Source organism: Marinobacterium sp. MBR-109, from assembly GCF_040547565.1.
Taxonomy (GTDB): domain Bacteria; phylum Pseudomonadota; class Gammaproteobacteria; order Pseudomonadales; family Balneatricaceae; genus Marinobacterium.
In genome coordinates, this window is sequence record NZ_JBEPPZ010000003.1 from 1 (window position 1) to 54,668 (window position 54,668).

General features: G+C 59.0%; 60 protein-coding genes and 1 rRNA gene (1 of these 61 running past the window's edge). 37 read left to right on the forward strand and 24 right to left on the reverse strand.

All coding sequences use genetic code 11. The annotated features are described in order from the left end of the window. Positions 1 to 74 (forward strand): 5S ribosomal RNA (gene rrf, locus ABIE60_RS16550); the annotation flags it as partial. A gap of 136 nt (positions 75 to 210) precedes the next feature. On the opposite strand, the gene ABIE60_RS04890 is transcribed toward rrf, so the two are convergent. Further along, positions 211 to 1,035, reverse strand: coding sequence for an HDOD domain-containing protein (locus ABIE60_RS04890; RefSeq protein WP_354468212.1), 825 nt, complete (start codon positions 1,033 to 1,035; stop codon positions 211 to 213). Between the two features lie 98 nt (positions 1,036 to 1,133). On the opposite strand from ABIE60_RS04890, the gene ABIE60_RS04895 reads away from it, so the two are divergent. After that, the gene (locus ABIE60_RS04895) at positions 1,134 to 1,781 is read left to right on the forward strand and encodes a tRNA-uridine aminocarboxypropyltransferase (protein ID WP_354468213.1); all 648 of its coding nucleotides are present in this window, start codon (positions 1,134 to 1,136) and stop codon (positions 1,779 to 1,781) included. Between the two features lie 21 nt (positions 1,782 to 1,802). Here ABIE60_RS04895 and secB read toward each other — a convergent pair whose 3' ends face one another. From secB to ABIE60_RS04910, 3 genes are read right to left on the reverse strand one after another with little or no spacing between them, the layout of a single operon-like run. After that, a complete protein-coding gene (gene secB / locus ABIE60_RS04900) occupies positions 1,803 to 2,282 on the reverse strand; it encodes a protein-export chaperone SecB (RefSeq protein ID WP_354468214.1) in 480 nt (159 codons plus the stop codon). A 31-nt stretch (positions 2,283 to 2,313) separates the two neighbouring features. Next, complete coding sequence (gene grxC / locus ABIE60_RS04905) at positions 2,314 to 2,568, reverse strand: glutaredoxin 3 (protein WP_354468215.1); 255 nt, start codon at positions 2,566 to 2,568, stop codon at positions 2,314 to 2,316. A gap of 5 nt (positions 2,569 to 2,573) precedes the next feature. Then, on the reverse strand, positions 2,574 to 2,987 hold the full coding sequence (locus tag ABIE60_RS04910) for a rhodanese-like domain-containing protein (RefSeq protein WP_354468217.1): 414 nt from the start codon (positions 2,985 to 2,987) through the stop codon (positions 2,574 to 2,576). Between the two features lie 166 nt (positions 2,988 to 3,153). Here ABIE60_RS04910 and gpmI point away from each other — a divergent pair, with 166 nt between their 5' ends. The 3 genes from gpmI to ABIE60_RS04925 are packed head-to-tail and all read left to right on the forward strand — an operon-like array spanning position 3,154 to position 7,210. Further along, positions 3,154 to 4,707: a 2,3-bisphosphoglycerate-independent phosphoglycerate mutase gene (gpmI, locus tag ABIE60_RS04915; RefSeq protein WP_354468218.1), complete on the forward strand. Its 1,554-nt coding sequence runs from the start codon at positions 3,154 to 3,156 to the stop codon at positions 4,705 to 4,707. Positions 4,708 to 4,733: 26 nt separating this feature from the next. Beyond that, complete coding sequence (locus tag ABIE60_RS04920) at positions 4,734 to 5,849, forward strand: murein hydrolase activator EnvC family protein (RefSeq protein WP_354468220.1); 1,116 nt, start codon at positions 4,734 to 4,736, stop codon at positions 5,847 to 5,849. A 23-nt stretch (positions 5,850 to 5,872) separates the two neighbouring features. After that, positions 5,873 to 7,210, forward strand: a complete 1,338-nt coding sequence (locus tag ABIE60_RS04925; RefSeq protein ID WP_354468221.1) for a S41 family peptidase — start codon at positions 5,873 to 5,875, stop codon at positions 7,208 to 7,210. Positions 7,211 to 7,240: 30 nt separating this feature from the next. Here ABIE60_RS04925 and slmA read toward each other — a convergent pair whose 3' ends face one another. From slmA to coaBC, 5 genes are read right to left on the reverse strand one after another with little or no spacing between them, the layout of a single operon-like run. Next, positions 7,241 to 7,849, reverse strand: coding sequence for a nucleoid occlusion factor SlmA (gene slmA / locus ABIE60_RS04930; RefSeq protein ID WP_354468223.1), 609 nt, complete (start codon positions 7,847 to 7,849; stop codon positions 7,241 to 7,243). Positions 7,850 to 7,859: 10 nt separating this feature from the next. Then, positions 7,860 to 8,762, reverse strand: a complete 903-nt coding sequence (argB, locus tag ABIE60_RS04935) for an acetylglutamate kinase (RefSeq protein ID WP_354468225.1) — start codon at positions 8,760 to 8,762, stop codon at positions 7,860 to 7,862. A gap of 28 nt (positions 8,763 to 8,790) precedes the next feature. Beyond that, complete coding sequence (locus tag ABIE60_RS04940) at positions 8,791 to 10,179, reverse strand: phosphomannomutase/phosphoglucomutase (RefSeq protein ID WP_354468227.1); 1,389 nt, start codon at positions 10,177 to 10,179, stop codon at positions 8,791 to 8,793. A gap of 41 nt (positions 10,180 to 10,220) precedes the next feature. Further along, entirely contained in the window at positions 10,221 to 10,676 is a 456-nt protein-coding gene (gene dut / locus ABIE60_RS04945; protein ID WP_354468229.1) for a dUTP diphosphatase, read from the reverse strand. Further along, positions 10,673 to 11,893: a bifunctional phosphopantothenoylcysteine decarboxylase/phosphopantothenate--cysteine ligase CoaBC gene (coaBC, locus tag ABIE60_RS04950; RefSeq protein WP_354468231.1), complete on the reverse strand. Its 1,221-nt coding sequence runs from the start codon at positions 11,891 to 11,893 to the stop codon at positions 10,673 to 10,675. The genes dut and coaBC overlap by 4 nt, the downstream gene beginning before the upstream one ends. A 110-nt stretch (positions 11,894 to 12,003) precedes the next feature. On the opposite strand from coaBC, the gene radC reads away from it, so the two are divergent. From radC to ABIE60_RS04995, 9 genes are all read left to right on the forward strand, one after another. Continuing rightward, positions 12,004 to 12,678, forward strand: a complete 675-nt coding sequence (gene radC / locus ABIE60_RS04955; protein ID WP_354468233.1) for a RadC family protein — start codon at positions 12,004 to 12,006, stop codon at positions 12,676 to 12,678. Between the two features lie 198 nt (positions 12,679 to 12,876). Then, entirely contained in the window at positions 12,877 to 13,113 is a 237-nt protein-coding gene (gene rpmB, locus ABIE60_RS04960) for a 50S ribosomal protein L28 (RefSeq protein ID WP_091826187.1), read from the forward strand. A 13-nt stretch (positions 13,114 to 13,126) separates the two neighbouring features. Next, on the forward strand, positions 13,127 to 13,294 hold the full coding sequence (rpmG, locus tag ABIE60_RS04965) for a 50S ribosomal protein L33 (RefSeq protein WP_027854336.1): 168 nt from the start codon (positions 13,127 to 13,129) through the stop codon (positions 13,292 to 13,294). Positions 13,295 to 13,419: 125 nt separating this feature from the next. Next, positions 13,420 to 14,322: a DMT family transporter gene (locus tag ABIE60_RS04970; protein ID WP_354468235.1), complete on the forward strand. Its 903-nt coding sequence runs from the start codon at positions 13,420 to 13,422 to the stop codon at positions 14,320 to 14,322. After that, positions 14,315 to 15,127 (forward strand): bifunctional DNA-formamidopyrimidine glycosylase/DNA-(apurinic or apyrimidinic site) lyase, encoded by an 813-nt coding sequence (mutM, locus tag ABIE60_RS04975; protein ID WP_354468236.1) that lies wholly within the window; start codon positions 14,315 to 14,317, stop codon positions 15,125 to 15,127. The genes ABIE60_RS04970 and mutM overlap by 8 nt, the downstream gene beginning before the upstream one ends. Before the next feature lie 8 nt (positions 15,128 to 15,135). Beyond that, on the forward strand, positions 15,136 to 16,023 hold the full coding sequence (locus ABIE60_RS04980) for an alpha/beta hydrolase (protein WP_354468238.1): 888 nt from the start codon (positions 15,136 to 15,138) through the stop codon (positions 16,021 to 16,023). A gap of 94 nt (positions 16,024 to 16,117) precedes the next feature. Then, positions 16,118 to 16,648 carry a phosphatase PAP2 family protein gene (locus tag ABIE60_RS04985; RefSeq protein WP_354468239.1) on the forward strand — a complete coding sequence of 177 codons (531 nt, stop codon included), beginning with the start codon at positions 16,118 to 16,120 and terminating at the stop codon, positions 16,646 to 16,648. Beyond that, positions 16,648 to 17,718, forward strand: coding sequence for an MJ1255/VC2487 family glycosyltransferase (locus ABIE60_RS04990; RefSeq protein ID WP_354468240.1), 1,071 nt, complete (start codon positions 16,648 to 16,650; stop codon positions 17,716 to 17,718). The genes ABIE60_RS04985 and ABIE60_RS04990 overlap by 1 nt, the downstream gene beginning before the upstream one ends. A 54-nt stretch (positions 17,719 to 17,772) precedes the next feature. Next, a complete protein-coding gene (locus ABIE60_RS04995) occupies positions 17,773 to 18,519 on the forward strand; it encodes a 3-hydroxybutyrate dehydrogenase (RefSeq protein WP_354468241.1) in 747 nt (248 codons plus the stop codon). Between the two features lie 247 nt (positions 18,520 to 18,766). Here ABIE60_RS04995 and elbB read toward each other — a convergent pair whose 3' ends face one another. Beyond that, on the reverse strand, positions 18,767 to 19,420 hold the full coding sequence (elbB, locus tag ABIE60_RS05000; RefSeq protein ID WP_354468243.1) for an isoprenoid biosynthesis glyoxalase ElbB: 654 nt from the start codon (positions 19,418 to 19,420) through the stop codon (positions 18,767 to 18,769). Positions 19,421 to 19,618: 198 nt separating this feature from the next. On the opposite strand from elbB, the gene hemB reads away from it, so the two are divergent. Further along, on the forward strand, positions 19,619 to 20,629 hold the full coding sequence (hemB, locus tag ABIE60_RS05005; RefSeq protein WP_354468245.1) for a porphobilinogen synthase: 1,011 nt from the start codon (positions 19,619 to 19,621) through the stop codon (positions 20,627 to 20,629). A 51-nt stretch (positions 20,630 to 20,680) separates the two neighbouring features. Continuing rightward, positions 20,681 to 22,855, forward strand: coding sequence for a polyphosphate kinase 1 (gene ppk1 / locus ABIE60_RS05010; protein WP_354468247.1), 2,175 nt, complete (start codon positions 20,681 to 20,683; stop codon positions 22,853 to 22,855). Here the strand turns inward: ppk1 and ABIE60_RS05015 are convergent, their stop codons facing one another. Further along, positions 22,856 to 23,692 (reverse strand): SDR family oxidoreductase, encoded by an 837-nt coding sequence (locus ABIE60_RS05015; RefSeq protein ID WP_354468248.1) that lies wholly within the window; start codon positions 23,690 to 23,692, stop codon positions 22,856 to 22,858. It abuts the gene before it with no gap. 50 nt (positions 23,693 to 23,742) lie between these two features. Between ABIE60_RS05015 and ABIE60_RS05020 the strand changes: the two genes are divergently transcribed. The 3 genes from ABIE60_RS05020 to ABIE60_RS05030 are packed head-to-tail and all read left to right on the forward strand — an operon-like array spanning position 23,743 to position 27,258. Then, a complete protein-coding gene (locus tag ABIE60_RS05020) occupies positions 23,743 to 24,663 on the forward strand; it encodes a hydrogen peroxide-inducible genes activator (protein WP_354468250.1) in 921 nt (306 codons plus the stop codon). Beyond that, complete coding sequence (gene recG / locus ABIE60_RS05025) at positions 24,660 to 26,735, forward strand: ATP-dependent DNA helicase RecG (protein WP_354468252.1); 2,076 nt, start codon at positions 24,660 to 24,662, stop codon at positions 26,733 to 26,735. The genes ABIE60_RS05020 and recG overlap by 4 nt, the downstream gene beginning before the upstream one ends. Further along, a complete protein-coding gene (locus ABIE60_RS05030) occupies positions 26,722 to 27,258 on the forward strand; it encodes a DUF501 domain-containing protein (protein WP_354468254.1) in 537 nt (178 codons plus the stop codon). The genes recG and ABIE60_RS05030 overlap by 14 nt, the downstream gene beginning before the upstream one ends. A 44-nt stretch (positions 27,259 to 27,302) precedes the next feature. On the opposite strand, the gene ABIE60_RS05035 is transcribed toward ABIE60_RS05030, so the two are convergent. Both ABIE60_RS05035 and coaD read right to left on the reverse strand, forming a co-directional pair. Continuing rightward, entirely contained in the window at positions 27,303 to 27,551 is a 249-nt protein-coding gene (locus ABIE60_RS05035) for a YfhL family 4Fe-4S dicluster ferredoxin (protein WP_354468256.1), read from the reverse strand. Positions 27,552 to 27,583: 32 nt separating this feature from the next. Continuing rightward, positions 27,584 to 28,066 carry a pantetheine-phosphate adenylyltransferase gene (gene coaD / locus ABIE60_RS05040; protein ID WP_354468638.1) on the reverse strand — a complete coding sequence of 161 codons (483 nt, stop codon included), beginning with the start codon at positions 28,064 to 28,066 and terminating at the stop codon, positions 27,584 to 27,586. Between the two features lie 274 nt (positions 28,067 to 28,340). Here coaD and ABIE60_RS05045 point away from each other — a divergent pair, with 274 nt between their 5' ends. Then, positions 28,341 to 28,958, forward strand: a complete 618-nt coding sequence (locus tag ABIE60_RS05045) for a TetR family transcriptional regulator (RefSeq protein ID WP_354468258.1) — start codon at positions 28,341 to 28,343, stop codon at positions 28,956 to 28,958. Here ABIE60_RS05045 and rsmD read toward each other — a convergent pair. Continuing rightward, a complete protein-coding gene (gene rsmD, locus ABIE60_RS05050; protein ID WP_354468259.1) occupies positions 28,932 to 29,549 on the reverse strand; it encodes a 16S rRNA (guanine(966)-N(2))-methyltransferase RsmD in 618 nt (205 codons plus the stop codon). The two genes, ABIE60_RS05045 and rsmD, sit on opposite strands and share 27 nt — an antisense overlap. 18 nt (positions 29,550 to 29,567) lie before the next feature. Continuing rightward, the gene (locus ABIE60_RS05055; protein WP_354468260.1) at positions 29,568 to 30,767 is read right to left on the reverse strand and encodes a hypothetical protein; all 1,200 of its coding nucleotides are present in this window, start codon (positions 30,765 to 30,767) and stop codon (positions 29,568 to 29,570) included. Positions 30,768 to 31,203: 436 nt separating this feature from the next. Here ABIE60_RS05055 and ftsY point away from each other — a divergent pair, with 436 nt between their 5' ends. The 9 genes from ftsY (at position 31,204) to ABIE60_RS05100 (ending at position 37,944) form a co-directional block, all read left to right on the forward strand. Continuing rightward, the gene (gene ftsY / locus ABIE60_RS05060) at positions 31,204 to 32,523 is read left to right on the forward strand and encodes a signal recognition particle-docking protein FtsY (RefSeq protein ID WP_502914944.1); all 1,320 of its coding nucleotides are present in this window, start codon (positions 31,204 to 31,206) and stop codon (positions 32,521 to 32,523) included. Positions 32,524 to 32,532: 9 nt separating this feature from the next. Then, positions 32,533 to 33,198: a cell division ATP-binding protein FtsE gene (ftsE, locus tag ABIE60_RS05065; RefSeq protein WP_354468261.1), complete on the forward strand. Its 666-nt coding sequence runs from the start codon at positions 32,533 to 32,535 to the stop codon at positions 33,196 to 33,198. After that, entirely contained in the window at positions 33,191 to 34,180 is a 990-nt protein-coding gene (ftsX, locus tag ABIE60_RS05070) for a permease-like cell division protein FtsX (protein WP_354468262.1), read from the forward strand. The genes ftsE and ftsX overlap by 8 nt, the downstream gene beginning before the upstream one ends. Positions 34,181 to 34,354: 174 nt before the next feature. Beyond that, positions 34,355 to 35,212: an RNA polymerase sigma factor RpoH gene (gene rpoH, locus ABIE60_RS05075; protein ID WP_354468263.1), complete on the forward strand. Its 858-nt coding sequence runs from the start codon at positions 34,355 to 34,357 to the stop codon at positions 35,210 to 35,212. A gap of 99 nt (positions 35,213 to 35,311) precedes the next feature. Beyond that, a complete protein-coding gene (locus ABIE60_RS05080) occupies positions 35,312 to 35,713 on the forward strand; it encodes a DUF423 domain-containing protein (RefSeq protein ID WP_354468264.1) in 402 nt (133 codons plus the stop codon). Next, positions 35,691 to 35,891 (forward strand): sulfur carrier protein ThiS, encoded by a 201-nt coding sequence (thiS, locus tag ABIE60_RS05085; protein WP_354468265.1) that lies wholly within the window; start codon positions 35,691 to 35,693, stop codon positions 35,889 to 35,891. Before ABIE60_RS05080 ends, thiS begins: the two co-directional genes overlap by 23 nt. Before the next feature lie 56 nt (positions 35,892 to 35,947). After that, positions 35,948 to 36,745 (forward strand): thiazole synthase, encoded by a 798-nt coding sequence (locus tag ABIE60_RS05090; RefSeq protein WP_354468266.1) that lies wholly within the window; start codon positions 35,948 to 35,950, stop codon positions 36,743 to 36,745. A gap of 47 nt (positions 36,746 to 36,792) precedes the next feature. Further along, entirely contained in the window at positions 36,793 to 37,485 is a 693-nt protein-coding gene (gene trmB, locus ABIE60_RS05095; RefSeq protein ID WP_354468267.1) for a tRNA (guanosine(46)-N7)-methyltransferase TrmB, read from the forward strand. A 21-nt stretch (positions 37,486 to 37,506) separates the two neighbouring features. Then, positions 37,507 to 37,944 carry a GlcG/HbpS family heme-binding protein gene (locus ABIE60_RS05100; RefSeq protein ID WP_354468268.1) on the forward strand — a complete coding sequence of 146 codons (438 nt, stop codon included), beginning with the start codon at positions 37,507 to 37,509 and terminating at the stop codon, positions 37,942 to 37,944. Positions 37,945 to 37,974: 30 nt separating this feature from the next. On the opposite strand, the gene ABIE60_RS05105 is transcribed toward ABIE60_RS05100, so the two are convergent. Next, positions 37,975 to 38,439 carry a Spy/CpxP family protein refolding chaperone gene (locus ABIE60_RS05105; protein ID WP_354468269.1) on the reverse strand — a complete coding sequence of 155 codons (465 nt, stop codon included), beginning with the start codon at positions 38,437 to 38,439 and terminating at the stop codon, positions 37,975 to 37,977. A 137-nt stretch (positions 38,440 to 38,576) separates the two neighbouring features. On the opposite strand from ABIE60_RS05105, the gene ABIE60_RS05110 reads away from it, so the two are divergent. Further along, positions 38,577 to 39,287 (forward strand): response regulator transcription factor, encoded by a 711-nt coding sequence (locus tag ABIE60_RS05110; protein WP_354468270.1) that lies wholly within the window; start codon positions 38,577 to 38,579, stop codon positions 39,285 to 39,287. Beyond that, entirely contained in the window at positions 39,284 to 40,624 is a 1,341-nt protein-coding gene (locus ABIE60_RS05115; RefSeq protein ID WP_354468271.1) for a sensor histidine kinase, read from the forward strand. Before ABIE60_RS05110 ends, ABIE60_RS05115 begins: the two co-directional genes overlap by 4 nt. Here the strand turns inward: ABIE60_RS05115 and astA are convergent. Then, positions 40,590 to 41,633 (reverse strand): arginine N-succinyltransferase, encoded by a 1,044-nt coding sequence (gene astA, locus ABIE60_RS05120; RefSeq protein ID WP_354468273.1) that lies wholly within the window; start codon positions 41,631 to 41,633, stop codon positions 40,590 to 40,592. The two genes, ABIE60_RS05115 and astA, sit on opposite strands and share 35 nt — an antisense overlap. Positions 41,634 to 41,759: 126 nt before the next feature. On the opposite strand from astA, the gene ABIE60_RS05125 reads away from it, so the two are divergent. Beyond that, a complete protein-coding gene (locus tag ABIE60_RS05125) occupies positions 41,760 to 41,912 on the forward strand; it encodes an entericidin A/B family lipoprotein (protein ID WP_354468274.1) in 153 nt (50 codons plus the stop codon). Between the two features lie 18 nt (positions 41,913 to 41,930). Here the strand turns inward: ABIE60_RS05125 and ABIE60_RS05130 are convergent, their stop codons facing one another. The 4 genes from ABIE60_RS05130 to glnK (ABIE60_RS05145) all read right to left on the reverse strand — a co-directional run bounded on the left by ABIE60_RS05130 (position 41,931) and on the right by glnK (ABIE60_RS05145) (position 46,305). Further along, positions 41,931 to 43,973, reverse strand: coding sequence for a putative bifunctional diguanylate cyclase/phosphodiesterase (locus ABIE60_RS05130; protein WP_354468275.1), 2,043 nt, complete (start codon positions 43,971 to 43,973; stop codon positions 41,931 to 41,933). 174 nt (positions 43,974 to 44,147) lie between these two features. Beyond that, positions 44,148 to 44,486, reverse strand: coding sequence for a P-II family nitrogen regulator (glnK, locus tag ABIE60_RS05135; RefSeq protein WP_091826224.1), 339 nt, complete (start codon positions 44,484 to 44,486; stop codon positions 44,148 to 44,150). A 159-nt stretch (positions 44,487 to 44,645) separates the two neighbouring features. Beyond that, on the reverse strand, positions 44,646 to 45,920 hold the full coding sequence (locus ABIE60_RS05140; protein WP_354468276.1) for an ammonium transporter AmtB: 1,275 nt from the start codon (positions 45,918 to 45,920) through the stop codon (positions 44,646 to 44,648). Between the two features lie 46 nt (positions 45,921 to 45,966). Then, on the reverse strand, positions 45,967 to 46,305 hold the full coding sequence (gene glnK / locus ABIE60_RS05145; protein WP_091826128.1) for a P-II family nitrogen regulator: 339 nt from the start codon (positions 46,303 to 46,305) through the stop codon (positions 45,967 to 45,969). A gap of 299 nt (positions 46,306 to 46,604) precedes the next feature. On the opposite strand from glnK (ABIE60_RS05145), the gene ABIE60_RS05150 reads away from it, so the two are divergent. Together ABIE60_RS05150 and ABIE60_RS05155 are read left to right on the forward strand one after the other, a co-directional pair. Further along, a complete protein-coding gene (locus ABIE60_RS05150; protein WP_354468278.1) occupies positions 46,605 to 46,892 on the forward strand; it encodes an accessory factor UbiK family protein in 288 nt (95 codons plus the stop codon). 29 nt (positions 46,893 to 46,921) lie between these two features. Beyond that, positions 46,922 to 48,436, forward strand: a complete 1,515-nt coding sequence (locus ABIE60_RS05155; RefSeq protein ID WP_354468280.1) for a YifB family Mg chelatase-like AAA ATPase — start codon at positions 46,922 to 46,924, stop codon at positions 48,434 to 48,436. Here ABIE60_RS05155 and ABIE60_RS05160 read toward each other — a convergent pair. Beyond that, positions 48,405 to 49,649 (reverse strand): putative bifunctional diguanylate cyclase/phosphodiesterase, encoded by a 1,245-nt coding sequence (locus tag ABIE60_RS05160; protein ID WP_354468281.1) that lies wholly within the window; start codon positions 49,647 to 49,649, stop codon positions 48,405 to 48,407. The two genes, ABIE60_RS05155 and ABIE60_RS05160, sit on opposite strands and share 32 nt — an antisense overlap. 228 nt (positions 49,650 to 49,877) lie before the next feature. Between ABIE60_RS05160 and rep the strand changes: the two genes are divergently transcribed. Then, the gene (rep, locus tag ABIE60_RS05165) at positions 49,878 to 51,893 is read left to right on the forward strand and encodes a DNA helicase Rep (protein WP_354468283.1); all 2,016 of its coding nucleotides are present in this window, start codon (positions 49,878 to 49,880) and stop codon (positions 51,891 to 51,893) included. Positions 51,894 to 51,907: 14 nt separating this feature from the next. Here the strand turns inward: rep and ABIE60_RS05170 are convergent, their stop codons facing one another. After that, positions 51,908 to 53,287, reverse strand: coding sequence for a TRAP transporter large permease (locus ABIE60_RS05170; protein WP_354468285.1), 1,380 nt, complete (start codon positions 53,285 to 53,287; stop codon positions 51,908 to 51,910). After that, complete coding sequence (locus ABIE60_RS05175; RefSeq protein WP_354468287.1) at positions 53,284 to 53,835, reverse strand: TRAP transporter small permease subunit; 552 nt, start codon at positions 53,833 to 53,835, stop codon at positions 53,284 to 53,286. Before ABIE60_RS05175 ends, ABIE60_RS05170 begins: the two co-directional genes overlap by 4 nt. A 145-nt stretch (positions 53,836 to 53,980) precedes the next feature. Between ABIE60_RS05175 and ABIE60_RS05180 the strand changes: the two genes are divergently transcribed. Both ABIE60_RS05180 and ABIE60_RS05185 read left to right on the forward strand, forming a co-directional pair. Then, positions 53,981 to 54,589, forward strand: a complete 609-nt coding sequence (locus ABIE60_RS05180; RefSeq protein WP_354468289.1) for a YjaG family protein — start codon at positions 53,981 to 53,983, stop codon at positions 54,587 to 54,589. A gap of 2 nt (positions 54,590 to 54,591) precedes the next feature. After that, a protein-coding gene (locus tag ABIE60_RS05185) for a hypothetical protein (protein ID WP_354468290.1) crosses the window boundary here: on the forward strand, positions 54,592 to 54,668 show its start. It continues 181 nt past the right edge of the window; the window shows 77 of its 258 coding nt (coding positions 1–77); it begins with the start codon at positions 54,592 to 54,594; its stop codon lies off the right edge, out of view.

Below are 54,668 nucleotides of genomic sequence, written 5' to 3' on the forward strand. Positions count from 1 at the left end.
AACTCAGCAGTGAAACGCGTCATCGCCGATGGTAGTGTGGGGCTTCCCCATGTGAGAGTAGGTCATCGCCAGGCACTTAATACCAGAAACCCCGGCCTCGTTGAGGCCGGGGTTTTTGCATTGGGGCGGATAAACGCCAGGCAAAAGAAAGGGCCCGGCGCTCTCCCTGCGGCGGGCCCTGTCACTGACTTCATGGTGGACGCGCGGAAACTACGCCATCTCCTCGATCAGCCTTTCCTTCAGGGTCAGATAGTCATAATCAGTGGTCGACAGGAAGCGCAATGCCGGTTGCAGCTGTTCGAGCTGTTGTGCCGGCTGGATACGCCAGTAGTAGCGGTATTCTGAACTGATATCCTGTGCCAGCGCCAGCACGGCCAGAAGGTGTCGAGTTTTTTCGCCCGTATCGACCTTGTCTGACAGAACCTCATCCATCTGTGGCTGCAAGCGGATGGCATCAGCAACGTGCTGAGGCAGGTTCCAGCGCTCAGCCATCCGTGCACCTACCTGGTAATGACTGAAGCCAAAACTTTCACGCTCCTGCTTGTCCAGCTCTGTCACATTGAAATTGGGTGAGGACTGAAGGAACTCGCGAAAACCCGAAAAAGCCTGGACCATCAGCGGCAGCCCACAGTCATGCAGCATGCCAAGGGTATACACATCATCCTTGTTCAGCTGGAGACGCAACTTGCCTGCGACATTAAGGGACAGCTGAGAAACATCCTTGGCTGTATCCCAGAAACGCTCCATGCGACCCGTTTTTTTCAACGTGTTGCGCAGTATGGTGAGCCGTACCAGATTATAAATCTGGTCCAGCCCAAGCAGACTGATGGCATGTTCTATGGAAGTAACACTGACTCGCAGGCCATAGTAGGGGCTGTTAATGCTTTTAAGAACCACCGAATAGAGTGCGACATCGGACTTGATCAGTGTTGCGATTCGGGCCAGGTCAGGGTTTTCTGCCTTTAGCAGTCGGGCGATTTCAACCAGCACTTCCGGCTGTGGGGGAATGAGTGAGTTAAAGCGGCTGTCATTCATTATGAGTGTGGCTCTTGCAGGCGTCGTTAACAGACCTTGTCTGCTCTGGTAGCCGCACAGTATAGTGCCTGCCCGTTCAGGATTCAGCAGGAGAAAGGGTGAAACTCGACAATCCTCCCAGAAAACCCTTTGTAGCCAGAGGCTCGGGTGTACAGCGCTGTGATGGTTGCAGGCTTCCGGTCGATGTATGTATTTGCCAGTGGCGCAGGGCTGTTCAGGCGCGTTGTGAGTTCTGGTTGTTGACGCATCGCTATGAGTTTTATAAGCCGACCAACACGGGGCGACTGATTCTGGACTCAATCGCCAATACCCGGATATTTGAGTGGTCGCGTACCGAGCCGACTCAGGATCTGCTGGATGCCCTGCAGGATGATCGCTATGCACCCTGTCTGGTGTTTCCTGCTGGAGAGGACTATGAGCACCGGATGCTCAAGCAGGTACCCGGTGGAGGACGTATTCCGGTGTTCATTATTCTGGATGGAACCTGGCGGCAGGCGCGACGCATGTTTCGGCACAGCCGTTATCTGCAGCATCTGCCGGTGATTGAGCCGAAAACGGATCGACTTAGCCGCTATCAGCTGCGACGGTCTACGGTTGAGGAACACTTGTGTACGGCTGAAGTGGCGGTTGCGCTGCTTGAGCAGGCGGGAGACCAGGCGGCGGCAGAACATCTGGAGGATTACTTCGAGCGCTTCAATGCCAGCTATATTGCTTCACGTCGGCGCTGGGCCAAACAGGAGCGGTGACATCACCGCCCCTGCAGAAACTCAGTGAGTTTCTTCTGCTGCGGCAGCGGCCTGCTGCTGTTGCATCTGCTGCGCATAGAGGGCATCGAAGTTTACCGGGGCAAGCATCAGCGGAGGGAAGCTGGCCTTGGTCACAAAGTTGTCCACCGCTTCACGTGCGTAGGGGAACAGCAGGTTCGGGCAGAACGCGCCCAGAGTGTGGTGCAGCTCTGGCCCTTCGATACCTGCAATCAGGAAGATCCCCGCCTGCTGTACTTCAACCAGAAAGGCGGTTTCATCGGCGTTCTTGCCGGTAACGGTCAGGGTCAACACGACCTCATAGTGCTTTTCGTCAAGCTGGCTGGTACGGGTGTTCATTTCAAGGTTGATTTCCGGCTGCCAGGCCTGGGTAAAGGCTTTGGCGCCAGCCGGTGTTTCCAGTGAGGCGTCCTTGACGAAAACACGCTGCAGTGCGAACTGTGGCTGTGTGGCTTGCTGGTTGGCTGCTTGAGCATCAGACATGGGTTGTTCCTTATTGTTAAGACGTGGAAGTTCAGGCGTTGATCAGGGTATCCAGCTTGCCCTGCTGCTCGAGGGCGAACAGGTCATCGCAGCCGCCCACATGCGTTTCACCAATAAAAATCTGTGGCACGGTACGTCGACCGCTGCGCTGCATCATCTCCTGGCGCAGGGCGGGGTCGGCATCCACATCGATGGCCGTATATTCGGCCTGCTTGCTGTCAAGCAGGGCCAGAGCGCGGGTACAGAAAGGGCACCAGCGGGTCAGATAGACAGTTACTTCGGTCATGGCTCTCACTTCACAATCGGCATGTTCTGGGCTTTCCACTCGGTCATTCCGCCTGACAGGCGAACGACCTGGCCATAGCCCGCGGCCTTGAGTTTCTTCGAGGCGCTGCCTGCAGCCTGGCCCAGGTTGCAGACCACGATGACAGGCTTATCGCGGAACTTCTCAAGTTCGTTCAGGCGACGGTCAAGGTCTGCAAAGGGGATGTGGTGTGCACCGGTAATATGGCCGGTATCCCACTCCTTGCGCTGACGGATATCGAGTACCACGCCATCTTCCTTATTGATCAGGCGAGTGGCCTCGGCCGGTGAAACGGATTTGCCGGCTTTGCGCTTTTCGGTCCAGAGCAGCACTGCCAGGGTAAGGACCCAGGCAGCGACCAGATAATAGTGCTGTATTGCGAATTCGATCAGGCGTTCCATAGTCGTTCCGGTCAGATGAGCGGGATATCAGGTGAGCAAGTATACAATGCTGCCGTGACAGGGATAAGGGCTGAGGCCAAATCCGCGGGTGTCCGGTTAGCTAAACCGGCGCCAAGGCAGTAAAATGGCTGCCTGTTTTTTAACCGACCGGACAGAACTGCTGATCATGACAGACGCACGCGCAACCAAGGCACTGATTATTCTCGATGGTTTCGGGGTCGAATCGACCCCTTCGTCTGCGGTGGATGCCGCCCGGACACCGACCTGGGACCGTCTTCTGGCATCCAACCCGAACTCTCGCATCCAGACATCGGGCATGGCGGTCGGTCTGCCCGAGGGGCAGATGGGCAACTCTGAAGTAGGCCACATGAACATCGGTGCAGGCCGTACCGTGTACCAGAACTTCACCCGCATCTCCAAGTCGATTGCGGATGGCGACTTCTTCGAGAATGCCGTGTTGTGTGATGCGATGGATAAGGCGATCCAGCAGGGGCGAGCGGTGCATGTGCTGGGACTGTTGTCGCCGGGCGGTGTTCACAGTCATGAGGAGCACATGTTTGCACTGCTGGAAATGGCGGTGAAGCGCGGCGCCAAACAGGTATATCTGCATGCCATTCTGGATGGCCGTGACATGCCGCCACGTTCCGCCGAGCCTTCCATCAAGGCTGCCGAAGCGGTCTTCGAGCGTCTGGGCATCGGTGCAATTGCGACAGTGGTCGGCCGCTACTTCGCCATGGATCGTGACAACCGCTGGGATCGGGTTGAACTGGCCTACAATGCGATGACCAATGGAGATGCTCCGCAACAGGCGAACAGTGCGCTGGAAGCGCTGCACAATGCCTATGCCCGGGATGAAAACGATGAGTTTGTGCAGGCTACCGTGATTGCTCAGGAGTCCGATCAACCTGTTGGGTTGATTGGCGATGGCGATACCCTGATATGCGCCAACTTCCGCCCTGATCGGGCGCGTGAGATCACACGCACTTTCGTTGACGGTGAAAATTTTACCGGCTTCAACCGCAAGCAATGTCCGAACCTGAGCGCCTATGTCATGCTGACCGAATATGCGGCGGATATCGATGCACCGGTGGCCTATCCGCCGGAGGCGATTCACAACGATCTGGGAGAATACCTGTCCAGCCTTGGCAAGACTCAGCTGCGAATCTCTGAAACCGAAAAGTATGCGCATGTTACCTTCTTCTTCAATGGTGGCCAGGAAGCCGTTTACCCGGGCGAAGAGCGCATTCTGGTGCCATCTCCGCAGGTGGCGACCTATGATCTGCAGCCGGAAATGAGTGCTCCCGAAGTCACCGACAAGCTCTGTGATGCCATTCGCAGCGGCCGCTTTGATCTGATCGTATGCAACTTTGCCAATGGTGACATGGTGGGGCATACCGGCAAGTTCGATGCTGCCGTCCAGGCGGTGGAAACCGTTGATCAGTGTCTGACCCGTGTACTGGAAGCGTTGAAAGAGGTTGAGGGTGAAGCGCTGATTACGGCCGACCATGGCAACGTGGAGCTGATGGTAGACCCTGACAGTGGTCAGCCCCATACCGCCCACACCACATGGCCGGTTGCTCTGATCTATGATGGGCCGCGTAAGAGCAGTGTAAAGCTCAGAGATGGTGCCCTGTGTGATCTGGCGCCCACACTGCTTGCGCTGATGGGGCTGGAGTCTCCCAAAGAGATGACCGGACACTCACTGGTCAACCTGGGCTGATTATCTTGAGGCATGTTGGCCGACTGTTGTGTTGTCTCTTCCTCTGCCTGCCGCTGTCGCTTTCGGCACAGGATCCGGCCGCCACGGAAAAGCAGCTGCAGGCACTCAAGCAGCAGATCGTGCGTCTGCAGCAGCAGGTGGGCAAGCGCCAGGACGATCTCAAGAACGCTCAGTCGGAGCTGCGCCGCTTTGACCGTCAGATAGGTGAAGTGACAGCCGAGCTTGACCAGCTGCAACAGCGACTGGGCCAGCTGGAGCAACACAGGGGTAACCTGGGTGCAGATGAAAGCCGCCTGTTGTCCGGCTTGCAGGAGCGTGAAGCCCAGATCCGAACGTTACTGCAGGAGCAGTACCGGTTGGGGCGGCAGCCGGGCGTTCAGCTGATCCTGTCACAGCAGGACCCACAACAGCTGGCTCGTATGCTGCGCTATTATGATAGTGTCAGTTCAGGGCTGGCCAGCCAGCTGGAGCAGTTCAGGCAGCAGCTTGAGCAGCTGGAGCAAACTCGCAGCGAGATTGCGCGTGCCGACACCGATCTGATCAGTACCCGTGACGCGCTGGTGCAGCGGCGGGAAAAACTGAAACAGGCCCGTGCCGGGCAGGCTGATGTGCTGGCTCGATTGCAGCGAAACCAACAGCAGGATCAGTCAAAACTGAGCCAGCTGCAGCAGGATCAGAAGCAGCTGGAATCGGTACTGGCCGAGATTCGTCGCTCACTGGAGAAGATCAGGCTGCAGACAGACGGCCTTCAGTTCAGTCAGCGCAAGGGCAAACTGGACTGGCCGATCAGCGGTTCGGTGAGGAGGGCCTTTGGCAGTCAGGTTGACAATGTCAGCTACGAGGGCATGCTGATTGCTGCTCAGGCAGGTACTCGGGTCAAGGCGGTACACCATGGCCGAGTTGTATTTGCAGACTGGTTGCGCGGTTATGGGCTGGTCTTGATCCTAGACCACGGAGGTGGTTATCTGTCCCTTTACGGTCACAACGATAGCCTGTTGCGAGAGCCGGGGGAATGGGTTGGCACCGGAGAAGCGGTTGCTCTGGCCGGCAGCAGCGGGGGCAGCGGGGAAACGGGACTCTATTTTGCCATCCGACATCAGGGCCGCTCGATCGATCCGATCAGCTGGCTTGGCAAACGCTAATTCACCATGCAGGGAACACACTTATGAAGCTCTATGGGCGTACACCGCTGGCAACTGCCACAGCCATCACAGCGCTGAGTTTGCTGCCTTACTTTGGTCCGTTGGCCCAGCAGGCGTCAACTGAATCCAGTGCTGTAGCGGAAACGGCAGAGAAGACGCTGCCGCTGGAAGAGCTGCGGATGTTTGCCGATGTGTTTGACCGCATCAAACAGGCCTATGTAGAGCCTGTGGATGACCGTCAGTTGCTTGAGGATGCCATCCGCGGAATGCTGGCAGGTCTTGATCCGCATTCAGCCTATCTTGAGCCTGAGGCGTTTGAGAGCCTGCAGGTTCATACCCGTGGCGAGTTTGGCGGCCTTGGCATCGAGGTGGGGCAGGAGGATGGCTTCATTCGAGTGATTGCCCCGATTGATGACACCCCGGCTCAGAGAGCGGGTGTGCGCGCCGGTGATCTGATCATCAAGCTGGATGACATGCCGGTACAGGGCATGGATCTGAGCCAGGCTGTTGACCTGATGCGCGGAGAGGTGGGTACGGCCATTCGCCTTACCATCCTGCGTGATGGTGAAGACAAGCCGTTCGAGTTGAAGATTGTGCGCGATGTGATCAAGGTGACCAGCGTGCGTCATGAGCTGCTTGAGCCGGGTTACGGTTACCTGCGGGTATCCCAGTTCCAGGCCCATACCGGTGAAGACCTGGTCAAGGCGATTGCAGAGATGCAGCGGGTGGCTCCATTGCAGGGGCTGGTACTGGATCTGCGCAATAACCCCGGCGGGGTATTGCAGGCAGCGGTTGAAGTCAGCAATGCTTTCCTTGATTCCGGGTTGATTGTCTACACCGAAGGCCGACTGCCGAACTCTGAGCTGCGATTCAACGCGAATACTCAAACAGCGGCAGCCAATACTCCGCTGGTCGTGCTGATCAACGGCGGCTCCGCTTCGGCATCGGAAATCGTGGCCGGTGCTCTGCAGGATCACAAACGTGCCATCATCATGGGGACGGACAGCTTCGGCAAGGGTTCTGTGCAGACAGTGCTGCCCCTGGGAGGTGAGCGTGCCATCAAGCTGACAACCGCACGTTACTATACCCCTGGTGGGCGCTCCATTCAGGCGCAGGGTATCAAGCCAGACCTGCGAGTGGACGAGGGCAAACTCACGGGTATCCGGACGGAGGTGGGTGTAAAAGAGCGCAATCTGGCAGGGCATCTGGAAAACGGAGATGCGGATAAGGCAAATTCCGAGCAGAGCCCGCGCAGTCGAGATCTGGCCGAACGCGATTATCAGTTGTACGAGGCGCTGAATCTGCTCAAGGCGATGCACATTCTCAAGCGAGAGCCCGTGAAGACGGGCTCAGAGGGCTGACGGCAGGGCGATTGCACCTGCCGCCCATGATTACGTGGCAGGTGCAATGCGGTAAATACCAGAGCCCAGTCGCGCCCACTGCTCGGGCCAGAACTCGGTTGGCCGGCGCTTGAATTCACTGCGTACAAACTGACGAATACGCCCCTCGGCAGTCGCCAACATCAGATTGGCCGCCGAGCCGGCCGGGATCTCCGTGCGCAGCCCCTCCCGTACCTCTGCCTCACGCATGATCTGCTTCAGCTGAGTTTCCAGTCGCTCGAACAGCTGGTTGATGCGCACCCGCAGACGCTCGGTTTCACCTGACAGTGCATCCCCGGTCAGAATGCGAGCCATGCCCGGGTTCTTTTCCACGAACGCCAGCAGCAGGGTCAGGATCTGCTCGCACTGCCGCACGCCGCCCACATCTGACTGGGTGATCAGCGTGATGCGTGAGAACAGCGTCTCTTCGATAAAGCCGATCAGTCCCTCGAACATGCGTGCCTTGCTGGGGAAGTGACGGTAGAGGGCCGCCTCGGACACGCCGACTTCACGTGCCAGGGCCGCGGTGGTGATCCGCTGCCCCGGGTTGTTTTCCAACATCTGTGCCAGCGCCTGCAGAATTTGCTCGCGGCGTGAAATTTTCTGTTCCTTGTCGTTCATCATCCGCCTGTCACTGTGCCTTGTTGGTGATCAGGGTACCGACACCTTCATCGGTGAAGATCTCCAGCATGCAGGCGTGCTCCACCCGACCGTCGATGATGTGCGCACTGCGAACACCACTTTTCACCGCGCCAAGGGCACAGTCGATCTTGGGCAGCATGCCGCCGTAGATGGTGCCATCGGCGATCAGCTCGTCCACCTGTGCAGTGGTCAGGCCGGTCAGTACCTTGCCGTTCTTGTCCAGCAGGCCCGCGATATTGGTCAGCAGCATCAACTTTTCCGCCATCAGCACTTCCGCCACCTTGCCGGCCACCAGGTCCGCATTGATGTTGTAGGCATGGCCATCTTCACCCACGCCGATCGGTGCGATGACCGGGATGAAGTCGGAGTTTTCCAGCATCTCCAGCACCTTGACGTTGACACTCTCGACCTCGCCCACATGGCCGATATCGATGATCTCGGGCGCTTCCATCTCTGGTGTCTTGTGCTTCACCTTCAGCTTGCGTGCGCGCAGCAGTTCGCCATCCTTGCCGGTCAGGCCGATCGCCTTGCCGCCGGCGGAGTTGATCAGGCCCACAATTTCCTTGTTGACCATGCCGCCCAGCACCATCTCAACCACGTCCATGGTCTTGGAGTCGGTGACACGCATGCCGTTGATGAAGTGGGATTCGATTTTCAGCTGTTCCAGCAGGCTGCCGATCTGCGGGCCGCCACCGTGGACCACGATCGGGTTGATGCCGATCAGCTTCATCATCACGATGTCGCGGGCAAAGCTGGCCTTGAGCTTTTCGTCGATCATGGCGTTGCCGCCGTATTTGATGACGATGGTCTTGCCGACAAACTGCTGAATGTAGGGCAGGGCGACCGACAGAATGTGGGCGGTCGACATGGCTTGTTCACGGGACAGAGGCATATTCTCTCCTTGCATATATAAGTGCCGGTCAGGCATCGGGAATCAGCAGACCGGGATCGATCGCGCTCAGGCGCGACTGGAATTCATGCTTGATACGTGCCAGCGCGGCATCATTTTCCGCCTCAAAGCGCAGCACCAGTACCGGTGTGGTGTTGGACGCGCGCATCAGGCCCCAGCCATCAGCATAGTCCACACGCACGCCATCAATGTGGCTCACTCTGCCACCCGGGAACTCTACCTGCTGCAGCGCTTCAACCAGGGCGAACTTGTTGTCTTCACGCACCTCGATGTTGATCTCCGGGGTGCTGAGATCTTCCGGATAGGCGCTGAAGATGGCATCGGCATCTTCGTCACGGCCAGACAGAATCTCCAGCAGACGAGCGGCACTGTAGAGGCCGTCATCAAAGCCGTACCAGCGCTCCTTGAAGAAGATGTGGCCGCTCATCTCACCCGCCAGCAGGGCGCCGCACGCCTTCATCTGCCGCTTGATCAGCGAGTGGCCGGTTTTCCACATGGTGGCCTTGCCGCCGGCCTGCTCGATCACTTGTGGCAACAGGCGAGAACACTTCACATCGAACAGAATTTCGGCCCCCGGGTTGCGGCTTAAAACGTCCTCGGCGAACAGCATCATCACCCGATCCGGGTAGACCACATGGCCGGATGGCGTAATCACGCCCACGCGGTCGCCGTCACCGTCAAACGCCAGCCCCAGATCGGCCTGATGTTCCTTAACCGCCGCAATGGCATCCTGCAGGTTCTTTAGCTTGCCGGGATCGGGATGATGGTTGGGAAAGGTGCCATCCACCTCACAGAACAGCGGAATCACCTCGCAGCCCAGCTGCTCCAGCAGTTCGGGCGCGATGCCACCGGCGATGCCGTTGCCGCAGTCTACCACCACCTTCATCGGGCGCTTGAGGTTGATATCCTTCAGGATGCGCTCACTGTAGGCGCGCTCGATCGCCAGCGGTTCGGCGGCACCGGTGCCGTCCACGTATGCCTGCCGCTCGATGCAGCGAGCCAGATCCTGAATCTGATCGCCGGACAGGGTTTCGCCACCGAGCATCATCTTGAAGCCGTTATAGTCAGCCGGGTTGTGGCTGCCGGTGATCATGATGCCGGTCTGGTCGTCACGCTGGTGCGCGGCAAAATACAGTACCGGTGTGGGTTCATAGCCGATATCCAGCACCTGACAGCCGCTGTCGGTCAGTCCCTGAATCAGAATCTGCTTCAGTGACGGGCCGGAAAGGCGACCGTCGGCGGCAACAACGACCTCACGAATGTTGCGCGCCGCGGCTGCAGCGGCAAAGGCGCGGCCAATGTGATACACGGTTGCATCGGTCAGCGACTGACCAACGATGCCGCGGATATCGTAGGCCCGAAAAATGTCACGGTCGAACTGCTCTAACGGATAGGGCATTGATACTGTTCCCTGTCGTGAGTAAGTGTTTACTGATTGACTCAGTGGCGACCGGAAGAGCCGAAGCCACCCGCGCCGCGTTCAGAGTCGCTGAATTCGTCGACAATCTCGAATTCGGCCTGCATCACCGGTACCAGAACCATCTGAGCGATACGCTCACCCGGCTCGATGGTGAAGGTGGTCTGGCCCCGGTTCCAGCAGGACACAAACAGCTGGCCCTGATAGTCGGAGTCGATCAGCCCCACCAGGTTGCCCAATACGATGCCGTGCTTGTGGCCAAGGCCCGAGCGCGGCAGGATCATGGCGCACAGGCCAGGATCCGCGATATGAATCGCCAGTCCGGTGGGGATCAGCTCGGTCTGCCCCGGCTCCAGTGTCAGTGCCTGATCAAGGCAGGCGCGCAGATCGAGACCGGCGGAGCCTTCGGTGGCGTAGGCGGGCAGGGGAATGTCACGACCGATGCGGTCACTCAGAATCTTGACTTGCAGTGCTTTCATTTTGTTCTCTGACGGTTGCGGTGAAAATGCTCGGCGATCTGCTCAATCAGCTGACGTGCCAGCAGCCGCTTGGGGCCCTGCGGCAGGCTGACAGTGGCGGCGGTGCTGACCAGGGTGACGGCGTTGTCATCGCTGTTGAAGCCGATTTCGGGATTGGACACATCGTTGGCGATGATCAGATCCAGCCCCTTGCGTTCCAGCTTGTTGCGGGCATATTCGATCACGTCGCGGGTTTCGGCGGCAAATCCCACGGTGAAGGGGCGTTGCCGTTCCAGCCCGGCAACGGTGGCAACGATATCCGGATTCTTGATCAGGCGCAGCTCCATAATCTCTTCGCTGCCCTTTTTGATCTTGTGCTCGGCGACCGCCACCGGGCGATAGTCGGCCACGGCAGCGGCGGCGATAAAAATGTCGCACTGTTCAACGCCGTCAAGCGAAGCGGCCAGCATCTGCTCGGCGCTTTCAACCTGAACACACTCCACCCGCGGGGGCGGCGGCAGGTTGACGGGACCGCTGATCAGGCGCACATCGGCACCGGCATCGGCGGCGGCTTCTGCCAGCGCATAGCCCATCTTGCCGGAGCTGTGGTTGGAGATGAAGCGGACCGGGTCCAGAGGCTCCCGGGTGGGACCTGCGGTGATGAACACACGCTGGCCGCTGAGAGTGCCGTGCTGAAACTGCTCGGCGGTCAGTTCGGCCAGTTCTTCCGGCTCCAGCATGCGGCCGGGGCCGGTATCGCCACAGGCCTGAGCACCAACCCCAGGACCAAACACCTTGACAGCCTGATGGCTCAGCTGCTGGATATTGTGCTGGGTACGGGGGTCGCGCCACATCGCCTGGTTCATCGCGGGCGCCAGACAGATGGGCGCGTCGGTGGCCAGGCACAGGGTAGTCAGCAGGTCATCGCCCATGCCGGCGCTGAAACGGGCGATGAAGTCCGCACTGGCCGGGGCGATCAGAATCAGATCGGCCCATTTGGCCAGTTCGATATGGCCCATGCCCGCCTCGGCTTCGGGGTCGAGCAGGTGTTGATGCACCGGATGCCCGGACAGTGCCTGCAGTGTCAGTGGCGTGATGAATTCGGTCGCAGCGGCGGTCATGACAATGCGTACATCGGCCCCGGCGCCCTTGAGCAGGCGGGTCAGTTCGGCACTTTTGTAGGCGGCAATGCCACCGGTGATCCCGAGCAGAATCTGTCGGTTAGTGAGTCTGTGCATACCCTGAATGTCCGATAGTTTCTCATTCTGGTTTGGGGCGTTAAGATACCACTTCAGACGGGCAATGCGTAGACGATTCAGCCCGGATTCACACTCACAGGGAGGTGAGCATGGCGATCAGTGACTGGCCTGCAGAGGAGCGGCCACGGGAAAAGTTGTTGGCGCGGGGGGCTGCCGCGCTGTCGGATGCAGAGCTGCTGGCGATATTTCTGCGCACTGGCGTGCAGGGCTGCAGTGCCGTTGATCTGGCACGGCAACTGCTGGAGCATTTTGGCGGCCTGAGACCGTTGCTGGAGTGCAGTGAGGCTGACTTCTGCACGGCCCATGGTCTGGGGCCGGCCAAATATGTGCAGCTGCAGGCGGTGCTGGAGATGTCGCGGCGCCATCTGGAAGCCCAGCTGGTGCGCGAGTCGGCGCTGGAAAGCCCGTCCATGGTGCGCCAGTATCTGGCCAGTCGCCTGCGGCATGAGCCGCGTGAAGTGTTCGCCTGTCTGTTGCTGGACAACCGCCACCGGGTGATCCGCTACGAGGCGCTGTTCTATGGCACCATCAATGCCGCCAGCGTGCATCCGCGCGAGGTGGTCAAGCTGGCGCTGGCACATAATGCCGCGGCGGTGATTCTGGCACACAACCACCCGTCCGGTGTGGCTGAGCCGTCGCAGGCGGACCGACAGATCACTGACCGGCTGGTGCAATCGCTGGGGCTGGTCGATATTCGGGTACTGGACCATATGGTGATCGGTGACGGCGAGACGGTTTCGTTCGCCGAGCGTGGGCTGCTGTGACCGCTGGTGAAAAATTCAACAATTCACTGGCGTGACGGGGGTTGCTTCTGTATGATATGCGGCCTTCTGTTCCTTAATGGTACGGTATTCTGTCCGGCTCATTCGTATGGGACGCTCCGCCTGAGGCCGCACCGGTTGTGCAGCCAATAAACATCGAACGGAAGTAAACATAACCCTTGTTAGAAAGGTTTAGTCACTATGTCTCGAGTTTGCATGGTAACGGGCAAAGGCCCGGTAACCGGGAACAACGTTTCCCACTCAAACCGTAAAACGCGTCGTCGTTTCCTGCCGAACCTGCATTGGCACCGTTTCTGGGTAGAAAGCGAAAACCGTTTCGTACGTCTGCGTGTTTCCTCCAAGGGCATGCGTATCATCGACAAGAAGGGTATCGATTCGGTTCTGACCGAACTGCGTGCCCGTGGCGAGAAAGTCTGAGGAGATTTGAATCATGGCTAAAGGCGCACGCGAGAAGATCCGTCTGGTTTCCTCTGCAGGAACCGGTCACTTCTACACCACCGACAAGAACAAGCGTAACACCCCGGACAAGTTCGAATTCAAGAAATACGACCCGGTTGTTCGCAAGCACGTGATCTACAAGGAAGCCAAGATCAAGTAATTGGTTCTGGACCGGAGATCCCGGAACCCCGCAGTGCTGAATGTGCTGCGGGGTTTTTTATTTTCTGGCATGCTGTATATCCGACCGTTGTTGTAAGGTTTGTTTCCTGTGCAGAAGGCCCCTGAATGTTTGTCCCGCCCTCGCTGATTCGTTTTGTACCGCTGGCGTTTGTGCTGCTCTGGAGTACCGGTTTTATCGGTGCGCGTTTTGCTCTGCCCTACATTGAGCCATTCAACCTGCTGCTGATTCGCATGCTGCTGACGCTGGGTGTGTTCTTTGCCCTGATACTGGTGTTCCGTGCACGCTGGCCATCACCGGCACAGGCGATGCATCAACTGGTCGCCGGGGCACTGGTGCATGGCTGCTATCTGGGCGGTGTGTTTGCCGCCATCAAGTGGCAGCTTCCGGCTGGCGTCACCTCCATTCTGGTCGGACTGCAACCGGTGCTGACAGCGGTTCTGGCCTGGATGATGACCGGCCAGACCCTGCGCCGACCCCAGTGGGGCGGTCTGCTGCTGGGACTGCTGGGTGTGGTGCTGGTGTTGGGCAGTGGCCTTCAGCCGGGCAGCTTTGAAGTGCGTACCGAAGCTGTACTCGCCGCGATGGTGGCACTGGCAGGCATCTCGGTCGGTACGCTGTACCAGAAGCGTTTTGGCGCGGGGACGGATCTGCTGACGGGCTCCTTTTTTCAGTATCTGTCTACAGCACTTATGATGGCGCTGCTGAGCTTCAGTCTGGAAACCCAGACGATCGAGTGGCATCCGGAGTTGATCGGTGCGCTGCTCTGGCTGGTGTTTGGCCTGTCGGTCAGCGCCATTCTGCTGTTGATGCTGATGATCCGCGAAGGCGAGGTGGCACGGGTGGCCAGCTATTTCTATCTGGTGCCGCCCGTGACGGCACTGGAGGCCTGGTGGCTGTTCGGTGAAAAGCTTTCGGCACTGGCGCTGGGCGGGATGGCGCTGGCGGTGATCGGGGTCTATCTGGTGCTGCGCCCGGCCAGGCCTTTACAGGAGAAAGCCAATGCCTGAGCTGCCGGAAGTTGAAACCACGCGACGAGGCATTGCGCCCCATATCGAACATCAGCGCGTGACGCGACTGGATGTGCGTCAGCCGATGCTGCGCTGGCCGGTGCCTGCGCAGCTGGCGCAATGGATTGAGGGTGACGTGGTGCAACAGGTGGAGCGACGCGCCAAATATCTGCTGTTGCGCTTCGGTCGTGGTCAGCTGATCCTCCACCTGGGGATGTCAGGCAGTCTGCGTATTTTGCCGCAGGGCACAGCCCCCGGTAAGCATGACCATGTGGATTTTGTACTGGCATCCGGCCAGCTGCTGCGCCTGACCGATCCGCGCCGCTTTGGTGCCGTACTCTGGCAGGAAAACGGCACCGAGCACAGCCTGCTGGCCCATCTTGGACCGGAGCCACTGAGCGAGGATTTTACCGCCGAGTATTTGCAGACCGCCTGCAAGGGGCGCAGAACAGCGATCAAGGCACTGATCATGAATGCGCAGGTTGTGGTTGGGGTCGGTAATATTTATGCCAATGAGGCCCTGTATCGTGCCGGAATCGATCCACGCCGAGCGGCGGGCCGTATCTCTGCAGAGAGGCTGGCCACACTGGTGGATACCATCAAGTCCGTTTTGGCCGCAGCCATTGAGCAAGGGGGAACCACCCTGCGTGATTTTGTCGGTGGTGATGGCAAGCCTGGCTACTTCAGTCAGGTGTTGGATGTATATGGCCGTGGAGGCCAGCCCTGTCATGGCTGTGGCGAGCCGCTTACCGAAATAAGGCTGGGTCAGCGCAGTACCGTGTACTGTCGCCGCTGCCAGCGTTGAGGAGTTGCATGAACAGTTGCTATAACCCGCCCGTTGATCTTCAACGCACCGAGCTGCGCCGCAAGCTGGGTATTGAGCCTCGGCTGGAGCAGCGCCGGTGTGTCCGCATCGGTACGCTGCCACTGCATACCGAGCTGTATCCCTGCGCAGATGAGGAAGCTCCGCTGCTGCTGTTCATTCCCGGCATCGGCACCTACTCCGAGCTCTATGCCGAGCTGTTGTCTGACCTGTCTGCCCAGGGGTTCAATGTGGTCGGTGTGGACCTGCGAGGTCACGGCTACTCCGGTGGCGAGCGTGGCCTGTATACAGTGGACCAGGTCTGCTCTGATGTGAGTGAGATCATTGACCACTATCGGCAGACTTTCAGCGGCCCCGTCTATCTCTACGGCTACTCCATCGGAGCCTTGCTGGCGCTGGCCTGTGCCGAGAAGGAACCACGTATCGAACGGTTGATCTGCGGAACGCTGCTGGTGCCCGAAATGGCACCGGACATGCTGCACCAGATCGGCTGGTCATGGATCTGGAGCAGTGCGTTACTGTTGCCCGGTGTACAACTGCCGATGAAGAATTTCATCGACTATGATCGTCTGTTGGCCGGCCACCCCGCTGGTGAAGAGATCAACAGCGACCCTCTGATTGTATTCGACTATCCGCTCCGCACCCTGTCCAGCCTGTTTACACACCGTGTTGGCAGCCTGTCACAGACGTTTGATTTCCGCGGGCTGATCATCCACGGCAGTGAGGATGAGGTATTGCCGCTGAGTTATTCCGAGCGGGTACGAGACTGGCTGCAGCAACCGTTTGAGCTAATCGGGGTTGAAGGGGAAGGGCACATGCTGCCCTGGGACAACCCGGCACGGCTGACACAACTGATTACTGAATGGCTGCAGCGCTGATCGGGCTGTCATCAAAGCTTCAACCACATGTAACGGCCCCGTCACCGCTCTGAACGAAAAATGACCACTTGAGTACCAACAAGGGGTGGTCGCCATGAACCGTCTGCAGAAGCTTAATGCCTTCGATACTCGCGCTTTCTTCTGGTGCAACGGCTACGGTCAGCATGCACCGGTGATGGCTGGCAGCCGCTGGGTTTCCCGGTTGGGAGATGGCGGTCTCTATCTTGTGCTGGGCCTGACGCTGGCACTGTGGGAGTCGGAAGATGGTCAGGCCTTTCTGCTGGTCGGGATACTGGCCTACGGCATTGAGTTGCCGCTCTATCTGCTGCTGAAAAACACCATCCGGCGTGACCGGCCCTGTCACCGTCTGCAGGGGTTTCGCGCTGCCATTGAGCCCTCCGACAAGTTCAGCTTTCCATCCGGTCATACAGCTGCAGCCTTTGTGTTTGCCATGTTGCTGGCGCAATTCTATCCTTCACTGCTGTTGCCCGGTTTTATTCTGGCTCTGTTGATCGGCAGTTCGCGCGTGCTGCTGGGCGTTCACTACCCAACGGATATCGCCGCCGGAGCCCTGCTCGGTATTGCCTCGGCCGTGTTGGCGCTGGGCCTGTGGGAGTGGCTCTGATGCGTATTCTGTACGGTGTTCAGGCCACCGGGAATGGACATATAACCCGCGCACGGGTGCTGCTGCCGGCGTTGCAGGCGGCCGGGGTTGAGGTCGATGTTCTGCTGAGTGGAAGGGCGCCACAGCAACTGTTCAACATGGAGTGTTTCGGGCGCTTCGAAGCCCGCCAAGGCTTTACCTTCGTGACCTCGGCCGGACGGGTCAGTTGGCTGAAAACGCTGGCGCAAAGCCGTCCGCTGGAGTTCTTGCACGATTATCGCCAGCTGGATCTGAGTCGCTACGATCTGGTGCTGAGTGACTTTGAACCGGTAACCGCCTGGGCGGCGCGGCATCAGGGTGTGCCGTCACTGGGCGTTGCCCACCAATATGCCTTCCACCACCCCATCCCCGGGACCGGGTTCAAGCCCTGGTTGAAACCATCACTCAAGTTGTTCGCCCCGGTGGATGAGGCGGTGGGCGTACACTGGCACCACTTCGATGCCCCCATACTGCCGCCTTTGATCGCCCCTCCATCCTATCCACTGAGTGAAGAGCCGGACAAGATTCTGGTGTATCTGCCGTTCGAATCCATGGATGAGGTGATCTACTGGCTGGGCGCCTTTCCGAGGTATCGCTTTCGTATTTATTGCAATATCGCAACACCCCAGCGGCGAGGGCATCTGGAACTGCAGCCATTCTCTCGTGAAGGGTTCCAGCGTGATCTGTGCAGCTGTGCCGGCGTAATCAGCAATGCCGGTTTTGGCCTCTGCAGCGAGGCGATCCAGGCAGGCAAGAAGCTGCTGGTCAAGCCGCTGCACAGTCAGGTGGAGCAGCGCTCCAACGCCGTGGTACTGGAACAGATGGCGCTGGCCATGACCATGTCGGAACTGACGCTGGAGTCGGTAGAGGCGTGGCTGGCACAACCGTCAGGCAGTCCATCGCCCTGGCCGGATGTGGCAACTGCTCTGGCACAGTGGATCGCCTCGGGCCGTCAGCAGCCGCTGGATGCACTGGGGCGAGAACTCTGGCAGCAGGGGCAAATCCGACAGTTTTCATCCTGCCAGGCCAGGCTGCGCCAACCCCTGCTATAGTTATCTGCACTCATCTGAAATGCCTGCTCAGGGCTGTGGAAAAGGAGAGAGCAGATGCGTGTACTGATCACGGGTGCCGGCAGTGGCATTGGCAAGGGGCTTGCACTGGCGCTGGCCGCTGAAGGCCACAGCATTCTGGTAACGGATCTCAGGCAGCAGGCCGCCGCCGAGGTTGCCAGTGAGATAGAGGCCTCAGGCGGAGATGCTCGGGCGCTGGCACTGGATGTGTCTGACCACGGCAGCATCGAGATGCTGGCCGGCGAACGAGTTGATGTGCTGATCAACAATGCAGGGCTGCAGCATGTGGCGCCGCTGGAGGACTTTCCGCCGGAAAAATTCGATCAGCTGATTCAGGTGATGCTGACGGGGGCTGCCATGCTGACCCGCGCCCTGATGCCCGGTATGCGGCAGCAGGGGTTTGGTCGCATCATCAATATCGGCTCCATCCATGCGCTGGTCGCATCACCCTACAAAAGCGCTTATGTAGCGGCCAAGCATGGCCTGCTGGGCTTTTCAAAAGTCGTGGCGCTGGAAACGGCCGATACCGACATTACCATCAACACCGTCTGTCCCTCCTATGTATTGACTCCGCTTGTTGAGCAACAGATCGCGGCACAGGCCAAGGCCAACGGGATTTCAGAACAGAGTGTGGTCGACGAGATCATGCTAAAGCCGATGCCCAAGGGCGCGTTCATCAGTATTGAGGAGCTGGCGGGGGTGTGTCAGTTTCTGATCAGTCCGGCGGCACGCAACATGACCGGTCAGACCATGACACTGGACGGGGGCTGGACGGCACGCTGAACGACGCTTGCCGTGAACAGTTTCAGTGTCCATAAAAAGCGAAAGGAGCCGATGATCCGTCATCAGGCTCCTCTCTCTGGCATCCGTATCCCTGCAGTTGTAAAAGCGGCCTCTTGCCTGTGCACTCCGTGCGTCCTGAACTGCTCCGTGGCCATCCTTGTATTCGTTCCCTGAACAGGAGATCCACAAGACCCATTATGCCGGGCCAGAAATTTATGGATATAGGAATTTTTCCTAATTTTGCCTGTCAGGCCATTTTTACTATTTCATCCACCAGGCGATTGATGCCGGAGGCCGCCTGAGAGATGGAGCCGGCCAGCATATAGGCCGGAGTGGTGACAACCCGGTTGTCGCTATCGATCACGATCTGATCCACCGGGCAGTTTTCATGCAGGCCGCCCATGCTGTTGATCGCCCCGGCCACGCCTTCATCGTTGCCGACGGTACAGCGGATACCGGTGCCGAGCAGTTTCGGCGTCATCGCCGGCGCGATGCAGATCAGGCCGACCGGTTTGCCGGCATCATGGATGGCACGGGCAAAGTTGACCAGCTGCGGGTTGACCGTGCAGTCGGCACCCTTGACGGCAAAATCACTCAGGTTTTTGGCGGCACCAAAGCCACCGGGAATGATCAGGGCATCAAACTCGTCAGGGTTGGCCTCGGCCAGATCCTTGATTTCACCGCGCGCCAGACGCGCCGCTTCAACCAGTACGTTGCGGCTTTCTCCCTCGGCCACTTCGCCGGTCAGGTGGTTGATCACGTGCATCTGCTCCACATTGGGGGCGAAGCACTGATACGCCACGCCATTATGCTCAAGGCGCAGAAAGGTAAGAACCGATTCGTAGATTTCGGAGCCATCAAATACACCACTTCCGGACAGAATCACCGCGATCTTTTTCATGGGCTGAACTCCTTTTGACTGTAACCATCGATGCAATTGAAAGTTTTCCACACTTGCCCCACAGGGGTCGTGTCGCAGTGGTCACAGATTACGTTAAGATGAGGCCAATACCAAACAGGTGGCAAAGCGTCATCAGCAATCCCGTCATCTGTCTGTCATCTTTTTGTCGTCCAATGCACCTGAAAAAGGAATCGAGCCGTGGCTTTTACCAACAGTCAGCGTTTCTACCCCGAAACCCGCATGCGCCGGATGCGTGCTGACGATTTTTCACGCCGTCTGATGCGTGAAAATGTCCTCACCACCGATGACCTGATCTATCCGGTATTCGTGCTGGAAGGCGAGAATCAGGTGGAAGCGGTGGCATCGATGCCCGGCGTGGAGCGTTACAGCATTGATCTGCTGGTTGAGAAGGCCAGATACTGGAGCCAGCTGGGGATTCCGATGTTGGCGCTGTTTCCGGTGACACCGGCCGAGGCCAAGAGCGAGTTTGCCGAAGAGGCCTACAACCCGGACGGACTGGTGCAGCGGGCGGTGCGCGCGTTGAAGGCCGCTGTGCCGGAACTGGGCATCATGACCGATGTGGCACTGGATCCGTATACCACCCACGGGCAGGACGGCATCATCGATGAGACCGGCTATGTACTCAATGACCGCACGGTGGATACGCTGGTTCAGCAAGCGGTATCCCATGCCGAAGCCGGTGCCGATGTGGTGGCGCCCAGCGACATGATGGATGGCCGTATCGGCGTGATCCGTGACGAGCTGGAAAGCAACGGCTTCGTCAACACGCGCATCATGGCCTATTCTGCCAAGTATGCAAGTGCCTACTATGGCCCTTTCCGTGATGCGGTGGGTTCGGCGGGCAATCTGGGCAAGGGCAACAAGTTCAGCTACCAGATGGATCCGGCCAACAGCGATGAAGCACTGCATGAAGTCGCGATGGACCTGGCCGAAGGGGCCGATATGGTGATGGTAAAGCCGGGGATGCCCTACCTGGATATCGTGCACCGTGTGAAAACCGAACTGAAAGTGCCGACCTTTGTCTATCAGGTCAGTGGCGAGTATGCCATGCACATGGCTGCGTTCCAGAACGGCTGGCTCGATGAAGAGTCGGTAATTCTGGAGAGCCTGACATGCATAAAACGCGCGGGCGCCGATGGCATTCTGACCTACTTTGCGGTCAGGGCGGCGGAACTGTTACAGCGATAAACGAGAGAATCCGATCGAATGGACGACAGTATCAACCCGGGAGAAATCGTAATGAATGATATCAGTCAGGATGTGACTGTGACGCTGGAGCAAAGTGAGGCGACGGCCGCACTGCTGGAGAGCCGGGAGATACTGCCGACCATTGATCCGATCGAAGAGCTGCCGGTGGATCTGAAGGCACCGGAGCTCTACATCAATCGTGAGCTGAGCCATCTGCAGTTCAACGTGCGGGTTCTGGAGCAGGCGCTGGATGAAAGCTATCCGCTGCTGGAACGGTTGATGTTCCTGCTGATCTTCTCCAGCAACCTGGATGAATTTTTCGAAATTCGGGTGGCCGAACAGCTGCGCCAGCTCAAGTACGGCCGCGAGGCGGTAGGACCGGATGCGATGCATCCGCAGAAGGTGCTCGACAAGATTGCCGAGATCTGTGCCATCAACGTGGAACGCCAGTACAAGATCCTGAACGACATTATGTTCCCGGCACTGGAAGCGGAAAATATCCACTTCCGCCGCCGAGCCGACTGGACAGCGGAGCAGCTGGCCTGGGTGCGGGACTACTTTGAAGAGAAGATCGTACCGGTGATCAGCCCGATCGGGCTGGACCCGTCTCACCCCTTCCCGCGGCTGGTGAACAAGAGCCTCAATTTCATTGTTGAACTGGACGGCAAAGATGCCTTCGGCCGCGAGACCGGCATGGCGATCATCCCGGCGCCGCGCTCCCTGCCAAGATTGATCCGACTGCCGGATGAGCTGTGTGAGGGCGGTGACAACCTGATCTTCCTGTCGTCGATCATCCATGAGTTTGCCGAGGAGCTGTTCCCGGGGATGAAGGTGGACGGCTGCTACCAGTTCCGCATTACCCGTAACGCCGACCTCAGCTTTGACTTCGAGGAGATCGAGGATCTGGCCCGCGCACTGCGCGGTGAGCTGCACTCACGCAAGTTCGGTGATGCCGTACGGCTTGAGGTGGACAGCCGCACGCCGGAAAATCTGATCAGCTTCCTGCAGGCGGAGTTCAACCTGCCCGACAGCCATGTGTACCGCGTTAACGGCCCGGTCAACCTGACCCGCCTGATGGCGGTACGGGATCTGGTGGAGCGGCCGGAGCTGCGCTGGAAAACCTTCACCCCGAACCTGCCCAACAAGCTGAAGAACAACGAAGATATCTTCAGTGCATTGCGCAAGAACGATCAGCTGCTGCTGCATCCGTTCCAGTCCTTTACGCCGGTGGTGGACCTGCTGCGTCAGGCGGCGAAGGACAACGACGTGATTGCGATCAAGCAGACCCTGTACCGTACCGGGGTCAAGTCCGATATCGTCAACGCGTTGGTGGAAGCGGCACGAAACGGCAAGGAAGTGACCGTTGTGATTGAGCTGCGGGCGCGCTTCGACGAGGAGAGCAACCTGCAGCTGGCCAGCCGTCTGCAGGAAGCGGGCTGTCTGGTGGTGTATGGCGTGGTGGGTTACAAGACCCACGCCAAGATGATGCTGATCGTGCGCCGTGAAGGCAGCGAACTGGTGCGCTACTGCCATCTCGGCACGGGCAACTACCATTCCGGCACGGCACGGCTCTACACCGACTACAGTTACATGACCGCCGACAACGAGGTGGGTGAAGACGTCCACAAGATCTTCCAGCAGCTTACCGGCATGGGCAAGATTCAGAAGCTGCAGAAGCTCTACAACGCGCCATTCACGCTGCATGCCAAAATGTTGGAGCTGATTCAGAACGAGATTCGCAACGTCAAGGCGGGCAAGCAGGGGCACATCATCATCAAGGTGAACGGTCTGACCGAGCCCAAGCTGATCCGTGCCTTGTACGAGGCCTCTCAGGCCGGCGTGCAGATCGATCTGATTATCCGCGGCATGTGCCGCCTGCGCCCTGGGCTGGAAGGGATCTCCGAGAATATTCGTGTGCGCTCCATCATCGGTCGCTTCCTTGAACACACCCGTATCTACTGGTTTGCCAATAACGGTGGCAAGCCGGTGGTGATCGGCTCAAGCGCCGACTGGATGGAGCGCAACATGCTCAACCGGGTGGAAACCGGCTTCGAGCTGTTCGGCAAGAACGCCGAGCGCATCCGCAAGGAGCTGGACTACTATCTGCAGGACAACGCCCAGGCCTGGGAGCTGCACTCGGATGGCAGCTACACTCTGGTACAGCCGAAAGAGGGCGAAGAGCGTTTCAGTGCGCAGCAGAAACTGCTGGATGAGCTGGCGGTCTGATCACACCTTTCGCAGCAGCTCAGTGTAGCCACTTCGAAAATCCGGATAACGAAAGCGGTAGCCGCTGGCCCTGAGCCGGCGGTTGCTGCAGCGCTTGCTGCCGCCCCGGCGCCCCGGCTGGCGCTCACGAATCTCGATTCCCAGCTCAGCCGCCAGCCACTCCATCACTTCATGAATCGGTGTCGGGCTGTCATCACTGGCCAGATACAGCGGTTTCAATGTCTGTTCCTGCAATGCCAGTTGCAGCAAGTGCCCAAGTACACCGGCACAATCCGCACTGTGGATGCGGTTGCTGTAATGCACCGGCTCGCTGGGTGCCGCGATGCCCGATTCGACCAGCCGTTGCAGATGGTTGCGTCCGGGACCGTAAATACCGCTGAACCGCACCACCGTTGCCGGTATGCCGCTGTTCAGGGCCAGCTGCTCGCTGGCCAGCAGAATACGGCCGCTCTCGCTTTCAGGCTCGGTGACGGACTGCTCATCCACCCACTCATGCTCGGATTGGGAATAGACCCCGCTGCTGCTGGTCAGGAACAGGTGCCTGGGGGGCCTGGGCAGCGCCTCCAGTACATGGCGCAGTCCGTCCACATAGGTGCGGCGATAGACCTCGGGGTCACGGCTCTTGGCCGCAGCGGTATAGAACACCCAGTCGCATGCCGGCAGCTCACTCAGCGTGGTCGGATCGGTCATGTCGGCAGCAATGCCATGGATGCCGGCGGGCAGCTGGTTTATAGTACGGCGAAGCCCGAACACCTGTGCCCTCTGTGCACTCAGCCTGACTCCCAGCTGGGTTCCGACATCGCCGCAGCCCGCGATCAGCACTCGTTGTTCCCGCATGGTTACCCCGACTCATTGTTTTACGTTCATCCTAACAGAGGTACGCGCCGATGACGCTGACGGAGCTTCGATATATTGTCACCCTGGCCCAGGAGCAGCATTTCGGCCATGCCGCCGAGCGCTGTTTTGTCAGCCAGCCGACACTGTCGATTGCGGTCAAGAAGCTGGAAGAGGAGCTGGGAGTCGCTCTGTTCGAGCGCAGCAAGAACGCGGTACGTGTGACCCCTGTGGGTGAAAAGGTGGTGCGCCAGGCGCAAACCGTACTGGAGCAGGCCGAAGCCGTGCGCGAGCTGGCACGGGAGGGCAAGGATCAGCTGGCTAGCCCCTTGCGCATCGGTGCCATCTACACCATTGGCCCCTATCTGTTCCCGCAGCTGATCCCGCAGATTCAGCGGTTGGCACCCAATATGCCGCTGTACATCGAAGAGAATTTCACCGAAAACCTGCGCACTAAGATTCGTAACGGCGAGCTGGATGCGATCATTATCGCGCTGCCGTTTCATGAGTCGGATGTGCTGACGCGTCCGCTCTATGATGAGCCCTTCATGATGGTGATGCCCAAGGGGCACGAGCTGGCACAGCAGCAGGAGATCGACTCTCGGCAGATGAACGAAATTCGCATGCTGCTGCTGGGCGAAGGACACTGCTTCCGTGATCAGGTGCTCGAAGCCTGCCCGACGCTTAACCAGTCCTTCCATGATCAGCATACGGTCACCGAAGGCAGCTCGCTGGAAACGATTCGCATGATGGTTGCATCAGGGCTGGGGACCAGCGTATTGCCGCTGTCTGCAATCGAGAACCATCCCACCACCGAACTGATCGAGGTTCGCCCCTTCAAGCAACCTCAGCCCATGCGCACGGTAGCGGTAGCCTGGCGCGCCAGTTTCCCGCGGCCTCAGGCGATCGATGTATTGGTAGAGGCAATCAACCATTGCAGCGTCAAGGTCAGCAAGGACAAGGGTAAAGCGTGAGTGTGACAGGCGGTGTGCCGGTTACTGAGCTGAAGGGCGTCGGCACCGCACTGGAGTTGAAACTGGAGCGGTTGGGCATCCGTACGGTGCAGGACCTGATTCTGCACTTGCCCAGTCGCTATCAGGATCGTACCCGCATTCTGCCGATCGGTTCATTGCGTCCCGGTGACGAGGGCGTGGTGGAAGGCACGATTCGTGCCTCCGATGTGGTGCAGGGGCGTCGCCGCAGTTTGTTGTGTCGGCTGCAGGATGGTACCGGCACATTGACCCTGCGTTTTTTTCATTTCAATGCGGCGCAGAAAAACAGCCTGTCGACAGGCAAACGACTGCTCTGCTTTGGTGAGGCCCGTCCCGGCCCCGCCGGGCTGGAAATGGTACACCCGGAATACAAGCTGCAAAAGACCGAAGCTGCGGCGGTGATGGCCGAGAGCCTGACACCGGTATATCCACTGACCGAAGGCATGACCCAGAACCGCATCCGCTCATTGATAACATTGGCTTTGGAATGGATGGACAGGGAAGGGCTTGATGATCTGTTGCCGGATACCCTGCGCCAGCGCTGGCAGTTGCCTGACCTGCAGCACTCGATTCGTTACCTGCACCATCCGCCGGTGGATGCAAATCAGACATTGCTTCTGGAAGGTAAGCATCCGGCACAGCGTCGACTGGCCCTGGAAGAACTGTTGGCGCACCACCTTTCGCTACAGAAAATCCGCCTGCAGGTGCAGCAGCAGGGGGCTCCACAGCTGCGCGCCAGCGGTGAGCTGAGTCGCCCCTTTCTTGACCAGCTGCCGTTTTCACTCACAGCCGCGCAGCTGAGAGTGGCCCGTGAGGTTGCCCGCGATCTGCAAAAACCGATTCCCATGCTGCGACTGGTGCAGGGGGATGTGGGCTCCGGCAAGACCGTCGTGGCCGTGCTGGCGGCACTCCAGGCGGTGGAAAACGGCCTGCAGGCGGCGGTGATGGCTCCCACCGAAATTCTGGCCGAGCAGCATCATCTCAATTTCAGCAGTTGGCTGGAGCCTCTTGGAATCAGGGTGGCTTGGCTGGCAGGCAAGGTAAAAGGCAAGGCGCGCACGGCGCAGCTGGCGGCCATCCGCAGTGGTGAAGCACAGATTACCGTCGGCACCCACGCCCTGTTTCAGGAAGAGGTGGTGTTTGCCGATCTGGGGGTAGTTGTGATCGATGAGCAGCACCGTTTCGGCGTGCACCAGCGGCTCAGCCTGCGTGAAAAGGGTCGTAACGGTGAGCGCAGTCCGCATCAGCTGATCATGACGGCTACGCCCATTCCACGGACTCTGACCATGAGCGCCTATGCCGATCTGGATTGCTCCATCATCGATGAGCTGCCACCGGGGCGCACACCGGTGCAGACCGTTGTGATTGCCGACTCGCGCCGGGATCAGGTGGTCGAACGGGTGCGTCAGGCCTGTGAAGAGGGGCGGCAGGCCTACTGGGTCTGCACGCTGATTGAAGAGTCGGAGGCGCTTCAGTGTCAGGCGGCGGAGGTGGCGGCCGAGAGCCTGAAGCAAGCCCTGCCACAGCTGCGCATCGGTCTGGTACATGGCCGCATGAAGCCGGCCGAGAAGGCCGATATCATGGCACGTTTCAAGGCTGCGGAGCTGGATCTGCTGGTGGCGACCACCGTGATTGAGGTCGGGGTGGATGTACCCAACGCCAGCCTGATGATCATCGAAAACCCTGAACGGCTGGGGCTGGCGCAGCTGCACCAGCTGCGTGGGCGGGTGGGGCGCGGCAGTGTCGAAAGCTTCTGTGTCCTGATGTACCATGCGCCGCTGTCGAAACAGGGGCGTGAGCGGCTGGCCGTGATGCGTGAAACCACTGATGGTTTTCGCATTGCCGAAAAGGATCTGGAGCTGCGCGGGCCCGGCGAAGTGCTGGGTACGCGGCAGACCGGCATGATGCAGTTTCGCATCGCGGACCTGCAGCGCGACGCCGACCTGTTGCCCAAAATACACCAGCTGGCAGCTGATCTGGAACAGCTGCCAGCACTGAATGAAAGCCTGATCCGGCGCTGGCTGGGCAGCGGAGAAGACTATGCACAGGTTTGATACCACCCGAACGCAACCCACCCCGGAACAGCTGCTGCTGATTGAACGCCAGATCGGACGCACACCGCGTGGGATCGAGGCGATCGCCTGCCAGACAGAAGAGGGTATTCCACTTGTATTGCAGATGCGCAGCCTGTTGGGGGATACGCCCTTTCCTACGCTCTACTGGCTCAGCTCAAAGGACCTGGATGTGGCGATCAGTCGTATTGAGGCGAACGGTTGGGTCAAGCAGATCGAGGAAGAGCTGCAGCAGAATGAAGCGCTGCGCGAGGCATTTTACGCCCAGCAGCAGCGCTATGTGGAACGTCGGCAGGCGTTGATGCGACCGGAAGATCGGGCGCGCATAGAAGAAAAGGGGCTTGCCGAGCTGTATACCCGTTATGGCATTGGTGGTATTGCACAGTGGGACAAGGTTCGCTGCCTGCACATGCAGTATGCACACTGGCTGGCGGAAGGGGACAACGTAATCGGCGAGAGGCTGGAGCAGGAGTTTGAACTCAGCCGGACCGAAATCCGGCTGTAAAAAACGCTGCGGGCGTGTATGCGTACCACGCCCGCCACCTGACCTCAGTTGCCGGTCAGCTTGTGGTACTTGTCCATCAGCATCTCTTCGGTTTCGACGTGATCCGGGTCTTTCGGGATACAGTCAACCGGACATACCTCAACACACTGCGGCGTATCATAGTGACCGACACACTCGGTGCACTTGTTGGGGTCAATCTCGTAAATCTCATCTCCCGGAGAGATTGCCTCATTGGGGCATTCCGGCTCGCATACATCACAGTTGATGCATTCGTCAGTAATCATCAATGCCATGACTGGCTACCTCACTCGCTCTGACAGGTTCGTTATTTCTGGCTCAGGTGCTGCCTCAGTGCACTGGCAACCGCCGGGTGTACGAACTGATCCACATCGCCACCCAGTGCCGCAATCTCGCGGATCAAGGTAGAGGAGATGTAGGACAGGTGCTCCGCCGGTGTCAGGAACAGGCTTTCTGCCTGAGGGGCCAGCTTGCGGTTCATGTTGGCCAGCTGAAACTCGTATTCGAAGTCGGACACGGCTCGCAGTCCGCGCAGGATAATGTTGGCCTGTTGATCGCGGACCAGGTTTGCCAGCAGACAGTCGAAGCCGATCACCTCCACATTGGGCAGGTGGGACAACGCGGTTTTGGCCAGTTCAACCCGCTCATCCAGAGACAGCAACGGTTTTTTCTTGGGGCTGGCGGCAACTGCCACTACAACCCGGTCAAACAGACGCGAAGCACGGCCGACCAGATCGGAGTGGCCGTTTGTGATCGGGTCGAAGGTGCCTGGGTAGATCGCCGTATTCATTTCGGTTGCTGACCTTTGCATCATGTGGCAACACTGTTCGAGCGGATGTTAGCCCAATTGCCGGGGGGGCACAAATAGATTAGAGGAATGAAAGATAATAAAAAGGTTATTAGAAATTACCTTTTTATTTTTAAGGGTTATATGTATTCATGTCAATTATGACGCTTTTGTTAAACGAGCCGTAACCTGCTTGCGTGCGGATACGACTACACTTAGGTTAGTTTGTTATCCATACTCACTCAAATGTAAAAGCGGCAGGGAGCGGTTCAACACCATGGCCAGGCGTACACGGGAAGAAGCGGAGCAGACACGGCAACTGCTGTTGGTTACGGGGCTGAGGCTGTTCAGTGAGCAGGGGATTGAAGCCACGACCCTGAAGCAGATCGCACAGGTAGCGGGCGTTACCCACGGAGCCCTGTACTGGCACTTCCGCAACCGAGCTGATCTGCTGCAGCAGATCCACCATGGCTGGATGCTGCCATTCGAGCCGGTCTGGCTGGAGCAGTGTCAGGCGGTACAGCAGGATGCACTGGCTGCGCTGAAGCTTTACCTGCTCGGCGTGCTGGACGGATTTGAGCGAGACCCCGAGGCATGTGCCCTGTATCGAGTGTTCTATCAACCTGCAGTGCTGTGCCATGACCTGCAGCCGTTGTCCGACTCACTGGAGCAGAACCGTGCACTCTGGCTGGATCAGTTGCGCCGATTCCTGAAGCAGGCGCGCAAGCAGAAGCAGCTCAGGAAAAAGCCTGATCCAGTCGAGCTGGCCTTCACTCTGCAGCAGGCTCTTAACGGCCTGCTGCATGAGTGGTTGAGAACCAATCGCAGCTTTGGCCTCAAGGCGCAGGGAGAGCGGCTGGTTGAGCTGTTATTCGCTGGGTTGCCTTACAAATAGACGATAGGCGACCTGACCGGCGGTTTTTTCCCGGTGAAGGGTCCAGTTGGCCGGCAATGTATCCAGTGTCAGCGAATGTTCGGTCTCGATATAGATCATCGCTTCTTCACGCAACAGGTTGCGACGCTCCAGCATTTCGCAGATCGGTGCAGCCAGTCCCTTGTGAAAAGGCGGGTCCATGAATACCAGATCGTAGCGTGCTTCCTGATCCGGCTGGCGGTTATCGAGCCAGTCGAGGGCCGAGGCGGCGATGATCTCGGCGTTCTGTGCCTTGAGCAGGTTGATATTACTTCTGAGTTGACTCACCACTTCTGAAGCCTGATCCACGAAGGTCACCGAGGCGGCGCCTCGAGACAGAGCCTCGATACCCAGAGCACCACTGCCGCTGAACAGGTCCAAACATCGAGCCCCCGGCAGGTAACTTTGCAGCCAGTTGAACAGGGTTTCTCTGACCCGGTCCGGTGTTGGCCTCAGGCCCTCGATTTCAGGAAAGCTCAGCTTGCGTCCGCGCCATTCACCGCCAATGATTCGCACCGTGGAGGTCTCGGCGGCTTTGGGTTTTTGTGGGCGGTGGTTGTTGCGGCGCGGCATGGGCAGAGTCCTTGATACTTAGTGCGGCAAAGAAAGGGTGTGATAGTAATCAGACAGCAGCTGTGACTGCAACCACTGCTGCATGGCGGACAACTCCAGTGCTTCCAGCTGTGCGGGCAAGCGCTGCAGGCTGTCCGGAGGCAGTTGATACAGGGCCAGCAGATCCATCCATTGTTGCCGACCGGTATCGCCTTCCAGCTGTGTCAGCAGAGCCTGGCGCGCTGTTTCCACATTTTCCGGCTGTAACTGCTGTGGCAGCCAGGCAGGGATCTCGGGCCACTGTTCGCCTTGCAGCAACAGTGACGCAAGTCCACCGCCTTGAGTCGCTTCCCAGCGCAGGCTGTAACCGGTCTGATGAGCGGGTGCGTCTGCCAGGCGCTGTTTCAGCCAGTGTGAAAGTGGTTGTACTACCAGCTCGCGGCCCAGCAACAATTGTGCAAAATCCTGTGCTGAATGGACCTGCGGCAGAGTCCAGCGGTGCAGCTGCAGCTGGGCGTCTGCGGTGGGCGTAACCGGTAGCGGCTTCAGGCTCAGCATCAGATTTTCTGATGGTGCTGGTGATGGTGCCGGGTCGAATATGACGGGCCCCAATGACTGGGGTTCAGGCCCTGTCAGGGTTATTCGCCAGCCTGACGGCTGCAGCTGCCGTGCATAATCAGCCAGCGGATCCAGCGAAGGGTGCTCATTGCTTGAAGGTGGACTGGTCAGCCAAACCTCTGCATTCTGCCGCATCATGTACTGCTCGGCCTGAGTACGCTGCAACAGCGCCGACCAGTCTACCCTGGGGGGTGTTTGCAGCTGCAGCAGCAGTTGTCGCACGTCATTATCGGCAAAGGGCCTGTCGCTTTTCAGCTGCAGCAGCCGGTAGCCGGTATTCGCCTGCACCTGCACCTCCCAGCCCTGAGCGGACAGCCAGTCACCCAGTTCATCCGTTTTTTGCAGGCGCATGATCCAGGCCTGTGTGATCAGGCGCTGCCGCAGCTGGATACTGGCGTCGAGTGCGGGTGGGTGCGGAGCGATCAGGTGCAGGCGAAACAGTGACTGCTGCGGGATCACCTGCTGATAGATACGTCGATCCGAGTCGGCACTGATGACAGCTTCCGGTTGTGATTCTGGTCCCAGCAGGGACAGCAACAGGATAACAACCGGCAGTACCCAGATCAGCAGTCGCAGCTGGCCCCGGCTTAACAGGGTCGGGCGGCGAGATTTGCTTTCCATCATGCAACTCCGGGTTTGTCAGCGTTGGCTCTGTGCTAAGATAGCCAGCCTTGTTGATTCGTTTCATTCATGCCCGTCAGACGGGCTGTTACGGTGGATATTACAGACTATGGAAGCGCTCTACACCTGGATGGCCGATCGCGGTCTTGACCCTGCCACTTTGCCCTGGATTGCCGGGGTTGTTCTGGTCGTTCTGGTACTGGTGATTGCACAGGTATCAAAACGCCGGGCGCAACGGCTGGAACAGCCGAAAACGCAGGCAGAGGCTCAGCCCAGTGTTGAAGAGAGCCGAGCTGCTGAAGCTACCGAAACGGCGCATGCCGAGGAGCGTGCGGCCGAAGCGGCTGAACAGCTGGCTGCAAAAGAAGCTGAGCAGCAGGCGGAAGAAGTTGGGCGTCAAAAAGCCGAACAGCAGGCGGCAACAGAGCAGGCGCGCCTGATTGAAGAGCAAGCGGCAACCGAGCGAAAGGCACAGGCCGATGCCGAGGCAGCCGCAGAAGCTGAGCGCCAGGCAGCCGAGAAGGCCGAAGCGGAAGCCAGGCGGCAGGCGGAGCAGGCTGCTGCAGAGGTGGCGCGCAAGGCAGAAGAAGAGGCCGCGTTACAGGCACAGGAAGCTGTACGCCGGAAAGAAGCTGAAGCGGTGGCCCGTCAGGCGGAAGAGGCTGCCCGGAAGGCTGCAGAAGCCGCCGCTGAGGCTGAGCGTCAGGCGGCAGCTGAACTGGCCGCGCAGGCGGAAAGGCAGGCTGAGGAAGAACGTGAGGCTGCTGCAGCTGAAAAGGCCGAACAGGAGCGCAAGGCTGCCGAGGCTGCAAAGCTGGCTGCAGAAGCACCCGAGCAGCAGAAAAAGCGCCTGTTTGATCGTATCAAGACCGGTCTGAGCCGTACCAAGGCGAACTTGACCGAGCAGCTGGGTGACCTGTTTCTCGGCGCCAAGGAGATTGATGACGACCTGCTCGAAGAGATCGAAACCACCCTGCTGATGGCCGACATCGGTGTTGAGGCCACCACCGAGATTATCGAACGCTTGACCGATCGTGTCGAGCGTAAACAGCTGAAAGATGCCGAAGCCCTGAAAGACGCGCTCAAGCAGGAGCTGGGCGACCTGCTTGGTGGTGTTGAACATCCATTGCATCTGCCAGAGAAAAAACCGGCTGTCATCCTGATGGTTGGCGTCAACGGCGTAGGCAAGACCACCACCATCGGCAAGCTGGCGAAAAAATATCAAACTGAAGGCAAGTCGGTGATGCTGGCCGCGGGCGATACCTTCCGTGCCGCTGCGGTGGAGCAGTTGCAGGTATGGGGTGAGCGCAACAATGTGCCCGTGGTCGCTCAGCACACCGGTGCCGATTCCGCGTCAGTGATCTTTGATGCGCTGCAGTCCGCTCAGTCCAAGGGGGTCGATGTGCTGATCGCGGATACGGCCGGTCGACTGCAAAACAAGGATAACCTGATGCAGGAGCTGCAGAAGGTGGTACGCGTCATGCAGAAACTCGATCCTGATGCGCCGCACGAAGTGATGCTGGTGCTGGATGCGGGTACCGGTCAGAACGCCATCAGCCAGGCGAAGCAGTTCAAGGAGTCGGTGGGCGTGACCGGCATCACGCTGACCAAACTTGATGGTACAGCCAAGGGCGGCATCATCTTCGCCATTGCCAAGCAGTTTGGCCTGCCGATCCGGTTTATTGGCGTGGGTGAGCAGGTCGATGATCTGCGCCCGTTTGAAGCGGACGAATTCGTACACGCTCTGTTCGATTGAGGCCTCGCGATGGCAGCTATCCGGTTCAGTAACGTCTCCAAGCGCTATGCCAGTGGCCAGGACGCACTGCTCAATCTGGACTTCGAACTGGAATCCGGCGAAATGGCGTTTCTCACCGGGCACTCGGGGGCGGGCAAAAGCACCCTGCTGAGGCTGATCATGCTGATGGAGCGGCCCAGTCGAGGTCAGGTCTGGGTGGGACAGCAGGATCTGTCCCGGCTGCACCGCTCGCAGATTCCCCATCTGCGTCGCCAGATCGGTGTGGTATTCCAGAATCACCAACTGCTGTTCGACCGCTCAATCTTCGACAATGTGGCATTGCCATTGCAGATCAGCGGTTATGACCCGGCCGATGCCGCCCGTCGTGTCAGGGCGGCACTGGACAAGGTTGGGCTGCTGGCGCGGGAAAAGCACAATCCGATCACGCTTTCGACCGGTGAGCAGCAGCGGGTGGGCATCGCCCGTGCCATCGTGCACAAGCCTCGATTGCTGCTGGCGGATGAGCCCACCGGTAACCTGGACCCGCAACTGTCGGAAGATATCATGCGGCTGTTTGGCCAGTTCAATCAGGTGGGAACGACTGTACTGATTGCCAGTCACGACCTGTCACTGATCAACCGGATGAAACATCGCATGCTCACACTCAGAAATGGCAGGCTGGTGGCAGATGGCTAGAAAAGAAACACCGGCTCAGCCTCCTCGGCGCGGCGCGCAGCAGCACCGTATACAGTTTGCCGACCGCAGCCGCAGCTGGCGGCGGCATCATGCGCTGGTGGCGCGGCAGGCATTGGTCCGCTTGCGACAGACACCGGTGGCCTCATTGATGACACTGGCGGTGCTGGCGATTGCACTGGCACTGCCGGGGTTTCTGTTTACGGCACTGAGCAACCTGCAGACGCTGACCTCGGGCTGGGACCCGGAGCCGCGCATCGCCCTGTACATGCAGACCGAGCTGAGCGATCAGTCGATCGACAGCTTCAGTCGTGAGCTGCTGTTGCGGGATGATTTGAGCTCGGTCGAGCTGATCAGCCGGGACAAGGGGCTGGAGGATTTCCGCCGTTATACCGCCTTTGCCGATCTGCTGGACTACTTTGATCATAACCCGTTGCCGGCGGTGATCATGGTGACTCCCCTGTCCAGCGATCCGGTCAGGTTGCCGCTGTTGCAGGCTGAGCTGCAGGCGCTGCCAGGTGTGAATGAAGCTCAGCTGGACATGGAGTGGGTGCAGCGGCTCAATGCAATTATTGCCTTGGCCAAACGCGGCAGCTATGTTCTTGGCGGGCTGCTGGCACTGGCGGTGCTGCTGGTGGTGGGCAATACCGTGCGCATGACCATCGAAAGCCGCCGTGATGAGATTATCGTCAGCAAACTGGTCGGGGCGACGGATGCCTGGGTACGTCGGCCTTTCCTGTACAGTGGTTTCTGGTACGGCCTGATCGGTGGTCTGCTGGCCTGGCTGCTGGTGCAGCTGGCGCTATTAATGCTGACCGAGCCGGCGCAGGCCCTTGCTGACCTCTATCTGAACCGGTTTGAGGTCAGCGGGCTGGGGCTGGTGGGTACACTGAGTCTGCTGGCAACGTCGGCCCTGCTGGGGCTGGTCGGCTCCTGGCTGGCGGTTGCACGCCATTTGAACGAGATCGAACCGGGCGAGAGCTGATCCCAGCTCCCTCCCAAGGCAGGCTTGCAGGGGTTGCTCTGTGGGCCGTTTCACGTTAAGTTTTTCGGTCCCCTGTTCGTGGCAGTGGCGCAGTGGAACTTTTGTGGCTATAAAAGGTCACTGTAACGAGCAATCAATCCTTGGGATTAACGTATTTTGCGAGGTCATTCCTTAATGGGCACAAGCTTGCAAGTTATTGAACATCTGTCACCTGGCCGTAATATCGATGCCTATGTTCAGACTGTGAGTGCGATTCCGATCCTCACTGCAGATGAGGAACGGGAGCTGGCAGAACGCCTCCATTACCAGAGCGATCTTGAAGCGGCGCGTCAGCTGGTCATGTCGCATCTGCGCTTTGTCGTACACATTGCACGCAGCTACTCCGGCTACGGCCTGCCGCTGGGCGATCTGGTGCAGGAAGGCAATGTAGGCCTTATGAAGGCCGTGAAACGTTTTGACCCCACCATGGGTGTGCGTCTGGTTTCCTTTGCGGTGCACTGGATCAAGGCCGAGATGCATGAGTTCATCCTGCGCAACTGGCGCATTGTCAAAGTGGCGACCACCAAGGCACAGCGCAAACTGTTCTTTAACCTGCGCTCGCAGAAGAAATCGCTGAGCTGGATGAATAACGAAGAAGTGGATGCCATCGCGGCTGATCTGGGCGTTGATGCCAAGGTTGTACGCCAGATGGAAGGTCGTATGGCTTCCAATGATACCGCCTTTGATGCACTGGCGAGCGAGGACGAAGACAGCCGCTATCTGGCCCCGTCCTCCTACCTGGAAGACCACTCGGCGGACCCTGCCATGCAGCTGGAAGAGTCCAACTGGGAACAGGAATCCCAGCGCCGGCTGATGAGCGCCATGGAAGGGCTGGATGAGCGCAGTCGCAATATTCTGGCTCGACGTTGGCTGGCTGACGAAAAGGCCACCCTGCACGAGCTGGCGGCCGAGTATGGCGTGTCGGCCGAGCGCATCCGTCAGCTGGAAAAAAATGCCATGAAGAAAATTCGCGGTGCGATGCTGGAGGCCTGAGCCCCGGTGTCGTCTCGACCTTAAAGCCGCCGCTGTGCGGCTTTTTTCATTTCAGGCAGGCGGAACTAAACCGTTATAATGCCTGCTCAGGAGAGTCCAATGTCCGCCCGCTTTACACTGACAACAGCTGCAGTACTGGGGGCTGTGGCTGTAGCACTGGGGGCCTTTGCCGCGCATGGCCTGCGCAGTCAGCTGAATGAGCGTCTGCTGGAGGTATTTCAGATCGGTGTGCAGTATCAGTTCTACCATGTGTTCGCACTGTTGCTGGTGGGGCTGCTGTTGCAGCGACGGAACAGCCGAGGTCTGCGCTGGGCCGCTGCGCTGTTCCTGCTGGGCATCCTGATTTTCAGTGGCAGTCTGTATGTGTTGGCATTGAGCGGCGTACACTGGCTGGGTGCCATCACCCCGATTGGCGGCAGCGCCTTCATTGCCGGCTGGCTGGTGCTGGCCTTTTCGGTCTTTCAACAGGGTAAAAACAATGCAGATTCAGGTGAACGGTGAGCCGCTTGAAGTGGCAGAACAGTCAAATCTGAGTGATCTGATCGCTCAACTGGAGCTGAGTGGCAAGCGTATCGCGATCGAGCTGAATCTGGAGATCATTCCGCGCAGCTCACATGCAGATACGCCACTTAAGGCGGGTGATCGGATCGAGATCGTGCACGCGATCGGCGGCGGCTGATGCAATAACCTTGCAACGGCACAGTACATAACCATTTTCATATCAGGGTACAGATGATGTCAGAACTGGAACACAACGATCCGCTGATCATTGCAGGACAATCCTTTAACTCTCGTTTGCTGGTTGGTACCGGCAAATACAAGGATATGGCTGAAACCGGTGCTGCCATCGAAGCCAGTGGTGCCGAGATCGTCACCATGGCCGTACGCCGCACCAATCTGGGCCAGAATCCGGACGAGCCCAACCTGCTCGACGTGATCAGTCCCGAACGCTACACCCTGCTGCCCAATACAGCCGGTTGCTATACCGCTGACGATGCCGTTCGCACCTGCCGTCTGGCCCGCGAGCTGCTGGATGGCCATGATCTGGTCAAGCTGGAAGTGTTGGGTGATCAGAAAACGCTCTACCCCAACATCATCGAAACGGTGAAAGCGGCCGAGACTCTGGTCAAGGACGGCTTCAAGGTGATGGTCTACACGAATGATGATCCGATTGTGGCCAAGCGCCTGGAAGAGATCGGCTGTGTGGCGGTGATGCCGCTGGGCTCGCTGATCGGCTCCGGCCTGGGGATCCAGAACCCGCATAATATCCGTCTGATCATGGAGGAGGCGCGGGTGCCGATCCTGGTCGATGCCGGCATCGGTACACCTTCGGAAGCGGCCATGGCGATGGAGATGGGGTGCGCAGGCGTGCTGGTCAACTCCGCCATTGCCGGTGCGCAGAACCCGGTACTGATGGCAAAAGCGATGCAGAAAGCGGTGCAGGCCGGTCGTGAAGCCCATCTGGCCGTGCGCATGCCGCGTCGAGCCTACGCCAGTGCTTCATCACCGCTGGATGGCGTGATCAGCAACTGATACCGAATCCGGGTGCCCGTTGGGGGCCCGCAACAGACAGATACAAGATGACTGAAGAACAGAAACCACTGCGCCGAGTGCGCAGCTTTGTGGTACGTGCCGGGCGCATGACCGAAGGCCAGCAGCGTTCACTGGATCAAAACTGGCCCCGGTACGGGCTGGAGCTGGCTGGCGGTCGCCTGAACTATGCCGAAGTGTTTGGTCGCGAGGCCCCGGTGGTGCTGGAGATCGGCTTTGGCATGGGGGATTCTCTGATTGAAATGGCGCGCCGGGCTCCGGAAAAGGACTTCATCGGCATTGAGGTGCATCCGCCGGGTGTGGGACGCCTGCTGGCTCGTGCGGCCGAAGAGGGGCTGAGCAATATTCGCGTGTACTGCGATGATGCGATTGAGGTGCTGGAGCGCTGTATCCCCGATGCCAGTCTCGACACACTGCAGCTGTTCTTCCCCGACCCCTGGCCGAAAAAGCGTCACCACAAACGTCGTATTGTACAACCTGAGTTTGCGCAGAAGATCCGTCAGAAGCTGACCATCGGAGGCTGTTTTCACATGGCCACTGACTGGGAAAACTACGCTGAGCACATGATGGAAGTGATGAGTGCAGCGGATGGATATCGCAATGCCGCCGGGGCAGGGCAGTATTCACCTCAGCCGCAGTGGCGTCCGGTCACCAAGTTCCAGAGCCGCGGCGAGCGGCTGGGTCATGGTGTCTGGGATCTGATCTTTGAACGCATCAACTGAGCGCAGAACAGGAAAAGCATGATGAGTGAGAATCTGACCATTAATCGCGCGACACTGGACTATCGTGCGGCATTGAAGGCTGTTGCGGCCGCTGCCGAGCAGGCCGAAGTGCTGGGCGTGAATGTGAGCATTGCGCTGGTAGGGCGTTCCGGCCAGCCGCTGGCGCAGCTGAGCCTGAACGATGCACCGCCGCAGACTTCATTGCTGGCGCTGCGCAAGGCGAGAACATCCGCCGGCTTCAAGGTTCCAAGCAATTTTTTCCGTGACAACAACTCGGATGATGTACATCTGCTGGCGGCACTGGATACCCACCCTGATCTGCTGATGCTGGGTGGCGGTCTGCCGATCATCCTCAATGGCGAATGTGTCGGTGCCGTGGGTGTATCGGGAGCCTCTCAGGCAGAGGACATCGCCTGTGCCGAAGCGGCGCTGGCGATGCTCGGAGCGAACGCCGACTGAGGTCGGCTTCGCCCTCATCAGGGGGGGGGCTTATTCAGCTCCCCGGTCGTGATACCCCTTGCCCTTGTGCCGATCACTCCGATCACGCATCTGCTCCAGTTTCTGCTCCTGCTCCGGGGTCAGAATGTCATACAGTGCTGCCTTGTGATCAGCGCGAGCCTGCATGTGCTGCGCCATCTGCTGCTGTGCCTGCTCAATATGCCGCTGCACCTGGCGGCCATAGTCTTCCGCATTCGGATCCAGCCCTTGCAGCCCGTTGCGTGACATCGCTGAACGTTCCGGTTTGGTCTGCTGCTGCCAAAGGGTTTTGATGGCGGCCTGCTGATCAGGCGTAAGCGCGAGCTTTTCGGTCATTCGCTCAAGCCGTTTTTCCGCCCGCTGCTCCTGCCGACTGTCACGGTCGCAGTTGGCCTTCTGTCCGGCAAACACCGCAGCACTGCTGCCCAGCACCAGAGAGCCGGCGATCAGGCTGGTCATCAAGGAACGTGTTTTCATGCTTGTTCTCCACTTGTTGCATTCAGATGGCTGCAGTATGGCGCCGTAACGGGCAAAGTTGTGTGCCTGAAGCGTAAAGTTGGGTAAAGCTTTTCCGGCTGGTCGGTCGGGGCATTATGATGTCAGCTGGAGGAAGGATGATGCAGTCAAAACAGATATTGCTGGTTGATGATGATGTCGAGCTGTGCGAGCTGCTGGCGGACTACCTGCGCCACGAAGGCTTTGAACTGGAGTCGGTGCATGATGCCGAGGCGGCGCTGGCCAGGCTGGCACAGGGGGGGGCTGATCTGATGGTGCTCGACATCATGATGCCCGGCCAGAGTGGGCTGGAGTTGCTGCAGCAGATGCGGCCACGGTTCAAACTGCCGGTGATCATGCTGACCGGGCGCGGCGATGATATCGACCGCATTGTAGGGCTGGAGATGGGCGCCGATGACTATCTGGCAAAGCCCTGCAATCCGCGTGAGTTGCTGGCACGCATACGGGCTGTTCTGCGGCGCAGCCAGGGCAGCAGCGCGCCGGGCAGCATGCCGCAGCATGTGCTGTTGCTGCAGGGAATCAGCCTGGACCCGGGTCTGCGTGAAGTGCGAATCAATGATGAGCCACTGGAGCTGACCAGCACCGAATTCAATCTGCTGGCGTTGCTGATGCAAAACGCCGGGCAGGTACTGAGCAAGGAACTGCTGACCGAGCGCGTGCTGCACCGAAAACTGACCGCTTATGATCGAGCGATGGATGTGCACGTCAGCCGCATTCGACAGAAACTGGCAACAGCCGTTGGTGAGGAGTGTGATCTGATCAAGACCGTACGCGGGCAGGGGTACCAGTTTGTGCGGGAGGATACGTGACAACTGTACTTCAGCGGCTGCAGTCTGGCCTGTCACGGGCGCTGGGCAAGGGCTGGTATCGGCAGCTGTTCTGGAAAATGTTTCTGGTGATCTGGCTGGTGAGTGCCATCGGCATGACCAGCGTGTTTCTTTACCTCAGTAGCCGGGTGGACTCGGTGCATCGGCTGGAGGTACTGGAAGCCCGTGCCCGGGGGCAGGCGCAGCTGATGCTGGAGCGGTATGAAGAGGAGGATCCGCGCTGGCTGCGGGAGGGGCGGGACCACCACCGTGTGCGGCTGTGGATCTATCCGCAGGGCAGTGATCAGCCGATCACACCCTGGCGGCGTGACCCGCCAGCGGATGCCCATGTTTTCAACCTGACAACGGATGCCGGCGCGGAGTACCGCGTGCATGTGCCGCGCCCTCCCGAGGGAGTCTTCGCTGACCGTTTGCTGGGACGACTGTTTTCGCTGCAGATGGGGCTGATACTGGTGGTCTCCACACTCTCCGGACTGCTGCTGAGTGCGCTGGTGGTGCGACCGATTCGGCAACTGAGCCGACATGTGCGCAATCTGCACCAGCAACAGGATCTGAGCCTCAGGGCCGATGACCGGCTCAGTCGACGCCGTGACGAGCTGGGCGAATTGAGTCGCGAGTTTGATCAGATGGCGGAGTATGTGGAAACGACACTGCTGAACCAGCAACGACTGTTGCAGGACGTATCACATGAGTTGCGTGCACCGCTGGCCCGGCTGCAGGTTGCGGCAGGGCTGGCTGAACAGCGTCTGGGCGATGACAACCCGCTGTCACGGCGCATCAACCGTGAATGTGAGCGACTGAATGGTCTTATTGCGGAAATTGTCGGCTACACTCGACTGCAACAGGCCGGCGGCAGTGCCGATGCAGAGGTGTTCGATGTTGAGCAGCTGTTTGCCGAGCTGGCGGCTGATGTGCGTTTTCGACAGCCTCAACGGTCCGTGCGTGCTGAGGTGCAGCCCCCGCAGATGAGATTGCGCCTGCAGCGCCCCCTGCTGCAGCGGGCCCTGCACAACGGGATTGATAATGCGCTCAGGCACACCCCTGAAATGGCGGCGCTGAATATCAACGCCTGTCTCGAGGAAAATGCGGTCGCAATTCGGTTGCGGGATCGGGGGCCGGGTGTCAGCCCCGAGCTGCTGCCGAAACTGTTTGATCCCTTTGTGCGAGGGAGTGGTGGTCATGGAGAGGGCTATGGACTGGGGATGAGCATTGCCCAGCGTGCCATCATTCAACTGGGCGGGCAGCTGGAGGCACACAACCACCCGGACGGAGGTCTGGAACTGGTTATCCGCCTGCCGCTGAGTGTGCTGGCAAGCTGACCAGTCGCACGGTTTCACCGGCTTCTACCTCCAGGCACGCGGCCAGCTCGGGGGTGATGCGGACGCGGTTCAGGCTGGGATTAAGACGTGCCTGGGTACAACGAAAACCCTGGCAGCGTGTATTGCTGATCAGGTAGTCACGGGCATCCGGGGGCACCGGAGCCGTGTCGATCACCACCTCGGCTCGGCGGCTGCGGCGGATGGCTCGTACTTCATCGGGCCTGGCTGCCAGTGTAGGACCGGCGTCAAAAATATCCACGTAGTTTTCGTAACGGAACCCCTCCGAACGCAGCAGGCGACAGGCAGGTTCCGTGTTGGGGTGTACCCGGCCGATCACTGCCTGAGCCTCGGCAGGCAGCAGGTGGATATAGATCGGGTGCTTCGGCATCAACTCCGCGATCACCACCTTGTTGCCCGAGCCGGTCAGGAAGTCTGCCTGCTGGTACTGCATGGAGAAAAAGTGCTGCCCCAGCCCCTCCCAGAAGGGGTTGCTGTCGTGCTGGTCGGTAAAACCGCGCATCTCGGCAATGATGCGATCGGCAAAGCGTTGCGGGTGCTCGGCCATGAACAGAAAACGGGATCGAGACAATAGCCCGCCACCCCCCTGGCCCCGGTAACCCGGTCGCAGAAACAGTGAACACAGCTCGCTGCTGCCGGTGTAGTCGTTGCACAGATAGAGGGTCTGGAACTCGTTGTGGATGTTGAACTGGTGTGACGCATGCACAATGGTACCAATGTGATAGTGATACCAGGGCGCGTCCAGACCAACAGCTGCGGTGACGCCACAGGTACCGAGCACCTCGCCGGTGTCGGTTTCCTCCATCACGAACAGGTAGGTGACCGGCAGCGGCTTTTTCTCCGGGCTGCGCAGTGCCTCGACCGAGCGTTCGATTTTTTGTGCCAGCAGGTCAGTGTCATTGGGCAACGAGGTGAATCCCGTGCCTGACTCGGTTGCCACGGTCTGCAGCAGCGCATGGTCATCCATGTCGATGGGTCTGATTCTGAGCATCAAGCCTCCAGCGGTATGCCGTTCAGCCTGAGTATAGTCAGGCTGGACACAATGGTCAGGTCCCGGCATGGCGTGAGGATAAAAGCGGGGGTATCATAAACACGGTTTTCTGAAGAGGATTCGGATATGCGCAAGCGATTCTTAGGCATGTTATTCAGTATGCTGCTGGTTCTTACAGGCGCCAGCGGCCTGACCGCGTGCAGTACCATTGAGGGTGCAGGCAAGGACATTGAAAAGGCCGGTTCAGCGATCAAGGACGCCGCACGCAAGTCCCAGTAACTGCCTGGGCTGTCAGACTCAGGGTGACCAGCGCTGCTGCAGTTGGCTGAAGGGCACTGGGCGGCTGAAATAGAAGCCCTGTCCGGTGCGGCAGCCCTGCTGCAGTAGGAACTGTTGCTGCTGTTCGGTCTCGATACCCTCTGCAATCACATCCAGCCCCAGCTGGCGAGCCATCAGGATGATGGTGGAGGTGATGGCCACGTCATCTCGGTCACCGGGAATATCCTGCACGAACGAGCGGTCGATCTTGAGCTGGTTCACTTCAAGCTTTTTCAAATAGTTGAGTGATGAGTAGCCGGTGCCGAAATCGTCCACCGCGATGGTAATACCACGGCGGCGCAGTTGGCGCAGAATATCGTTGATATGGCCGAAATTGTTGACCAACAGGCTTTCGGTAATCTCCAGTTCAAGATAATTCCCGGGCAGACCCGTATCAGCCAGGATCTGGTCGACCTGCAAGATCAGTTCAGAGTCTTCAAACTGCCGTGCCGAGAGGTTCACTGCCATGCGGAAGGGGCGAGTGTATATACGGCGGATGCGCGCGGCGGTCTGGCAAGCCTGCTCCAGTACCCAGCGTCCGATGGGCAGAATCATGCCGGTCTCTTCAGCAATGGGAATGAACTCGTCCGGGGGGATGTTGCCATCGATCGGGTGTTGCCAGCGCAGCAGTGCTTCCATGCCGATGATCTGCCCACTGCCCAGATCAACCTGCGGCTGATAGTGCAGGTGCAGCTCGCCCTGTTCCAGCGCGTGGCGCAGATCATGCTCCAGCGTCAGCGTGCGGCGTGCCTCCGTATTCATGCTGTGATTGAAAAAGGCAAAGGTGTTGCGGCCAGCGCGCTTGGCCCGGTACATGGCCAGATCGGCGTTGCGCAGCAGGCCGCTGTTATCGCAGGCATCGATACCGATCAGGGTGATGCCGATACTGGCACTGGTCTGCAGTTCGTGGGTACCGATATCCATCGGCTGAGACAGCAGGGCGATCATTTCATTGACCCGCTCACGCAGGGTGTCAAGGCTGTCCAGATCATCAAGCAGAATGGAAAATTCGTCGCCGCCAAGGCGGAACACCCGGTCCTGCCCGGGAATGCAGAAGCGCAATCGATTGGCCACGGTTTTCAGCATCAGATCGCCTGCCTCGTGGCCCATGGTGTCGTTGACCTTCTTGAAGTGGTCAAGATCGATCAGCAGCAGGGCACGATACTGCTCTGAGGGCTGTTCCAGCAGCTGGTCAAGATGCTGGCGAAATGCGCGGCGGTTGCCCAGCTCTGTCAGCGGGTCAAAGTAGGCCAGCTGTTCCAGCTGACTCTGGTACTCCTTCAGCTGGGTGATGTCATCCCCCACGGAAACCAGATGCGTAATACAGCCCTTTTCATTGCTGATGGGGGCAATCGATTGCAGCGACCAGTACAGCGAGCCATCCTTGCGTCGGTTGCGCAGGGTGCCGCGCCACTTGCGATTGGCGCCAATGGTGCGCCACAGGTCACGGTAGGTGCTGGGGTCGGTTTCGCCGGAGCGGAGCAGTGCCGGCGTCTGGCCCAGCACTTCCTGCAGGCTGTAGCCGGTGATGTCACAGAAACGGGAATTGACGTACTCGATGCGGCCGCTGATATCGGTAATGACCACGGCACTGCCGCTGTTCTCGACCGCACTGGACAGCTTGCGCAGCTCCAGCTCACGCTGATGATACTGCTGCTCGTCAATGGCCAGAATCAGACAGCCACACACCTTGTCCTGTTCGTCATACAGGACTGACGCGTTGAGTTGCAGAGAGAAGGTATGGTGCTGATGTTGACCGCGGAACTGTGACAGGGAGAAGGCGTGCTGCTGGCCGCTGGCCAGATGGGCCAGATTCTTTTTCAGCAACGCTCCCAGCGGTGCCTGCAGAAACAGTTCCTGTGGCAGTTCACCCTCGGTCTGGTGCAGCAGACGTCGCAGTGTACGATTGCTGTAGTGGCAACGGCCGTCGAGACCCAGCAGGCAGATCCCGGCTGGTGAGTGCTCCAGAGCAGGCAGTAGCTGTGCGACAAGCGCCGAGTTACAAGGTAGCGTGTTGGCCATGACAGGGCGCCATTTGCTGCTGATCCATCAGAATACCCCTACTATGCGTATTAGAAATACATCATGGCAGGAGAAATCGGGGTTGGCAATGTCTTAATTGGTACTGAATGGAGACGATGGAGGGGGGGCAGATTAGTATATTGAACGCCCGACCGGATAGCCGGGCGTTTGCTATCAGAGTGCGTCCGGGCCCGCTTCGCCGGTACGGATGCGGATTACCTGCTCAAGCGGCATGACAAAGATCTTGCCGTCGCCAATCTTGCCGGTGTTGGCGGTTTTGCTGACCGCTTCGATCACCTGATCCAGCATGTCGTCATCGATGGCCACTTCAATCTTGACCTTGGGCAGGAAGTCGACCACGTATTCGGCGCCTCGGTAAAGCTCGGTGTGGCCCTTCTGGCGGCCAAAGCCCTTGACCTCGGTGACAGTCACGCCCTGAATGCCGATATCGGACAGGGCTTCACGAACGTCATCCAGTTTGAACGGCTTGATGACCGCGGTGACGAGTTTCATCATTCAAGTCCTCATGATCTGTGGTAATCCCACGGAGCTCCGGCCGAAAGGTCGGCGGAGAAACCAGTGGCGTCAGTATACCCATAATCAAAAGGCCGCGCATATCGGCGCAGCCTGAAAAACACGCGGGAGGCATGTCTGCCTCCCGGAGTGTTGATCTTACTTCTTGCCACCGGAGAACTCGGGGTAGGCTTCCATGCCGCACTCGGCCAAGTCGACCCCTTCGTACTCTTCCTCTTCGCTGACACGGATGCCCATGATCGCCTTGATGATGAACCATACCACCAGACTGGCGATGAAGACCCAGCCGAAGATGGAAACGATACCCAGCAGCTGTGCACCGTAGCTGGCATCAGCGTTGCTCAGCGGTACCGCCAGCAGACCCCAGATACCGACCACACCGTGAACGGAGATGGCACCGACTGGATCGTCGATACGCAGCTTGTCCAGGGTCACGATGGAGAACACCACCAGTGCACCACCGACCGCACCGATCAGACTGGATGCGAGAGCGGATGGGCTCAAAGGATCAGCCGTGATTGCGACCAGACCTGCCAGTGCACCGTTCAGCGCCATGGTCAGGTCCGCCTTGCGGAACCACAGGCGGGCCAGGATCAGGGCTGCAATCACACCGCCGGCAGCGGCGGCGTTGGTGTTCACGAAGACCTGAGCGACCGCGTTGGCTTCACCCACATCGGACAGCTTCAACTCGGAACCGCCGTTGAAACCGAACCAGCCCAGCCAGAGGATGAATGTACCCAGAGTGGCCAGCGGCAGGTTGGCGCCCGGGATCGCGTTGATCTCGCCATTCTTGCCGTATTTGCCCTTACGCGCGCCCAGTACCAGTACACCGGCCAGTGCAGCGGAAGCACCCGCCATGTGGACGATACCGGAGCCGGCGAAGTCGAAGAAGCCCGCTTCACTCAGGAAACCGCCACCCCAGGTCCAGTAGCCGGACGTCGGGTAGATGAAACCGGTCATGACCACGGCGAAAGCCAGGAAGGCCCACAGCTTCATGCGCTCGGCCACAGCACCGGAGACGATGGACATGGCGGTTGCCACGAACACCACCTGGAAGAAGAAGTCGGAGCGGGCTGAGTAGTAGGGCGCATCATCGCCACCGGCCAGCACCGCATCAACACCGTTCTCACCGCCGATCAGGGCGCCAAGGCTGGGGATGATGCCGCCTTCGTCAGAGCTGTACATCAGGTAGTAGCCACACAGCAGGTACATGGTACAGGCGATGGCATACAGAGCGATGTTCTTGGTCAGGATCTCGGTGGTGTTCTTGGCACGCACCAGACCCGCTTCGAGCATCGCGAAACCGGCCGCCATCCACATCACCAGTGCACCGCACATGAGGAAGTAGAAAGTATCGACCGCATATTTCAGCTGGGTCAGATCCCCGGCTGTCGCATTAAGTAGTTCTTCCATTGTTTTATCCTCCAGAGAGATAAAAAACGTCGATTGTCAGTCAGGTTCAGAGCGCGTCGTGACCGGACTCGCCGGTGCGGATGCGGATCACCTGCTCCAGACTGGTGACGAAGATCTTGCCGTCACCGATCTTGCCGGTTTGGGCAGCCTTGGAGATCGCCTCAAGTACCTGATCGACAATATCATCCGCCACGGCTGCATCAATGCGAACTTTGGGCAGGAAGTCGACCACATACTCGGCTCCGCGGTAGAGTTCGGTATGACCTTTCTGACGGCCGAAGCCTTTCACTTCGGTGACGGTAATGCCCTGCACACCGATTTCCGAAAGTGCTTCACGAACATCATCGAGCTTGAACGGTTTGATGATGGCTGAGATCAGTTTCATTGTTTGGGTCCTCTTCTCAGTACTCATAAGGCCTGCGTCCTCGGGAGCGGGTTGTCAGGCCGTGTGCACTGACTAAGCGAAGCTTGTGCCAATTTGTTTTTATCTTTTTAAAACAGTAGGTTGTGATTTTTGTTGATGGCAGAGTGGGTATTTGGCGAATGATATGCGGGTGATACGGGCCGGTTTGGTGCACTAATTTGGTGCGAGTGCTCTTTTGGTGCACGTTATGGAATCTGACGCCGAGGCCGTTCTGGTTTATAGTGGCGGAACTGAGATGCAACCTTGTGCAGGAGCCCCGGATGATCCACCAGAAATTGATCGATAGCCTTTCCGGCCAGTTCAGCCAGCTGCTGGCCGGGCGCCCAGACCTTCCCGGTCAGCAGGAGCTGCAGAGCCAGGTGCGCAGCATGCTGCAGGGCACCTTTGCCAAACTGGATCTGGTTACCCGGGACGAGTTTGAAGCACAGCAGGCGGTGCTGATGCGTACCCGCGAGAAGCTTGAGCAGCTTGAGCAGCGTCTGGCGGCACTTGAACCATCGGCAGAGAACCCTGCTCCGGCAGCCACGGATAACGACACTCAACTCTGAGCCCTCTCCAACGACACAAGGATAGTGTCATGTCACTTGCAATTATTCATACCCGAGCCCAGCTCGGAATCGAGGCTCCGGCGGTCACCGTTGAGGTGCACCTGTCGGGTGGCCTGCCCTCCATGTCGATCGTTGGCTTGCCGGAAACGGCGGTCAAGGAAAGCCGTGAGAGGGTGCGCAGTGCCCTGATCACGGCCGGATTCGACTTTCCTCAGCGCCGCATCACCATCAACCTGGCACCGGCTGATCTGCCCAAGGAAGGTGGCCGTTATGATCTGGCGATTGCCGTGGGTATCCTGCTGGCATCCGGTCAGTTGAAGCGCTGGAAGGGCAGTGAAGCGACCGAAATGATCGGTGAGCTGGCGCTGTCCGGTGCGGTGCGACCGGTACGGGGAGTGCTGCCTGCCGCCGTGGCGGCAGGTCGCTGCGCTCGCAGCCTGATAGTGGCACTCGATAATGCGGCTGAAGCGGTGATGGCACAGCGCACGGAAGTCTTTGCGGTTGGGCATTTGCTGGAACTGGTGGCGCATCTTACCGGCAAGCAGCGGCTGGAGCCGGTACTGGGCTCGCTCTCTGCGGCCTCCGTTGAGGAGGGGCCAGATCTGGCCGATGTGAAAGGCCAGCTGCAGGCGCGTCGCGCACTGGAGGTAGCGGCTGCAGGGGGACATAACCTGCTGTTTTCAGGGCCGCCTGGCAGTGGCAAAAGCATGCTGGCAGCACGATTGCCGGGATTATTGCCGCCTCTGGAGACCGAACAGCAGCTGGAGGTTGCCGCGATCTGCTCCGTTGCCGGGCATGACGTGCGACCTGCCTGCCATGGTGTGCGCAGTTTCAGGGCACCGCACCATACGGCGTCGGCAATTGCGCTGGTGGGCGGCGGCAGCCACCCCCGCCCCGGCGAAATATCACTGGCACATCAGGGGGTGCTGTTTCTGGATGAGTTGCCCGAGTATCCGCGCCGTGTACTGGAGGTCTTGCGTGAGCCACTGGAAACAGGAGAAATCTTGATCTCCCGTGCGGCCCGCCAGACCCGTTACCCGGCCCGATTTCAGCTGGTGGCCGCGATGAACCCCTGCCCCTGTGGCTATTATGATGATGGTACAGACCGCTGTATCTGCACCCCCGATCAGATTCGGCGCTATCAGCAGAAGATCTCGGGTCCGCTGCTTGACCGGATCGACCTGCAGCTGCAGGTGCCGGCGCTGCCGCCTGAGGCGTTGCTGCAGCCGGACCAGCCGGGGGAGTCCAGTGCTCGGGTGCGTCAGCGGGTGGTGGAGGCCCACGCACGGCAGCTGGAGCGGCAGGGCTGTATGAACCGGGAACTGGGTGGCCGTGATCTGGAAGCGTACTGTGCACTGGATGATGCGACCCGCACCTTGCTGGTCAGGGTGATGCAGCAGAGTCAGCTGTCGGCTCGGGCATGTCATCGTCTTTTGCGGGTGGCCAGGACGTTGGCGGATCTGGCGGGCGAAGCGCGAGTCGGTCAGGAGCAACTTCTGGAGGCACTGGCCTTCAGGGGGCTTGCTGGCGCTGACTGTGGCTGAGCAGAGCCAGAAACTGCTCTTCGCAGATGGGGCGGCTGAAGAAATAGCCCTGAACCTGATCGCAGTCATGCCGAATCAGAAACTCCAGCTGGTCGCGATTTTCCACCCCCTCGGCGATCACCTGTTTGTTCAGGTTGTGGGCCAGGCTGATCATGGCGCGAACGATCTCTTCATCGTCCGCATTGCCGGGTATGCCGGCAACAAAAGACTTGTCGATCTTGAGTGTGGCCACCGGCAGCTTCTGCAGCAGGCTGAAGGAAGAGTACCCGGTACCGAAGTCATCCAGTGAAAACTCCACACCCAGTGCACTGAGCTGGGTAATCGATTCACGCACATGTTCTTCGTCACTGCACAGCGCCGTTTCAGTCAACTCGAATTCCAGGGTGCGGGTGTCGATCAGGTGCTGCTTGATCAGACGCTCAATGGTGGTCGCGAGAAAACGATCCTGAAACTGTCGGAATGACAGGTTGATACCGATACGGCCATTCAGTCCTGACGCCAGCATGTTCGGCAACGACTTGCCCACCTGTTGAATGACCCAGTAGCCCAGTGGTACCACCAGTCCCGAGGCTTCGCAGTCGGGGATGAAATGATCCGGCGTGAGCAGGCCGCGCTCCGGATGCTGCCAGCGAATCAGCGCTTCGGCCCCACAGATGTTGCCTTCGCGCAGATCGATGCGTGGCTGATAGAACAGCACGAATTCTTCCCGCTGCAGGGCGCGCCAGAGTTCGGGATCATAGCCGGATGAGGGCTCAGGGTTCTGCAACTGCTGTAACTGCTCCAGCTTACGCAGCCGATCATGGCACAGCAGCAGGTGACTGCAGTAGCGAAGCACTCGACGCAGAGTGGTGTCACACGCTTCACCGGGCAGAAAATAGTCGTTGCAGGGGTCCGTCAGCAGTGCCTGCCAGCGCTGGTCAGGCTGTTGTGTCAGCAGCAGCACGGAGGGGGCTGTGGGGCAGTGCTTGCGAAGCCGACTCAGCGTGCTGCTGGCATGTTCTGGGCAGGCGGTTTCCAGCAGGATGATCAGAGCAGAAAACTGTTGCAGGATGGGGACGGCGGCTTCAGGGGAGCGACAGCGAAACAGGTGCCCCTGCCACCAGGGTTCCAGCCAGCTTCGCCAGCTCGCTTCCAGCTCATCGGATGCACTGATCAGCATCAGAGCAGGATGTCCGGGTTCTGTCGGGTTTAGCGGCTCATCATCTGCCAGCATGGTACTGCTTCCCCTTTACACCTGAATAATACCTCCGCAGAGGGTCTGAATTTCATCAGGGGGCCATGTCATAATAGGCAACTGCCATGATCGACGTTCGAGGTTATCACGCTTTGGTGATGTCCAGAAGCACGCGATCCTGCCTTCTGCATGTAGTACTGCATCAAACGGTTGTATCAGATAAATATCGGCCGGTATCGAGCCGGGTTTAATTTTTTTCGAGGTGACATGAGCAGACTCAATCCACGCCAGCGCGAGGCGGTGCATTACATCGGCGGTCCCCTGCTGGTGCTGGCCGGTGCCGGCTCCGGCAAAACCAGTGTGATCACGCGGAAAATTGCCTGGATGGTGCAGGAGGCCGGTATTGAGGCGCGCCGCATAGCCGCCGTCACCTTTACCAACAAGGCGGCGCGCGAGATGAAGGAAAGGGTGAGCCAGCTGCTGCAGGGGAAGGAGGGGCGCGGGCTCACGGTTTCCACCTTCCATACGCTGGGGCTGTCGATCATCCGTCGTGAGCGCAAGTATCTGGGGCTGAAGTCCGGGTTTTCGCTGTTTGATGATCAGGACAGCAAGGCGCTGCTGCGCGATTTGATGCTGCAGAACGATGAGGATACCGACCAGCTCAATGAGGTGCAGCACCGAATCTCCAACTGGAAAAACGACATGCTGACGCCGGATCAGGCGCTGGCAGAGGCGCAGCTGCCACAGGATATTCTGGCCGCCCGTGCCTACGAAGCCTATGACCGCCACCTGCGCGCCTATAATGCGGTGGACTTTGATGACCTGATCCTGCTGCCGGTGCAGCTGTTCGGCAACCATCCCGATGTGCTGGAACGCTGGCAGCGCCGTATTCAGTACCTGCTGGTGGATGAATATCAGGACACCAACCTGTCCCAGTACCGTCTGGTACGCCTGCTGGTGGGGCATCGCAGCGGTCTTACCGTGGTGGGCGACGATGACCAGTCGATCTACGCCTGGCGCGGTGCCCGGCCGGAGAACCTGGCCCAGCTGCAGACCGACTTTCCCAGTCTCAAGGTGGTCAAGCTGGAGCAGAACTACCGCTCCACCAGCCGCATTCTGAAAGCGGCCAATACCCTGATCGCCAACAACCCGCATGTGTTCGAGAAAACCCTGTGGAGCGAAATGGGCTACGGCGACCCGATCCGGGTGATCCACACCCGCAACGATGATGCCGAGGCCGAGCGGATCGCCACCGAAATCCTCGACCGTCATCTGCGTGAACGGATCGGCTTCCGGGATTTTGCCGTGCTCTATCGTGGTAACCATCAGGCACGTCTGATTGAGATGAAGCTGCAGCACTATCAGGTGCCTTACAAGCTCAGTGGCGGCACTTCCTTCTTCGCCCGGGCCGAGATCAAGGACTTGATGAGCTACTTCAAGGTGTTGATCAACCGCGATGATGACAACGCTTTCCTGCGCATCATTAACCTGCCGCGGCGTGAAATCGGTCCCAGCACACTGCACCGACTGGGCGAGTACGCCTCCGGGCGTGAAGTCAGCCTGTTCGACGCCTGTGGCGAGCTGGGACTGGAGCAGGCCTTGCCCGCACAGGCGGTTGATCGTCTGCGCCGCTTCTGCGATCTGATCGATCGGCTGTATCAGCGTTGCCGTGATGGAGACCCCATCGCCGCCATCCATGAACTGATGGACGAGATCGACTACCCCGGCTGGATCCGGCAAAACGCCTCCAGCGAGGTGGTGGCCGAGAAGCGGATGCAGAATGTCTATTTTCTGATCGAGTCACTGCAGTCCACGCTGGAGCGGCTGCAGGAAGAAGACGAAGGCGCCGGTATCGAGGATGCGATTGCCCGACTGGTGTTGCTGGACATGCTCAACCGGCAGGAGGAAGAAGACGATTCTGATCGGGTACAGCTGATGACCCTGCACGCCTCCAAGGGTCTGGAGTTCCCCCATGTATTTCTGCTCGGCATGGAGGAGGAACTGCTGCCGCACCGTAACAGCATCGAAATGGATACCATTGAGGAAGAACGGCGGCTGGCCTACGTGGGTATCACCCGGGCGCAGAAAACCCTCACCATGACGCTGGCAAAACAGCGGCGGCAGTTTGGCGAATGGATGGACTGCACACCCAGTCGATTCATCGATGAATTGCCGCAGGAAGATCTGGAACGTGAGGGGCTGGGGGAGGCGAGCCCGGAACAGAACCGGGCCCGCGGTCGTGCGACGCTGAACGGGCTCAAGGGGTTGCTGGATGACCTCTGAGCAGCCCCTCTGCGTCAGCCGTAAACGGCGTGGGGCAGCCATGTGGCCAGCCCGCTTTGCCAGGCGATCAGCGCCAGTACCAGCAACTGAATCATGATGAACGGCACCACACCCTTGTAGATCTGTCCGGTGGACACGCTGTCGGGTGCCACCCCGCGCAGATAGAACAGGGCAAAGCCGAACGGCGGTGTCAGGAACGAGGTCTGCAGGTTGATCGCCAGCATGACGCCCAGCCAGATCGGATCCAGCCCCATGCTCAGCAGAATCGGCGCCACAATCGGCACCACCACAAAAGTGATCTCGATGAAGTCGAGAAAGAAACCGAGCAGGAACACGATCAGCATCACCACCGCCATGGCGCCGACAACGCCGCCGGGCAGGTCGGTGAGGAAGTCGCTGACCATCTCGTCACCGCCGTAGCCGCGGAACACCAGCGAAAAAATCGATGCACCGATCAGGATCATGAACACCATGGAACTGACCTGAGTGGTGGAGCGCATCACTGCATGCAGCGTCTTGAGGCTGAACGCCCTTCGCATCATTGCCAGCAGAATGGAACCCACAGCACCCACCGAGGCCGCCTCTGTGGGCGTCGCAAAGCCGCCCAGAATGGACCCGAGCACCAGCCCGATCAGCAGCACAGGCGGCAGCAGAGCCTTCAGCGCACGCATCCAGAGGTTGGTGATCTGGCTCAATTCTTCAGCGGGAATGGCCGGCACCGCCTTGGGGCGGGTAATTGCTACAAACACCATGTAGCTGATATAGGCGATCACCAGCAGCAGGCCCGGAATCAGCGCGCCAAGGAACAGATCCCCCACGGTGACGGTATCCGGCGAGAAAATGCCCCGATCGATCTGCGACTGTTGATAGGCGGACGAGATCACATCCCCCAGCAGTACCAGTACGATTGAAGGCGGAATGATCTGGCCCAGTGTGCCCGAGGCGCAGATGGTGCCGGTGGCAACGGCCGGATCGTAACCACGGCGCAGCATGGTCGGCAGTGACAGCAGCCCCATGGTGACAACGGTGGCACCGACGATACCGGTACTGGCCGCCAGCAGCATCCCCACCAGCGTGACCGAGATACCAAGACCGCCGCGCATGGAGCCGAACAGCGCCGCCATGGTATCCAGCAGTTCTTCGGCAATCTTCGATTTCTCCAGCATGACCCCCATGAATACGAACAGGGGCACCGCAATCAAAACCTCGTTGTACATCACGCCGAAAATGCGGTTGGGCACCGCCTGCAGGAAGACGGCGTCAAAGTGGCCGGTCAGAATTCCCACGCCGGCAAACAGCAGGCCGGTGCCGGCCAGCGCAAATGCTACGGAATAGCCCATCAGCAAAATGAAAATGGCGCCGACAAACAGCAACAGGGGCAAATATTCGATCACAGCGCGTGCTCCTCTTCAGCAGCGGGCAGATGGGCGTTGCCGCTGATCACCAGCAGGCTGCGCAGCAGCTCTGCCAGCCCCTGCAGGATCATCATGGCGGGCATGACAAGCAGCGCGGTTTTGAGCAGATAGCGGTAGGCCAGGCCGCCTGATTCCTGCGAGGCTTCCTTCATGGACCAGGACGCGGCCACATAGTCCCAGGACATCCAGAAAATGAAAATGCACACCGGCATAAGCAGAAACAGGGTGCCGAACAGGTTGACCCAGGCCTTGCCCTTTTCGCCCAGCGGGCGGTAGATGATGTCCACACGCACATGGCCATCATGTTTGAGGGTATAGGCAGCCCCCAGCAGGAACACCAGACTGTGCATGTAGATGATCGATTCCTGCAGCGCCGTATTGCCCTGATTGAACACATAGCGCTGGATGACGACAACGAAGGTACCCAGCACCATCAGCAGGGTCATCCAGGCAACCGTGCGCCCGGTCCATTCGCTGAAGCAGTCCAGCCAGCGCATCAGCGCTGCAACGGGATGAGATTGGCTCATTTGAGTTCTCGATTCTGTTATTGTGATGACGGCGTGAAAGTATATCAGCAAAGTCTGGTATGACATTACCGTCGATGCAGATGACTACAGCTTGAGCCGGCTGTGCCGTACAATAGGTTTTACTTCATCCCAAGCGGAGACACCGATGAGCGAAATGCTGAACCTGGAGCGCGAGCTGGAGACGTTTGAACCCTGGCAGTTGACCGCCTTTTCTGCGGCTCTGACGGAGCGCATGTTCCCCAACTTTGCCCTCTTTGCCCGGCTGGTCAACTTTGGTGACCCGGCTCGAATGCGTCTGCTGCTGGATGGTGTCTGGGACAGCCTGGCCGGCACCGGTGCCAAGGTGAATTTTGAGGTCCAGCTTGATCAGGTTGAGGCCAACATGCCGGACCTGGATGAGTACGACATGTATGGTGCCCTGCCGGCGCTGGATGCGATCGTGGCACTCAATGCCACCATAAACTGCCTGCTGGAAAAGGACCGTTCCGAGGCCGCCAACGTGGGGCAGTTGTCCCGCGAGAGTGTGGCGACCTTTATCGAAGTCACCGAAAGTGATGACGAGCTGTCTGACGAGGATCTGGTCAGGCTGATCAATACCCATGAGCTGATGCAGGCCGAAGATGGCTTTCGTGACGAAGTGATCGAACGGCTGCAGAATCAAAAGCAGCCGAGCGCTGCATTTGTACGCGAGTTGCGTGAGCTGGCGCGCAATGAGGGTGTCAGCAACATCGGCATCAGCGACGAAGACGACTGAGTATGCTCAAGCTTGGTCTGTTATTGCTGGTGTTGCCGGGCGTGCTGCTGATGGGCGGCTACCTGTATGACCTGTCGCT

Coding starts and splice junctions, on each gene's coding strand:
- radC (WP_354468233.1), top strand. CDS start 12,004: ATGGCGATCAGTGACTGGCCTGCAGAGGAGCGGCCACGGGAAAAGTTG.
- trmB (WP_354468267.1), top strand. CDS start 36,793: ATGACTGAAGAACAGAAACCACTGCGCCGAGTGCGCAGCTTTGTGGTA.
- ABIE60_RS04910 (WP_354468217.1), bottom strand. CDS start 2,987: ATGGAACGCCTGATCGAATTCGCAATACAGCACTATTATCTGGTCGCT.
- ABIE60_RS04995 (WP_354468241.1), top strand. CDS start 17,773: ATGCGTGTACTGATCACGGGTGCCGGCAGTGGCATTGGCAAGGGGCTT.
- ABIE60_RS04980 (WP_354468238.1), top strand. CDS start 15,136: ATGAACAGTTGCTATAACCCGCCCGTTGATCTTCAACGCACCGAGCTG.
- astA (WP_354468273.1), bottom strand. CDS start 41,633: ATGCTCAGAATCAGACCCATCGACATGGATGACCATGCGCTGCTGCAG.
- ABIE60_RS05080 (WP_354468264.1), top strand. CDS start 35,312: ATGTCCGCCCGCTTTACACTGACAACAGCTGCAGTACTGGGGGCTGTG.
- secB (WP_354468214.1), bottom strand. CDS start 2,282: ATGTCTGATGCTCAAGCAGCCAACCAGCAAGCCACACAGCCACAGTTC.
- ABIE60_RS05100 (WP_354468268.1), top strand. CDS start 37,507: ATGAGTGAGAATCTGACCATTAATCGCGCGACACTGGACTATCGTGCG.
- ABIE60_RS05140 (WP_354468276.1), bottom strand. CDS start 45,920: ATGGAAGAACTACTTAATGCGACAGCCGGGGATCTGACCCAGCTGAAA.
- ppk1 (WP_354468247.1), top strand. CDS start 20,681: ATGAATGATATCAGTCAGGATGTGACTGTGACGCTGGAGCAAAGTGAG.
- glnK (WP_091826128.1), bottom strand. CDS start 46,305: ATGAAACTGATCTCAGCCATCATCAAACCGTTCAAGCTCGATGATGTT.
- ftsE (WP_354468261.1), top strand. CDS start 32,533: ATGGCAGCTATCCGGTTCAGTAACGTCTCCAAGCGCTATGCCAGTGGC.
- rsmD (WP_354468259.1), bottom strand. CDS start 29,549: ATGCCGCGCCGCAACAACCACCGCCCACAAAAACCCAAAGCCGCCGAG.
- grxC (WP_354468215.1), bottom strand. CDS start 2,568: ATGACCGAAGTAACTGTCTATCTGACCCGCTGGTGCCCTTTCTGTACC.
- ABIE60_RS04890 (WP_354468212.1), bottom strand. CDS start 1,035: ATGAATGACAGCCGCTTTAACTCACTCATTCCCCCACAGCCGGAAGTG.
- ABIE60_RS05055 (WP_354468260.1), bottom strand. CDS start 30,767: ATGGAAAGCAAATCTCGCCGCCCGACCCTGTTAAGCCGGGGCCAGCTG.
- argB (WP_354468225.1), bottom strand. CDS start 8,762: ATGCCTCTGTCCCGTGAACAAGCCATGTCGACCGCCCACATTCTGTCG.
- ABIE60_RS05015 (WP_354468248.1), bottom strand. CDS start 23,692: ATGCGGGAACAACGAGTGCTGATCGCGGGCTGCGGCGATGTCGGAACC.
- rep (WP_354468283.1), top strand. CDS start 49,878: ATGAGCAGACTCAATCCACGCCAGCGCGAGGCGGTGCATTACATCGGC.
- ABIE60_RS05155 (WP_354468280.1), top strand. CDS start 46,922: ATGTCACTTGCAATTATTCATACCCGAGCCCAGCTCGGAATCGAGGCT.
- rpmG (WP_027854336.1), top strand. CDS start 13,127: ATGGCTAAAGGCGCACGCGAGAAGATCCGTCTGGTTTCCTCTGCAGGA.
- slmA (WP_354468223.1), bottom strand. CDS start 7,849: ATGAACGACAAGGAACAGAAAATTTCACGCCGCGAGCAAATTCTGCAG.
- ABIE60_RS05035 (WP_354468256.1), bottom strand. CDS start 27,551: ATGGCATTGATGATTACTGACGAATGCATCAACTGTGATGTATGCGAG.
- ABIE60_RS05125 (WP_354468274.1), top strand. CDS start 41,760: ATGCGCAAGCGATTCTTAGGCATGTTATTCAGTATGCTGCTGGTTCTT.
- ABIE60_RS04970 (WP_354468235.1), top strand. CDS start 13,420: ATGTTTGTCCCGCCCTCGCTGATTCGTTTTGTACCGCTGGCGTTTGTG.
- dut (WP_354468229.1), bottom strand. CDS start 10,676: ATGAAAGCACTGCAAGTCAAGATTCTGAGTGACCGCATCGGTCGTGAC.
- ABIE60_RS05020 (WP_354468250.1), top strand. CDS start 23,743: ATGACGCTGACGGAGCTTCGATATATTGTCACCCTGGCCCAGGAGCAG.
- elbB (WP_354468243.1), bottom strand. CDS start 19,420: ATGAAAAAGATCGCGGTGATTCTGTCCGGAAGTGGTGTATTTGATGGC.
- coaBC (WP_354468231.1), bottom strand. CDS start 11,893: ATGCACAGACTCACTAACCGACAGATTCTGCTCGGGATCACCGGTGGC.
- ABIE60_RS05150 (WP_354468278.1), top strand. CDS start 46,605: ATGATCCACCAGAAATTGATCGATAGCCTTTCCGGCCAGTTCAGCCAG.
- ABIE60_RS04990 (WP_354468240.1), top strand. CDS start 16,648: ATGCGTATTCTGTACGGTGTTCAGGCCACCGGGAATGGACATATAACC.
- gpmI (WP_354468218.1), top strand. CDS start 3,154: ATGACAGACGCACGCGCAACCAAGGCACTGATTATTCTCGATGGTTTC.
- mutM (WP_354468236.1), top strand. CDS start 14,315: ATGCCTGAGCTGCCGGAAGTTGAAACCACGCGACGAGGCATTGCGCCC.
- ABIE60_RS05030 (WP_354468254.1), top strand. CDS start 26,722: ATGCACAGGTTTGATACCACCCGAACGCAACCCACCCCGGAACAGCTG.
- rpoH (WP_354468263.1), top strand. CDS start 34,355: ATGGGCACAAGCTTGCAAGTTATTGAACATCTGTCACCTGGCCGTAAT.
- ABIE60_RS05160 (WP_354468281.1), bottom strand. CDS start 49,649: ATGCTGGCAGATGATGAGCCGCTAAACCCGACAGAACCCGGACATCCT.
- coaD (WP_354468638.1), bottom strand. CDS start 28,066: ATGAATACGGCGATCTACCCAGGCACCTTCGACCCGATCACAAACGGC.
- ABIE60_RS05180 (WP_354468289.1), top strand. CDS start 53,981: ATGAGCGAAATGCTGAACCTGGAGCGCGAGCTGGAGACGTTTGAACCC.
- ABIE60_RS05090 (WP_354468266.1), top strand. CDS start 35,948: ATGTCAGAACTGGAACACAACGATCCGCTGATCATTGCAGGACAATCC.
- ABIE60_RS05175 (WP_354468287.1), bottom strand. CDS start 53,835: ATGAGCCAATCTCATCCCGTTGCAGCGCTGATGCGCTGGCTGGACTGC.
- ABIE60_RS04985 (WP_354468239.1), top strand. CDS start 16,118: ATGAACCGTCTGCAGAAGCTTAATGCCTTCGATACTCGCGCTTTCTTC.
- ABIE60_RS05045 (WP_354468258.1), top strand. CDS start 28,341: ATGGCCAGGCGTACACGGGAAGAAGCGGAGCAGACACGGCAACTGCTG.
- ftsX (WP_354468262.1), top strand. CDS start 33,191: ATGGCTAGAAAAGAAACACCGGCTCAGCCTCCTCGGCGCGGCGCGCAG.
- ABIE60_RS05130 (WP_354468275.1), bottom strand. CDS start 43,973: ATGGCCAACACGCTACCTTGTAACTCGGCGCTTGTCGCACAGCTACTG.
- ABIE60_RS04940 (WP_354468227.1), bottom strand. CDS start 10,179: ATGCCCTATCCGTTAGAGCAGTTCGACCGTGACATTTTTCGGGCCTAC.
- thiS (WP_354468265.1), top strand. CDS start 35,691: ATGCAGATTCAGGTGAACGGTGAGCCGCTTGAAGTGGCAGAACAGTCA.
- glnK (WP_091826224.1), bottom strand. CDS start 44,486: ATGAAACTCGTCACCGCGGTCATCAAGCCGTTCAAACTGGATGACGTT.
- ABIE60_RS04925 (WP_354468221.1), top strand. CDS start 5,873: ATGAAGCTCTATGGGCGTACACCGCTGGCAACTGCCACAGCCATCACA.
- rpmB (WP_091826187.1), top strand. CDS start 12,877: ATGTCTCGAGTTTGCATGGTAACGGGCAAAGGCCCGGTAACCGGGAAC.
- ABIE60_RS05110 (WP_354468270.1), top strand. CDS start 38,577: ATGATGCAGTCAAAACAGATATTGCTGGTTGATGATGATGTCGAGCTG.
- ABIE60_RS05105 (WP_354468269.1), bottom strand. CDS start 38,439: ATGAAAACACGTTCCTTGATGACCAGCCTGATCGCCGGCTCTCTGGTG.